The sequence below is a fragment of the Kitasatospora sp. NPDC015120 genome, assembly GCF_043080305.1.
In the GTDB taxonomy this organism is placed as follows: domain Bacteria; phylum Actinomycetota; class Actinomycetes; order Streptomycetales; family Streptomycetaceae; genus Kitasatospora.
On record NZ_JBIBVJ010000001.1, the window covers coordinates 251,522 to 308,995 of the forward strand.

Genomic DNA, 57,474 nt, shown 5'->3' on the forward strand with positions numbered 1-57,474 from the left:
ACCCGCCGGTAGCCTGTCCGCCGTGACCGACCTTGTCGAAGACATGACCCCCGCCCGCCCCCACCGCCGCCAGGTGCTCAAGGCCACCGCCATCGTCGCGGGCGCCGCCGCCCTGCCGCTCACCCTCGGAGCCACGGCCCGGGCCGCCACCGCCCCGCAGTTCCTGCACGGCGTCGCCTCCGGCGACCCGCTGCCCGACGGCATCCTGCTCTGGACCCGGGTCACCCCGGCCCCCGAGGCCGTCCCCGGCTCGGGCCTGGGCGCCGACACCGAGGTCCGCTGGGAGCTCGCCGCCGACAAGGGCTTCACCCGGATCGCGGCGAGCGGCACCGTGACCACCTCCGCCGCCACCGACCACACCGTCAAGGCGGACGTCCGCGGCCTCACCCCGGACACCGCCTACTGGTACCGCTTCACCGCCGGCGCCACGACGTCCCCGGTCGGCCGCACCCGCACCACCCCGGCCGCCGACGCCGCCCTCGACCGGCTCCGCTTCGGCGTCGCCTCCTGCGCCAACTGGGAGGCCGGCTACTTCTCCGCCTACCGCCACCTGGCGGCCCGCGGCGACCTCGACGCCTTCCTCTTCCTCGGCGACTACATCTACGAGTACAAGACCGGCGAGTTCTGCGCCGCCGGCTCCGTGGTCCGCCCGCACGCGCCCGCCCACGAGATCCTCACCCTCGCCGACTACCGCACCCGCCACGGCCGGTACAAGACGGACGAGGACCTCCAGGCCCTGCACGCCCAGGTCCCGGCCATCGCGATCTGGGACGACCACGAGTTCGCCAACGACGCCTGGTCCGGCGGCGCCGAGAACCACACCCCGGGGGCCGAGGGCGACTGGGCGGCCCGGGTCGCCGGCGCCAAGCAGGCCTACTTCGAGTGGATGCCGGTCCGCCCGTCCGTCGCCGGCACCACCTACCGCCGCCTGCGCTACGGCAAGCTCGCCGACCTGCACCTGATGGACCAGCGCTCGTTCCGCTCCCAGCAGGTCAAGGTCGGCAACGGCGAGGTCGACGCGGCCGGCCGCACCATCACCGGCCGCGCCCAGATGGACTGGCTGAAGGCCGGCCTCTCCGCCTCCGACACGACCTGGCGGCTGATCGGCAACGAGGTGATGATCTCCCCGGTCGCGCTCTTCTCGCTGCCGGACCACCTGCTGCGCCCGCTGGCCAAGCTGCTCGGCCTGCCCGGCGAGGGCCTGGCGATCAACACCGACCAGTGGGACGGCTACACCCACGACCGCCGCGAGCTGCTCGGCCACCTCAAGGCGAACGGCATCACCAACACCGTCTTCCTCACCGGCGACATCCACTCGGCCTGGGCCGCGGACGTCCCGAACGAGGCCGCCACCTACCCGCTGTCGGGCAGCGCCGCCACCGAGTTCGTGGTCACCTCGGTCACCTCGGACAACATCGACGACATCCTCAAGGTCGCGCCGCAGACCCTCTCGCTGGTCGCCGCCACCGCGGTCAAGGCCGCCAACCCGCACATCAAGTGGGTCGACCTGGACTCGCACGGCTACGGCGTCCTGGAGGTCACCCCCGCCCAGACGCAGATGGACTACTACGTCCTCTCCGACCGGACCCGCAAGGACGCCACCAGCACCTGGACGCGTTCCTACCGCACCAAGTCCGGCACCCAGCGGATCGAACGGGTCTACTCCCCCGTCAAGTAGCCACCACCGCACCGGCCCCGCCCTCCGGCCGCCCCCGGAGGGCGGGGCCGTCACCGGAGGCGCCCCGGACGCGCTACGACACCACGTCCTTGCGGGCGAACCCCCGGAAGGCGAGCGCCAGCAGCACCGCCGCGTAGGACAGCGAGAGCGACACCCCCTGCACCATCCCGCCCCACTCCATCCGCGGCTGCAGGGCGTCCGCCCACGCGTACTGCCAGTGCGCCGGCAGCCAGCCCCGCAGGTCCCCGAGCGCCGTGATGGCGTCCAGCACCCCGGTGATGATCGAGGCGAACACCGCCCCGCCCACCGCTCCCAGCGGCGCGTCCGTCGCGGTGGAGAGCCAGAACGCCGCCGCGGCGATCACGATCTCGCTCAGGAACACGTACCCCACCGCGACCGCCAGCCGGGGCAGCGCCTCCCCCGCCGTCAGGCTCGCCCCGACGGGCAGCTGGAGGTCCCCCCAGCCGTACGCCGCGGTGCCGACCGCCAGCCCGACCAGCGGCAGCAGTGTCACGGCCGCCGCCGAGAAGAGCAGCCCCACCAGGAACTTGCGCACCAGCAGCCGGGTCCGCGGCACCGGCGCGGCCAGCAGGTAGCGCAGCGAGGACCAGCTGGCCTCCGAGGCCACCGTGTCGCCGCAGAACAGCGCGACCGGGATCACCAGCATGAAGCCGGTGCCCATGAAGAGCATGGTCGCCGCGAAGTTCGGCCCGGAGGCCGTGGCGAGCTCGATGAACGTGGTCCGGCCGGTCCGCCCGGGCGTGCCCGCGACCGCGAACGCCGCCAGCACGACCAGCGGCATCGCGGCCAGCACCCCGCCGATCACCAGCGTCCGGCGCCGCCGCAGCTGGCGGACCACCTCGACCCGGAACGGCAGGGTCCGCCCGGCCCGGTAGCCGGCCGCGTGATCGGCCCCGTGATCGTCCGCCCGGCCGGCCGGCACCTCCGTATCCACGGCGCTCACGCCGCACCTCCGATCAGCGACAGGAACGCGTCCTCCAGCCGGCGCTGCGGCCCGGCCGACTCCACCGGCACCCCGAGCCGCACCAGCTCGGCGAGCAGCCGGCTGCCCGTCATGCCGTCCAGCCGGACGAGCAGTCCGCCCTCCACGGCCTCCGCCGAGCCGACCCCGTCCAGCGCGGCCACCTTCCCGGCCGCCGCCGCCAGCTCCATCGCCCCGAACGAGGCGTCGGTGCCGATCAGCAGCTGCGCGCCCGCGCCGACGATCTCCGCGACCGCGCCGGTGGTGACCAGCCGGCCCCGGTCCATCACCACCAGGTCGCTGCAGCTCTGCTCGACCTCGGCCAGCAGGTGGCTGGAGACGATGACGGTCCGCCCGGCCGCCGCGTACCGGATCATCACCTCGCGCATCTCACGGATCTGCGGCGGGTCCAGCCCGTTGGCCGGCTCGTCGAGGATCAGCAGGTCCGGCAGGCCGAGCATGGCCTGGGCGATCGCCAGGCGCTGCCGCATGCCCTGCGAGTAGGTGCGCACCGCCCGGTCCAGCGCCTCGCCGAGCCCGGCGATGGCCAGCGCCTCCTCCAGGTGCGCGTCCGCCTCCGGACGGCCGGTGGCCTGCCAGTACAGCCGCAGGTTGGCCCGCCCGGTGAGGTGCGGCAGGAAGCCCGCGCCCTCGACGAACGCGCCGACCCGGGAGAGCACCGGGGCGCCGGGCCGCACCAGGTGGCCGAAGACCCGGATCTCGCCGGCGTCCGGCCTGATCAGACCCATCAGCATCCGCAGCGTGGTGGTCTTGCCCGCGCCGTTGGGCCCGAGCAGGCCGAGCACCTGGCCCTGCTCCACCCGGAAGCCCAGGTCGCGGACGGCGTACCGGTCGGCGGCGCCCTTGTAGCGCTTGCTCAGGCCGGTGATCTGCAGCGGCACCCCGGCCAGCGCCGGATCGTACGCCGGTCCGTGCGCCCGGCGCGCGGACCGGGCCGCACGCAGCCTCGGCACCAGCACCAGCGCGGCGGCCAGGGCGAGCGCCACCAGCGGCAGCACCCAGGTCCGGGACGGCAGCGGCGCCGCCTCGGTGACCAGCTCCTCGACGGTCGGCAGGGTCACCGGTCCGGTGACGGCCGCCCGGTAGGCGGCGGGCTCGGTGGGCGAGGCGTACGCGAGGTCGGTCGAGGCGAGCACCAGCCGCAGCCGGTGCCCGGCGTCGAAGGTGTGGTCGACGGTGGGCAGCGCCACCGTGACGGTCCTCCCCCCGGGCGCGTCCGCGCCGGTCACCCGCAGCGGGGCGGACAGCTGCTGAGGCAGGCTCTGCTTGCCGTCCGGGGCGACGTCGTACAGCTTGGCGAAGAGCACCGCGTCCGGCCGGTCCGCCTCCACCCGGACGTCCACGGCCGGCTGTCCGGTCAGGTGCACCGAGCCGTCCAGCGGCGCCGACTCGAAGGCGGCGTACTGGCCGGGGAAGTCCAGCGACAGCCCGGCGCCCAGCTGGGACGCCTGGCCGAGCGCGCCGCCGAAGCCCGGCAGCGCGGAGATGTTGGGCGGCGCGCCGCCGGGCGGGTTGGCGAAGGCCTGCTCGGCCTCGCCGGAGGGGGACTTCAGCTCGATCCGCCGCGCGCCGGTGCCGCCGAGGCCCGGGTAGGCGTCCGCGCTCGCCCCGCGCAGCACCGTCTGGAAGCCGGTCGAGTCGACCCCGCCGGTCCTGGTCACCCGGAACGCCGCGCCGGTGTCTCCCCCGCCGCCCTTCGGCCCGTCGCTCTTCAGGTGGCGGTCGAACCACTGCACCACCCGGGCGTCCACCCGGTCACTGGTGTCGGTCGCGCCGTCGTGCCCGCCGGCGAACCAGTCCACCGCCACCGGGGCGCCGTTGGCGGCCACCGCCCGGGCGATCGCGTCGCCCTGGTCGAGCGGGAACAGCGAGTCCTGCTGGCCCTGGACCACCAGCGTGGGCGCCTTCAGCCGCTCGGCGACCGAGGACGGGCTGGAGCGGTCGAGCAGTGCGACGGCCTCGGGGTCCGCGTGCCCGGAGGCCGCCACCCGGTCGTACATCCGGCACAGCTCGTCCAGGAACCGGCCGCAGCCGACCTGACCGCCGCCCTGCTCGGGCGCCAGGGCCGGCCGCGCCGCACCGCCGGACGGTCCGAGCTCGCCCACCGAGCCGGTGGTGAAGAAGATCCCGGCCCACAGCTTCTTGAACACGCCGTCGATCGCGCCGGAGCCGCGCACCCCCTGCGGGAACAGCGCGTCGGCCAGGTTCCACCAGGTGATCGCACTGGCCACCGCGTCGATCCGGCTGTCGTACGCGGAGCCGAGCAGCGCCACCGCGCCGCCGTACGAGGCACCGGTGATCCCCACCCGGGGGTCGCCGGGGCCGTCCTGCCGGACCTCCGGGCGCTGCGCCAGCCAGTCCACCAGGTGCTTGACGTCCTCGACCTCGCGGTCCGGCGCGTTCAGCCCGATCCGCCCGCCGGAGCGCCCGAAGCCGCGTGCCGACCAGGTCAGCACCGCGTACCCCTGGCGGGCGAGCTCCTGGGCGCGTTCCCGCTCGCCCTCCTTGGAGCCGCCGAAGCCGTGCCCGAGCAGGACGGCCGGGCGCGGGCCGTCACCGGTGGTGAAGAAGGAGGTGTCCAGCTGGACGACCTGCGGGCTGCCGGGCGTCTCGGGCATGGCGAGGAAGCGGTCCTCCTGCCGGACGGACTGCTCGCCGCCGGCCGCGACGGCCACCGCCGTGCCGACCCCGGCGACGGCCACCAGGGCCACCGCCCCGGCCACCAGTCTCCGTCCGGCGGCCGTCCCACGGCCTCGCCACCGGCGCCACGCCCCTCCGAGCTCCATGGCGGTGATCGTAGCCGCCCCCGGAGTAGGCGTCCGATAAAATCACCGGCCCGGCGGGCCCAGGCCTCCCGGTGGACCGGAGCGGGCCTAGAGCACCCGGGTCATCGTCCGGTGCGGGATGCCGGCGTCCTCGTAGACCGGCCCCTCGGCCGCGTACCCCAGACGCTCGTAGAACCCGAGCGCGTGCACCTGCGCGTGCAGTTCCATCTCGCGCGCCCCGCGCGCCACTCCCGCGGCCTCGACCGCCCGCACCAGCCGCGCGCCGAGCCCGGTCCCCCGGGCCGCCCTCAGCACCGCGAGCCGGCCGAGCAGCACCCGGCCCTCGATCCCGCCGGTGAGCCCCAGCGCCTGCTCCCCGAAGATCAGCCGCGCGGTGCCGACCGGCTCACCGTCCGCGCCGAACGCCAGCAGGTGCTCCGCGGTGGCGTCGAGGTCGTCCCACTCCTCCTCCTCGGCGATCCCCTGCTCCACGATGAAGACGTCCCGGCGGACACCGTGCACCAGCGCGAGGTCGGCCTCCCCCCGCGCCACCCTGATCGTCCCGTCCATGTCCGGCCCCCTCAGCTCTCCGACGCGATGATGTCCAGTGCCTTCCGCAGGTCCGCAGGGTACTCGCTGGAGAACTGCACCCACTCGCCGTCCGCCGGGTGCTCGAAGCCGAGCGACACGGCGTGCAGCCACTGCCGGGTCAGGCCCAGCCGCTTGGCGAGTGTCGGGTCGGCCCCGTAGGTGAGGTCGCCGACGCAGGGGTGGCGCAGCGCGGACATGTGGACGCGGATCTGGTGGGTGCGGCCGGTCTCCAGCTTGATGTCCAGCAGCGAGGCGGCCCGGTAGGCCTCGACGAGGTCGTAGTGGGTGATCGACGGCTTGCCCTCGCGGGTGACGGCCCACTTCCAGTCGGAGCTGGGGTGCCGCCCGATGGGCGCGTCGACGGTGCCGCTGAGCGGGTCCGGGTGGCCCTGGACCAGGGTGTGGTACTTCTTCGCGGTCACCCGGTCGTGGAACTGCCGCTTGAGGTCGGTGTAGGCGCGCTCCGACTTGGCCACCACCATCAGCCCGGAGGTGCCGACGTCCAGCCGGTGCACGATGCCCTGGCGCTCGGCGGCGCCCGAGGTGGAGATCCGGTAGCCGGCCGCGGCGAGCCCGCCGATCACGGTGGGGCCGGTCCAGCCGGGGCTGGGGTGCGCGGCGACGCCGACCGGCTTGTCGACGAGCACGATGTCCTCGTCGTCGTGGACGATGCGCATGCCCTCGACCGGCTCGGCGACGATCCGCACCGGTGCGGCGGGCGCCGGGATCTCGACCTCCAGCCAGGAGCCGGCGGTGACCCGGTCCGACTTGCCGGCGACTGCGCCGTCGAGCGTCACCTTGCCGTCGGCGGCCAGCTCGGCGGCCTTGGTCCGGGAGAAGCCGAACATCCGGGCGAGGGCGGCGTCGAGGCGCTCGCCCTCCAGGCCGTCGGGAACGGGGAGGCTGCGGATCTGCGCTGCGGTACTCACCCGTACGAGTATGCCGGACGCGCGCCGCCCCGCCGGACGCCTCCCGCGGCGCCGGGGCCGTGACGCTACTCGGCCCCGCCGGCCTTCTCGCCCTTGTCCGCCGGCTGGTGCACGGTGCCGTCCGGGTTGCTGCCCCGGAAGGAGAGCAGGACGACCAGGATGCCGCCGCAGACGATCGCCGAGTCGGCGAGGTTGAAGACCGCGAAGTGCTGGACCGAGATGAAGTCCACCACGTGCCCGCGGAAGACGCCGGGCGAGCGGAACAGCCGGTCGGTGAGGTTGCCCAGCGCCCCGCCGAGCAGCAGGCCCAGGGCGATCGCCCAGGGCAGGCTGTACAGCCGCCGGGCGATCCGCCAGATCACCACGATGACCGCCGAGGCGATCATGGTGAAGACGACGGTCAGCGCCTGCCCCATGCCGAAGGCGGCGCCGGAGTTGCGGATCACCTGGAAGGTCACCACGTCGCCGATCACCTTGATCGCCGCGTGGTTCTCCAGCCGGGCGACGACCAGCAGCTTGCTGCCGAGGTCGATCAGGAAGGCGAGCAGGGCGATGATCAGCAGCACGCCGATCCGCCGGGGGCCCTTCGGCTCCTCGGCCGGCGCGGCCTCCCCGGCCGGGGCCGGTTCCCCGGTCCGCGCCGGAGCCTGCGGCAGGGCGGCGGCCTCCGGCTGGGCGGAGGACTCCGGTCCGGCAGGAGCCTCCGGCCGGGCGGCGGGCGCCGCGGGGTCCTCCCCGTCAACCGGGACGGCCCCGGCCGCGACGTCGGCGGGCGTCGGGACGGACTCGTCCCGGGTCTGGGGGGAACCTTGCGTACTGATGATCCGCTCCGCTGCCGTGACGTGGGGGGCCGAGGGCCGGTGGGAAGCCCGATCCGCCGAGGGGTCGGGCGACGTTACGGGGTCGAGCCTACGGCACGCCCGACCCCCCGCGTCGCCCCGGCCGCTCGCCCGGAGCCGTCAGCGGCGTTCCTGCTTCGCCTTGCACTGGACGCACAGCGTCGCCCGGGGGAACGCCTGCATCCGCGCCTTGCCGATGGCCTGGCCGCAGGACTCGCAGGTGCCGAAGCCCACGCCCTCCAGCCGGGCCAGCGCGTGCTCGGTCTGGGCGAGGCTGTCGCGGGCGTTGTTGGCCAGCGCCAGCTCGCTCTCCCGCGAGATGTTCTTCGTACCGGCGTCCACCTGGTCGTCGCCGGCTCCGTCGTTGGAGTCGCGCATCAGACCGGTGATGGCGGCCTCGGCCGCGCCGATCTCGTGCTGGAGCCGGTCGATGTCGCTGATCAGCTCGGCGTGCAGCTCGTGCACCTCCTCGGAGGTCCACGGGTCCTCGCCGGGCCGGACCGGCAGCTCGGCCGGGTCGACCGACTCGGCGCCGCCGGCGGACCGGGCGGCGGCCCCGGCCGGAGCCGGGGGACGGGTGCGGCCCGGGGCCACGAGGGTGGTGTCGGTGGTGTTCTTGCGCCGTGCGGTAGTGGTCACGGTCCCCTCCCCTGGGTCGCCTGCCACGGCCTTGCGTGTCCGCTTGGTGGCGGTACCCGCGCCGGTTGCCTTCTCAGCCATGGCTTCGACCCCATCTACGAACGAATCGAGCCGCCGGTTCCCGGCGGCTTCCAGTGCCGGAACGATAATCCCGATCAAAATCGGTCACAACATGACATACCGACGCCCCACAATGATCCCACTCGGGCAGACGTCACAACCGCCACGCCCAGCACGCCGAACAGAGTTGTGCCCCCGGGCCGGGCGCGCCGAAACCGACTTGCGACGGCCGATACACTGGGCCTGCAAGGCGCAGATGGGGACGAGTACCGCAGTACGCAGCCACCAGCGACCCGGGGACGGTGCGAGCCCGGGGGTGTGCACCGCGCGAAGATCACCCCGGAGCCGCCGGAAGAACGGTCCGCGACCTCGATCGCCGGCCCAGTAGACCCGGCCGCAAGCCCAAACAAGAGGGCCGCACGCAGGACCGCGGCCAAGGAGGGTGGTACCGCGGGACGGCACGCCGTCTCGTCCCTCCGTCGGATCCCGTCCACGCATCCGCCGGAGGTAGACGCCCGCGATGGCCAGCACCTACAACCCCGTCCCCGCGCAGGTCGACCTGCCCGCCCTCGAACACCAGATCCTCTCCTTCTGGCAGGACAACAAGGTGTTCCAGCGCAGCCTGGAGCAGTCCGAGGGCCGCCCCGAGTGGGTCTTCTACGAGGGCCCGCCGACCGCCAACGGCATGCCCGGCGCCCACCACATCGAGGCCCGCGTCTTCAAGGACGTCTTCCCCCGCTACCGGACGATGAAGGGCTACCACGTCGCCCGCAAGGCCGGCTGGGACTGCCACGGCCTGCCGGTCGAGCTGGCCGTCGAGAAGGAGCTCGGCTTCTCCGGCAAGCAGGACATCGAGGCGTACGGGATCGCCGAGTTCAACGCCAAGTGCCGCGAGTCGGTGACCCGCCACACCGACGCGTTCACCGAGCTCACCACCCGGATGGGCTACTGGGTCGACCTCGACGAGGCCTACCGCACCATGGACCCGTCCTACGTGCAGTCCGTCTGGTGGTCGCTCAAGCAGATCTTCGACAAGGGCCTCCTGGTCCAGGACCACCGGGTCGCCCCCTGGTGCCCGCGCTGCGGCACCGGCCTCTCCGACCACGAGCTGGCCCAGGGCTACGAGACCGTCGTCGACCCCTCGGTCTTCGTCCGCTTCCCGCTGACCAGCGGTCCGCTGGCCGGCCGGGCCGCCCTGCTGGTGTGGACCACCACCCCGTGGACCCTGGTCTCCAACACCGCCGCCGCCGTGCACCCCGAGGTCACCTACGTGGTGGCCACCGACGGCACCGAGCAGCTGGTGGTCGCCGAGCCACTGCTGGCCAAGGCCCTCGGCGAGGGCTGGGAGCCGACCGGCGAGTCCTTCACCGGCGCCGAGATGGAGCGCTGGGCCTACCGCCGCCCGTTCGACCTGGTCGAGATCGAGAACGCGCACTACGTCCTCAACGCCGAGTACGTCACCACCGAGGACGGCACCGGCATCGTCCACCAGTCGCCCGCCTTCGGCGCCGACGACCTCGCGACCTGCCGCAGGTACGGCCTGCCGGTGGTCAACCCGGTGCTGGCCGACGGCACCTTCGCCCCCGAGGTCCCGCTGGTCGGCGGCCAGTTCTTCAAGAAGGCCGACGAGGCCCTGGTCAAGGACCTCCAGGCCCGTGACCTGCTCTTCCGCCACCTGCCGTACGAGCACAGCTACCCGCACTGCTGGCGCTGCCACACCGCGCTGCTCTACTACGCGCAGCCGTCCTGGTACATCCGCACCACCGCGGTCAAGGACGCCATGGTCCGGGAGAACGAGGCCACCAACTGGTTCCCCGAGAACGTCAAGCACGGCCGCTTCGGCGACTGGCTGAACAACAACATCGACTGGGCGCTCAGCCGCAACCGCTACTGGGGCACCCCGCTGCCGATCTGGCGCTGCGAGGAGGGCCACCTCACCTGCGTCGGCTCGCTGGCCGAGCTGACCGAGCTGACCGGCACCGACCAGAGCGGCCTCGACCCGCACCGCCCGTACATCGACGACGTCACCTTCGCCTGCCGCGAGTGCTCCGGCACCGCCACCCGGGTGCCCGAGGTGATCGACGCCTGGTACGACTCGGGCTCGATGCCCTTCGCCCAGTACGGCTACCCGTACCAGAACAAGGAGCTGTTCGAGAAGCGCTACCCGGCGCAGTTCATCTCCGAGGCGATCGACCAGACCCGCGGCTGGTTCTACACGCTGATGGCCGTCGGCACCCTGGTCTTCGACAGGAGCTCGTACGAGAACGTCGTCTGCCTGGGCCACATCCTGGCCGAGGACGGCCGCAAGATGTCCAAGCACCTGGGCAACATCCTGCAGCCGATCCCGCTGATGGACCAGCACGGCGCCGACGCCGTCCGCTGGTTCATGGCCGCCGGCGGCTCGCCCTGGTCGGCCCGCCGGGTCGGCCACGGCACGATCCAGGAGGTGGTCCGCAAGACCCTCCTCACCTACTGGAACACCGTCGCCTTCCAGGCCCTGTACGCCCGCACCTCCGGCTGGGCCCCGTCCGCGGCCGACCCGGCCCCGGCCGACCGCCCGCAGCTGGACCGCTGGGTGCTCTCCGAGCTGAACACCCTGGTCCGCGAGGTCGACGCGGCCTTCGAGGCGTACGACACCCAGCGCGCCGGCAAGCTGCTCTCCGGCTTCGTCGACGACCTCTCCAACTGGTACGTGCGCCGCGGCCGCCGCCGCTTCTGGCAGGGCGACGCCGCCGCGCTCGCCACCCTGCACGAGGCGCTGGAGACGGTCACCCGGCTGATGGCCCCGCTCACCCCGTTCATCACCGAGCGGGTCTGGCAGGACCTGGTCGTCCCGGTGGTCCCGGACGCGCCGCTCTCGGTCCACCTGGCCGGCTGGCCGCAGGCGGACGAGTCGCTGGTCGACGCCGACCTCTCCCGCCACATGGCGCTGGTCCGCCGTCTGGTCGAGCTGGGCCGGGCCACCCGCGCCGAGTCCGGCGTGAAGACCCGTCAGCCGCTGTCCCGGGCCCTGGTCGCCGCCCAGGGCTGGGACGAGCTGCCCGCCGACCTGCGCGCGCAGATCGCCGAGGAGCTCAACGTCTCCGCCCTGGAGTCGCTCGCCGCGTCGTCCCCCTCCGGGGCGGACGGCGGATCGCTGGTCGACACCACCGCCAAGGCCAACTTCCGCGCGCTGGGCAAGCGTTTCGGCAAGGGCGTGCAGGACGTCGCCAAGGCGGTCGCCGCCGCGGACGCCGCCAGGCTCGCCGCCGAACTGCGCACCGGGGGCACCACCTCCGTCGAGCTGAACGGCGAGAGCGTCACCCTCTCCCCCGAGGAGGTGATCATCACCGAGACCCCGCGCGAGGGCTGGGCCGTCGCCAACGAGTCCGGTGCCACCGTCGCCCTCGACCTGGCGATCACCCCCGAGCTGAAGCGCCTCGGCATCGCCCGCGACGCGATCCGCCAGATCCAGGAGGCCCGCAAGAACTCCGGCCTGGACGTCGCCGACCGGATCGTCCTGCGCTGGCGGGCCACCAGCGACGAGACCGCGGAGGCCATCGCCGAGCACGGCGCCCTCGTCGCCGAGGAGGTCCTCGCCACCGACTTCGCCGCCGGCGCCGCCGACTGGCAGTCCGACACCTTCTCCGACGACTCCCTCGGCCTCGCCTTCCAGCTCCGCAAGGCCTGACCGAACCCGCCGCAGCCGCCGCCGGTCCACGACCGGCGGCGGCTGCGCCGTGCCCCGACCCGGCGCGCCACCACGCGAAAGCGCCCCCTCCCGGACCCGAAGGGTCAGGAAGGGGGCGCTCGCTACGAACAGCGCGCCTAGTTGTCGCCGTCCTCGTCGATCAGGAAGCCCCGCATGGGCGCGGGAGCCTGCTGCATCGGCTGCGGCGGCTGCGGCCGGACCGCCGCCATCGGCTGGGTCATGCCGGCCGGCTGCATCTGCGGCGCACCCGAGTTGCCGCCCGAGGCCTGCCCGCCGAAGCCCGGCGCACCGGAGTTCCCGCCGAAGGAGCTCTGCCCGCCGAAGGAGGGCTGGTTCCCGCCGAACGACGGCTGGCTGCCGCCGAAGCTCGGCGAGGGGCTGCTCATCGCGCTCGCACCGGCGGGGGCCATCGACGACGCGGCCGGCGGCAGCGAGGCGGTGGCGGGGATCCGCGGCGGGGCGAGCGAGTCGTCCGCCTGCGACTCCAGCTGGCGCAGCTGGGTCTCCAGGTAGGACTTCAGGCGCGTCCGGTACTCGCGCTCGAACGCCCGCAGGTCCTCGACCTTGCGCTCCAGCGTGGCGCGGGCGGACTCCAGCGAGCCCATCGCGACCCGGTGCTTCTCCTGGGCGTCCCGCTCCAGCGCGTCGGCCTTGGCACGGGCGTCGCGCTCCAGGCCCTCGGCGCGGCTGCGGGCCTCGCCGACGATCTTGTTGGCCTCGGAACGCGCCTCGGAGATCGCCTGGTCGGCGGTCTGCTGGGCGAGCGCCAGCACCCGGGCGGCGCTGTCGCCGCCGGGGCCCTGCTGCTGCATCGGGGCGCCCATCGGGCCGCCCATCTGCTGCGGGCCGCCCATGGGGCCGCCCATCTGCTGCATCTGCTGCTGGCCCATGCCCTGGCCCATGGGGTTGCCCATGCCCTGCGGGCCGCCGGGGCCGCCCATCGGCTGCAGCATCTGACCGCCCATCGGCTGGACCAGCTGCTGCTGGCCGCCCATGGTCTGACCCATCTGCTGCTGCGGGCCGCCGGGGCCGCCCATCGGACCGCCCTGGCCGGCGGGGAGCTGCGGGGCGCCGGACGGCAGGCCGAGCGGCTGGTTGCCCATCTGCTGCTGCTGCGGGCCGGGGCCCATCTGCTGCTGCGGACCGCCCGGGCCCATCTGCTGCTGCGGGCCGCCCGGGCCGCCCTGCTGGCCGGGGACCGGCGGGCCGGATATGGCCGCCGGCACGGGGGCGCCGGGCCGGGCGTCCTGCGGCGGCTCCTTGCGCATGTTGGCCTGGTTCTGCGCGGCGGCCCGGGTCGCTGCGGCCAGCTTGGCGCGCAGGTCCTCGTTCTCGCGGAGGAGACGGGTCAGCTCCGCCTCGACCTCGTCGAGGAAGGCATCGACCTCGTCCTCGTCATAGCCTTCGCGCAGGCGGACGGTCGTGAACTGCTTGTTCCGAACGTCCTCGGGGGTCAATGGCATCTCTTCACCTCAACGTGATCGTCGGCACCGGCATCCTGTCGCATCGCTCACCTACGACTAGGGCCGCACAAGCGAGATCAGGACATACACAATGATCATCAGTACGAAGAAGGACAGGTCGAGCGCCACGCCCCCGAGACGCAGCGGCGGAATGAACCGCCGCAGAAGCTTGAGCGGCGGATCCGTGACAGTGTACGTGGCCTCCAGGACCAGAACCATGGCCTTGCCCGGCCGCCACGAACGCGCGAACTGGAAGACCCAGTCCATCACCAACCGCACGAGCAGGAACACCAGGAAGACGGTCAGTGCGTAGTAGAGCACTGCCCACACGATCTCCATCGCGCTTCCCTCTCCCCTGTTCTCGGCCCGCGGGCCGCTCTCCTGTCGCTAACTCACTGTCGATCAGATCCACACGTAAAGTCGTGGCCGGGTCAGCTCTGGTTGAAGAACCCACCCTCGGCGATCCGAGCCTTGTCCTCCGCCGTGACATCGACGTTAGCAGGCGACAGCAGGAACACCTTCTGCGTCACGCGCTCGATACTGCCGTGCAGACCGAAGACGAGTCCAGCCGCGAAGTCTACGAGCCGCTTCGCGTCGGTGTCGTCCATCTCCGTGAGATTCATGATCACGGGGGTACCACCGCGGAACTGTTCGCCGATGGTACGGGCCTCGTTGTAGGTCCTAGGGTGCAGCGTGGTGATGCGGTAGGGCTCTCGTTCGTTCACGACCTTGGGCATGATCACCGGGGCGCTCTTCTCCAGGTTGTGGCGGCGTTCGGGTGTGATGGACGACACTGGGGCCATCCTCGGGGTTTCCTGGCGGATCGGGACGGCGGCCGGGACCGGCTGCGGGGCGATCGAGGAGACCGGCGCGGGCGCGGGCGCGGCCGGCCGCGGAATGTCCTCGGTCCGTCCGGTCCGGATCGGCTCGGGGTCCGCGTCGTAGTCGTCGTCGGGGTCGTACCCCTGGCCGTCGTACGTCTCGTCCTCCACGAGGCCGAGGTAGACCGCCATCTTGCGCATCGCGCCGGCCATGCTCCTGTCTCCTCCGCTTGTGGTGGACCGGCTCCGTCCCGGCGGCCGGGCCGTGCGGCCCCGCCTGCGGATTCCGCGGTCCGCCCACGACGCTTCATCGGGCCGACGGCCGGTCAGAGTTCGTGGATGAGGGCCGCGGAGCTGCGATCCACGGTTGGCTAGCGCTCAGATAAGCTGCTAGCTTCTGTCCTATTTTGTCCTGCAGTCTGATCTACTACCCGGTGACGTTACCCGAGGGGTGACCGCACTCCGAGTACCGCCGTTCCGACGCGCACATGTGTCGCCCCGGCGGCAATGGCCTGCTCAAGGTCACCGCTCATCCCTGCCGACACCATGGTGGCAGCCGGATGGTCGGTGCGTACGGCGGTTGCGATTTCCGCCAGCCGATCGAAGGCCGCCGCCGGGTCGCCGGCCAGCGGTCCGGCGAGCGGAGCGACCGTCATCACACCGTCCAGGCGCAGCCCGGGCGTGTCGGCGATCGCGTCGGCCAGGGCCGCGACGTCCGCCGGGGCGACCCCGGCGCGGTGCTCGCCCTCGCCGTGCTCCTTGTCCAGCGCGATCTGCACCAGGCAGCCGAGGTCGGCGCGCCCGGCCTTGCGCACCGCCGCGCCGAGCGACTCCACCAGCCGCGGCCGGTCCACCGAGTGGACGCGATCGGCGTAGCGGACGACCGAGCGGACCTTGTTGGTCTGCAGCTGGCCGACGAAGTGCCAGTCCAGAGGAAGGTTTCTGCACTGCTCCGCCTTGGGTGCGGCGTCCTGGTCGCGGTTCTCCGCGACGTCGGTGACGCCCAGCCCGGCCAGCAGCGCGGTGTCCTCGGCGGGGTAGGTCTTGGTGACCACGATCAGCCGGACCTCGTCGCGGGCCCGCCCGGCGGCGGCGCAGGCGTCGGCGATCCGGCGCTCGACGACCTCCAGATTGGTGCCCAGTTCCTCGTAGCGGGCCCGCTGACCATCCGTCAGCGCGTCCAGCCAGTCCTTGTCCGGAAACTGACCGGAACCGGCCGGGAACGGTCCGTAGATGTCATTCGTCATCAGTGTTCAGAGCCCAACCAGACATAGCTCGCGAGCCGGCCGGTGCGCTGCTCGCGGCGGTAGGAGTAGTGATCGGCGGATTCGAGGGTACAGACCGGTGACCGCACCAGTCCGGTGATCCCCGCGGCGGCCAGCTGGGCCTCGACCCCCCGCGGCACGTCCAGCGCCGGGGTCCCCCAGGAGGTCTCGGCGTACGCGGCGGGCACCCGGTCCGCGACCTCGGCGCGCAGCCCCTCGGGCACCTCGTAGCAGCGGCCGCAGACCGCGGGGCCGGTGGCGGCGGTGATCCGCCCGGGCTCGGCCCCGAGTTCCGTCATCGCCCGGACCACCGCCGGGACCACCCCGGCGGCGAGGCCGGGCCGTCCGGCGTGGGCCGCGCCGACCACCCCCGCGACCGGGTCGGCCAGCAGCACCGGGGTGCAGTCGGCGGTGAGCACCGCCAGGGCCAGCGGACGGTCGGTGACCACCGCGTCGACGCTCGGCGCCCCGCCGGCCGGCTGCCGCTCGGTCACCACGGCCACGTCCGCGCCGTGCACCTGGTTCATCCAGACCACGTCGGCCGGGTCGAGGCCGAGCGCGCGGGCCGCGATCGCCCGGTTCTCCCGGACGGCCGCCGGGTCGTCCCCCACCGCCCCGCCGAGGTTCAGCTCCCCGTACGGCGAAGTGCTCACCCCGCCCCACCGGGAGGTGAAGGCGAAGTGAGCACCGTCGCGGACCGCGTGGTCGATCACTTAAGGAAATCCGGGACGTCGAGCTCCTCCGCCGGGCTCTCCACGAACGGCTGGCGGACCGGCTGCACCTGCGGCGGCACCGGGGCGGCGGTCGCGGTGGCCGGGGCCTCGGCCGGGCGGGCCGGGGCGGAGCCCTCGCCGTCCGGACGGGAGGTCACCGAACCGATGCCGCCGTAGGAGGGGCGGCCGGCCGGACGCTCGGGGGCGCTGCCGCCGGACGCGGAGGCCGGCGGGTTGGCCGGGGTCCCGCTCGCCTTGACCACCGGCTCGCGGACGATGGCCGGCGGCTGCCCGCCGTCGAAGCCGGCCGCGATGACGGTGACCCGGACCTCGTCGCCGAGGGCGTCGTCGATGACGGCACCGAAGATGATGTTGGCCTCGGGGTGGGCCGCCTCGCTGACCAGCTGGGCGGACTCGTTGATCTCGAACAGGCCGAGGTCGGAGCCGCCGGAGATGGAGAGCAGCACGCCGCGGGCGCCGTCGATCGAGGCCTCCAGCAGCGGCGAGGAGATCGCCATCACGGCGGCGGCCTTGGCGCGGTCCTCGCCGCGGGCCGAGCCGATGCCCATGAGCGCCGAGCCGGCGTCCGACATGACGGACTTGACGTCGGCGAAGTCCAGGTTGATCAGACCGGGGGTGGTGATCAGGTCGGTGATGCCCTGGACACCGGAGAGCAGGACCTGGTCGGCCGAGCGGAACGCGTCCAGGACGCTGACCTGGCGGTCCGAGATGGACAGCAGCCGGTCGTTGGGGATCACGATGAGGGTGTCGACCTCTTCGCGCAGGGCGGCGATGCCGTCCTCGGCCTGGTTGGCGCGCCGCCGGCCCTCGAAGGTGAACGGGCGGGTGACCACGCCGATGGTGAGCGCGCCCAGCGAGCGGGCGATGTTGGCGACGACCGGCGCGCCGCCCGTGCCGGTGCCGCCGCCCTCGCCGGCGGTGACGAAGACCATGTCGGCCCCCTTGAGGACCTCCTCGATCTCCTCGCGGTGGTCCTCGGCGGCCTTCCGGCCGACCTCGGGGTTGGCGCCGGCGCCGAGGCCCCGGGTGAGTTCACGGCCCACATCGAGCTTGACGTCGGCGTCGCTCATGAGGAGGGCCTGCGCATCGGTGTTGATCGCGATGAACTCGACGCCCTTGAGACCGACCTCGATCATCCGGTTGATGGCGTTGACACCACCGCCGCCGATACCGACGACCTTGATGACTGCGAGGTAGTTCTGCGGTGCTGCCACGTCGAAGGCCTCTCGCCTCGAATTTCCGGGTCGGCCCGATGCCCGGTCAGGGACGAACCGACGGATGTCGATGGGTAGGGAGCCTGGTTCCTGACGTAATGTCCGAAATGCCGACCGCCGACCCCAACCCTAAACTTGACCTTTAGGGTTAGTGCTGCGCCTCTGTCACATCACCAGGGAACAGAGGCTGGTGACACAGGACACTAGGTGGCTCCGGCCACGTGTTTCAACGAACACGCCGAGCTTCCCTTTTTCTTTTGAGCCTATGTGATCATCGACCGGCGAATGACACCGGGGTGACCACCAAGGGTCGGGCCGACACGAAACCGCGTCAAGCCCACCCGTCGCCCGCCGCCCTGTCGGCGACGCGCTCCGCGCGAACCCCTTGTGTACCCGGAAAACCTACCGGATCATCCGGACACCGCAGGCGAGTCAGGGGCGCTGACGTCGAAGTTCGTACCCTTCTGATTCAGCAGCGCCACCAGCGCCCGGGCTTTTCGATCGGTCTGCTCGGGGCTCCCCCAGCGCACCGTCAAACCCCCGCCGAGCTGCAGCTGGATGTCGTCGTACGAGTGCACCAGGACCGCTCCGGCCCGCTGCCGGACGTCCTCCGGCAGGCCGGCGGCCACCGCCACCGCGCCCCGCACCAGCTGGGGACGGTCGATCACCGACTCGACGTCCAGCGCCTGCTGGCTGAGCTTCAGTTCCACCACCGGCACCCCCTCCGGAGCGGCCGGCTCGGTGGCGAAGCTCACCCCGCCCGCGTCCACCTGGGTGAAGAGTCCGTCCTCGCCCTTGACCGCGGCGACCGCCGTGCGCTGGGTGACCTTCACCCGCAGGGTGTTCGGCCAGCCGCGCCACACCTCCGCCTTCGCCACCCGGGGTATCGCCTCCACCCGCCGGCGGGTCTCGTCGAGGTCCACCCGGGCCAGCGGGCCGGAACCGGCCCCGCCGACCGCCGAGCGGACCTCGTCGGCCGTCAGCCGGTCGTCCCGCATCCCCTGCACCGAGACCGAACGGACCTCCAGCACCGAGGAGAAGAACACCAGCCAGGACAGCACCCCCAGGAGCACCGCGGTCAGGGCGCCCAGCACCACCACCCCCCGCCGGGAGAGCCGGAGCCGAGGAGCGTGCTCCTCGGCCTCGAACTCCTCGTCGAGGGGATCGGCGGGCCGGGCGTCAGCCACGACGGCGGCCGCCCCGGGCGGCCTCGATGGCCTCGTAGACCATGCCCACCAGCAGCTCGTCGGCGTCCCGGCGGCCGAACTCGGCGGCGGAGCGGCTCATGTCCCACAGCCGCTGCGGGTCGGTGAGCACCGGCAGCACGTTCTGCAGCACCCAGTCCGGGCTCAGCTCGGCGTCGTCGACCAGCAGGCCGCCGCCGGCCTTGACCATCGGCTGGGCGTTCAGCCGCTGCTCGCCGTTGCCGATCGGCAGCGGCACGAACGCGGCGGGCAGGCCGACCGCGGCCAGCTCGGCCACCGTCATGGCACCGGCCCGGCAGAGCATCATGTCGGCCGCCGCGTAGGCGAGGTCCATCCGGTCCAGGTACGGCACCGGGCGGTACGGCGGCATCCCGGGGATCTCGTCGACCTGCGGCAGCTCGTTCTTCGGGCCGACCGCGTGCAGGATCTGCACCCCGTACTGCTGGAGCCGGGGGGCGATCGCGGCGATCGTCTCGTTCAGCCGGCGGGCGCCCTGCGAACCGCCGGACACCAGCAGGGTGGGCAGCCGCTGGTCGAGGCCGAAGTAGTGCCGGGCCTCCGGGCGGACGGCGTTCCGGTCCAGGGTCGCGATGGTCCGGCGCAGCGGGATGCCGATGTACCGGGAGTCGCGCAGCTTGCTGTCCGGGGTGGAGACGGCGACGAAGTCGCTGTACCGGGCGCCGATCTTGTTGGCCAGGCCGGGGCGGGCGTTGGCCTCGTGCACCACGATCGGCACGCCGGCCCGCTTGGCGGCCAGGTAGGCCGGCATCGCGACGTAGCCGCCGAAGCCGACCACGGCGTCCGCCTTGACCCGCTCGATGATCTCCTGGGCGGCGCGGACGGTGCCGCGCAGCCGGCCCGGGACGGTGATCAGCTCGGGGGTGGGCTTGCGGGGCAGCGGGACGGCCGGGATCAGCTCCAACTGGTAGCCGCGCTCGGGCACCAGCCGGGTCTCCAGGCCGCGCTCGGTGCCGAGGGCGGTGATCCCGACGGACGGGTCGTGCCTGCGGAGGGCGTCCGCGAGGGCCATGGCCGGCTCGATGTGACCGGCGGTCCCCCCGCCGGCGAGTACGACATGCACCGAAATTCACCGCTCCCTGCGTGCCGGCCCGCTGGCCGGGCGCGCTGTGGTTCGTCGTCGTGGCAGCACCCGGGCCAGCTGCTTCCTGATCCGGGAGTTCTTGCTCCGGGCGGCCAGGGCCGCCTTCGCGCCCGAGCTGCTGCGTGCCAGGCAGAGCAGCACCCCGATCGCGGACATGGCCGACAGCATGGCGGAACCGCCGTAGGAGAACAGCGGGAGCGGGACGCCCGCGATGGGCAGCAGTCCCAGCGCCGACCCCAGGTTGATCACGGCCTGCGCCATGATCCAGGTGGTGGCGGCTCCCGCGGCGTACCTGACGAAGGGATCCTTCGTGCCGATGGCCACACGGATACCCGCGTAGCCTAGTGCCGCGAAGAGACCGATCACCGACAGCGTCCCCACCAGACCGAGTTCCTCGCCCGTGGTGGCGAAGATGAAGTCGGTGTGCGCCTCCGGGAGCTGGCCCCACTTCTCGACGCCGGCGCCGAGCCCGGAGCCGAACAGGCCGCCGAGGCCGAACGAGTAGACGCCGTGCAGGGCCTGGAAGCAGGTGCCGGCCGGGTCGAGCTTGGTCACGCCGATGCAGGAGAGCCGCTCGGCGCGGTGCGGGACGGTCACCACCAGGGCGGTGCAGACGACGACGGCCACGCCGAGGGTGGCGACGAACAGCCGCAGCGGCGCGCCGACCATCCACAGCAGGCCGAAGAGCATCGCCACCAGGATCATCGTGGTGCCCATGTCGCCGCCGAGCATGATCAGCGCGAGCAGCAGCAGGGTGCCCGGCACCAGCGGCACCAGCAGGTGCTTCCACTGGTCGAGGGTGCCGGTCTTCTGCTTGCGGGCGAGCAGGTCGGCGCCCCAGAGCACCAGGGCGAGTTTGGCGAACTCCGACGGCTGGAACTGGAACACGCCGAAATCCAGCCAGTTCCGGTTGCCGTTGACCTCCATGCCGATGCCCGGGATCGCGACCAGCACCATGGCGCCGATCACCACCAGCATCACCGGGTAGACGATCACCCGCAGCACGGCCACCGGCACCAGCGCGAAGCCGAGCAGCAGGGCGAGGCCGAGCACCACCGCGAGCAGCTGCTTGTAGAAGTAGAACTGGGTCGAGCGGTGCTGGCCCAGGGCGAGGATCTGCGAGGCGGAGAAGACCATCATCAGCCCGAGCACGACCAGCAGCAGCGCCGTGCCCGCGATCAGCAGGTAGGGGGTGAGCGGCCGGTCCAGGGCGTACCGCACGCGGGCCCGGAAGGCCTGCAGCCGGCCGAGCGGGCCGGCCGACTTGTAGGCGGTGGTGGTGGCCGAGATCACTCGCCAGGACCCGGCCGGGCGGCCCTTCTCCGGCACGCTCGAACCGCCCGCCCTGCCGCCCTGCCCCACCACAGCTCCCCTTCTGATCCTCGCGGCCCCCGGCCGGAGGCCACGAGGCACGGGTTGCCTACCGGTTCCCGTCCGCCTGCTCCCGGACGGCCGCGGCGAAGAGGTCGCCGCGCTCGCCGTAGTTGGTGAACATGTCCATCGAGGCGCAGGCCGGGGCCAGCAGCACCGTGTCACCCGTTCGGGCGAGTGACGCGGCCGCACGGACCACCTCGGTCATCGCCACCGCGCCAGTCTGGCCCTCGGCCGCCTCGATCACCGGGACATCCGGGGCGTGTCGCGCCAGTGCCTCGCGGATCAGCGCGCGGTCCTCGCCGATCAGCACGGCGCCCCGCAGTCGCTCGGCCGCGCCCTGGACGAGGTCGTCGAAGGTCGCGCCCTTGGCCAGGCCGCCGGCGATCCAGACGACCGGCCGGTACGCGGCGAGCGAGGCCGCGGCGGCGTGGGTGTTGGTCGCCTTGGAGTCGTCGACGTACGTGACGCCGTCGACCACCGCCACCTCGGCGATCCGGTGCGCGTCCGGCCGGAAGGCCCGCAGGCCCTCCCGCACGGCCTTCGGCTCCACGCCGTAGGCGCGGGCCAGCGCGGCGGCCGCGAGGGCGTTGGTGATGTTGTGGGGCGCCGGCGGGTGGACGTCCTCGACCGAGCCCAGTTCGGCGGCGCTGGTCGCCCGATCGGGCACGAACGCGCGGTCCACCAGCAGGCCGTCGACCACGCCGAGGTTCGACGGGCCGGGCGCGCCGAGGCCGAAGCCGACGGCCCGGCAGCCCTCCTCGACGTCGGCCTCGCGGACCAGCGCCTCGGTGGCCGGGTCGGCCAGGTTGTACACGCAGGCGACGACGTTGCCCTCGTAGATCCGGCCCTTGTCGGCGGCGTACGCCTCCATCGAGCCGTGCCAGTCGAGGTGGTCGGGCGCCAGGTTGAGCACGGCCGCCGCGTACGGGCGCAGCGAGGGCGCCCAGTGCAGCTGGTAGCTGGAGAGCTCGACGGCGAGCACGTCGTAGGGCTCCTCGGCGAGCACCGCGTCCAGCACCGAGACGCCGACGTTGCCGACGGCGGCGGTGCGCAGGCCGGCCGCGGTGAGGATCGAGGCGAGCATCTGGACGGTGGTGGTCTTGCCGTTGGTGCCGGTGACGGCCAGCCAGGGGGCGGGCCCGCCGGTGGCGGGCAGCGGCCGGCGCAGGTGCCAGGCCAGCTCGACGTCGCCCCAGACCTCGACGCCGGCCTCGGCGGCCGCGGCGAACAGCGGGCTGCTCGGCGGCCAGCCCGGCGAGGTGACGACCAGCCGGGTGCCCTCGGGCAGGGTGGCGCCGTCGCCGAGGCGCACGGTGACGCCCTGGGCCTCCAGCTCGGCGGCGCGGGCCCGCAGGCCCTCGCCGGAGCCGCCGTCCACGACGGTGACCTCCGCGCCGAGGCCGCGCAGGACGCGGGCGGCGCTGATGCCGGAGACGCCGAGCCCGGCGACGGCGACCGGCAGGCCGGCCCAGTCCGGGGAGGTCGGTTCGGCGGCGGTCATCCGGTCACCCATCCCGCGTAGAAGAGGCCGAGGCCGACGGCCACGCACAGGCCCTGGATGATCCAGAACCGGACCACGACGAGGACCTCGCTCCAGCCCTTGAGTTCGAAGTGGTGCTGCAGGGGGGCCATCTTGAAGACGCGCTTGCCGGTCATCCGGAACGAGCCGACCTGGATGATCACCGAGAGGGTGATGATCACGAAGAGGCCGCCCAGCAGGACGAGCAGGATCTCGGTGCGCGAGCAGATCGCCAGACCGGCCAGCGCGCCGCCGAGCGCCAGCGAGCCGGTGTCGCCCATGAAGATCTTGGCGGGCGAGGTGTTCCACCAGAGGAAGCCGAAGCAGGAGCCCATCAGGGCGGCCGCGACCACCGCGAGGTCCAGCGGGTCGCGGACGTCGTAGCAGTTGGAGGTGGCCGAGGCCACGTAGGCGCAGCTCTGGCCGTACTCCCAGACGCCGATGAAGGTGTAGGCGCCGAAGGCCATCACCGAGGCGCCGGTGGCCAGGCCGTCCAGACCGTCCGTCAGGTTGACGCCGTTGGAGGTCGCGGCGATCAGGAAGTACGCGAAGATGACGAACAGCACCGGGCCGATCGCCCACTCGAAGTCCCGGACGAAGGACAGGTGCTCGGAGGCCGGGCGGCGGCCGGCGTTGTCGGGGAACTGCAGGGCGAGGACCGCGAACAGCAGGCCGACGATGGACTGGCCGGCCAGCTTGGCCTTCGCCCGCAGGCCCAGCGAGCGCCGCTTGACGACCTTGATGTAGTCGTCGAGGAAGCCCACCAGGCCCAGACCGGTCGTCAGGAACAGCACCAGCAGGCCGGAGGCGGTCGGGCTCTCGCCCGTTATCGCCTTGGTCGCGAAGTAGGCCACCAGGGTCGCCAGGATGAAGGCGATGCCGCCCATGGTGGGCGTGCCCTTCTTGCTGTGGTGCGCCTTGGGGCCGTCGTCGCGGATGTACTGGCCGTAGCCCTGCCGGGCGAGCAGTTTGATCAGCGCGGGAGTGCCGGCCAGCGACAGGATCAGGCCGATCATGCCGGAGAAGAGGATCTGCTTCATTACTCGGCCGCACCGTCCGCGAGGAGGGCCTCGGCCACCTTCTCCAGCCCCACCGAACGGGACGCCTTCACCAGCACCACATCCCCCGGCCGCAGCTGACTGCGCAGCAGCTCGACCGCCGCGTCCGCGTCGGACACCAGCACCGACTCCTCACCCCACGAACCTTCGTTCCTCGCGCCCAGTTCCATGCAGGCCGCCTCGCGTCCGCCGACCGCCACCAGCTTGGTGACGTCCAGCCGGACGGCGAGCCTCCCGATGGCGTCATGCTCGGCCAGGCTGTCCTCGCCGAGCTCCCGCATCTCGCCGAGCACCGCCCAGGTGCGGCGGCGCTCCGGGCCGCGCCCCCCGATCGAGATCAGCGCCCGCAGCGCGGCCCGCATCGAGTCGGGGTTCGCGTTGTAGGCGTCGTTGACGACGGTGACACCATCGGCCCGGTCGACGACCTCCATGCGCCAGCGGGACAGCGCACCCGCCTGGCTCAGCGCTTCGGCGGTGTCGTCGACGGTCATCCCGAGCTCCATCGCCACCGCGGCGGCGGCGAGGGCGTTCGAGACGTGGTGCTCACCGTACAGGCGCAGCTGCACGGGTGCGGAACCGGCCGGGGTGCTCAGCGTGAAGGATGGCCGTCCGGTGGAGTCCAGGCGAACGTCCCGTGCCCGGACGTCGGCGTCCGGGGACTCCCCGAAGAACACCACCCCGGCCCTGGTGCGCGCGGCCATGGCACGCACCAGGCGGTCGTCCGCGTTGAGGATCGCCGTGCCGTCGGCGGGCAGCGCCTCGACGAGTTCGCCCTTGGCCTCGGCGATGGCCTCCTGGGAGCCGAACTCCCCGACGTGCGCGGTGCCGACGTTCAGCACCAGGCCGATCCGGGGCGGGGTGATCGAGGTGAGGTACTCGATGTCGCCCTTGTGCCGGGCCCCCATCTCCAGCACCAGGTGCCGGGTCGCGTCCTCGACCCGCAGGGCGGTCATCGGGTGGCCGATCTCGTTGTTGAGCGAGCCGGGCGGGTAGACCGTGTCGCCCAGGCGCCCCAGCAGCTGGGCGATGAGGTCCTTGGTGCTGGTCTTGCCGGCCGAGCCGGTCAGCGCGACCACGGCGGCCCGGGAGCGGCCCACGACGGCGCGGGCCAGCTTGCCGAGCGCGTCCACCACGCTGTCGACCAGCACGGCGGGCACGCCGACCGGGCGGGAGGCCAGCACCGCGACGGCGCCGGCCTCGACCGCGGTGGCCGCGTAGTCGTGGCCGTCCGCGTGCTCGCCGACGAAGGCCGCGAACAGACCACCGGGGCGGACCTTGCGGGAGTCGACCTCGACCGGGGCGGTCACCAGGGCGTCGGGGTCGGCGCCGGCCAGGGTTCCGCCGACTGCGGCGGCCACCTCGGCGAGGGTCAGTGCGATCACGGCTGCTCTACTCCTCCGGTGCCCCGGGCGGCCGTGGTCCGCGCGATGGATCCGCGCAGCACCTCCCGGTCGTCGAAGGGGCGGATCTCGTCTCGTACGTACTGGCCGAGCTCGTGGCCCTTGCCGGCCACCAGCACGGTGTCGCCGGCCTGGGCGCGGGCGACCGCCAGTTCGATCGCCTCGGCGCGGTCGGGCACGACCAGGACGGCGCCGCGCTCGGCCTCGGGCACCGCGGCGGCGCCGTTCAGCATGGTGGCGAGGATCGCCAGCGGGTCCTCGCTGCGCGGGTTGTCGCTGGTCAGCACGGCGGTGTCGGCGAGCCGGGCGGCGATGCCGCCCATCGGGGCGCGCTTGTGGGGGTCGCGGTCGCCGCCGCAGCCGACCACCACGTGCAGCCGGCCCTTGGTGACCTCGCGCAGCGAGCCGAGGACGGCCTCCAGGGCGTCCGGCTTGTGCGCGTAGTCGACCACCGCGACGTAGGGCTGCCCGGCGTCGACCCGCTCCAGCCGGCCGGGCACGCCGGGGACGGCGGCGACGCCGGCCACCGCCCGCTCCAGCGGGAGCCCGGCGGTGGCGAGCAGGACGATCGCGGCCAGCGCGTTGGCGACGTTGAACGGGCCGGGCAGCGGGACTGAGGCGTCCGCCTCGGCGCCGTCGGGGCCGAGCACCCGGAAGGTCGAGCCGACCGGGCCGAGCTGGACGTCCACCGCGCGCCAGTCCGCCCCGGGGGCGCCGGTGGCGGAGAAGGTGGCGACCGGGATCTTCGCCTCCGCGGCGAGCCGGCGGCCGTAGGCGTCGTCCAGGTTGACCACGCCGGCGCGGGACTTTCCGGGCTGGAAGAGCCGGGCCTTCGCCTGGAAGTAGTCCTCCATGTCCGGGTGGAAGTCGAGGTGCTCGGGGGTGAGGTTGTTGAACAGCGCGACGTCGTAGGCCACGCCGTCGGTGCGGCCGTAGACCAGGGCGTGGCTGGAGACCTCCATGGTCACCGCGTCGGCGCCGCGCTCGCCCATCACGGCGAGGATCGCGTGCAGGTCGGTGGCCTCGGGGGTGGTCCGCTCGCTCTTGATCCGCTCGTCGCCGACCCGCATCTCGACGGTGCCGATCACGCCGGGGTGGCGGCCGGCGCCGCGCAGGCCGCCCTCGACCAGGTAGGAGGTGGTGGTCTTGCCGTTGGTGCCGGTGAGCCCGATCATCAGCAGCCGCTCGGACGGCCGGCCGTAGACGGCGGCCGCGAGCTCGCCCATCCGGGCCCGGGGCCGGTCGACCACCAGCAGCGGCAGGCCGCTGCCGGCCGCCAGCTCGGCGCCGGCCGGGTCGGTGAGCACCGCGACCGCGCCGGCCGCGGCGGCCTGCCCGGCGAACGACGCGCCGTGGTGGTTGGCCCCCGGGAACGCCACGTAGAGGTCGCCGGGGCGGACCTCGCGGGCGTTGTGGGTGACGCCGGTGACCTCGGGTCCCTCGACGGGGTCGAGGCCCAGCAGGCGGGCGACCTCGGCGAGCGGCCGGGCTGCGGTCCGGGCGGGGCGGGGCGGGCTCACGGTGGTTTGATCGGGTTTCGGCACGGCGGAGAGGCTATCCGCCGAAGGGCGTCCAGGGCCAAACCGGCGCTTTTCCGTACCGGCGGCCGCACCCGCCAGGTCGTTGCTCATGGTCGATCACGGCTTCCACTCGACGGGCAGGTTGGGCGCCTCGCTGCCGCTCGGCGGGACCTGGAGGGTCTTGAGGGTGAACTCCATCACCTGCTTGAACACCGGACCGCACAGCTGGCCGCCGAAGTGGCCGTTGACCGGGTCCTGGATCACGCAGGAGACGGTGACCCGCGGCTGGTCGGCCGGGGCGAAGCCGATGAAGGAGGCGGTGTAGCCCCGGTAGCCGCCGGCCTTGGGGTCGACCCGGTTGGCGGTTCCGGTCTTGCCGGCGACCCGGTAGCCCGGGATCGCGGCCTTGCCGCCGGTGCCCTGCTCGTCCGAGACGACCGACTCCAGCATCTCGGTGAGGGTCTTGGCGGTCTGCTCGCCGACCACCCGGGACTGCGCGGACGCCGGGGCCGGGGAGTACTTGCCGTCCGGAGCGGTGGTGCCCTGGACGACGCTGGGCGCCACCCGGACCCCGCCGTTGGCGATGGTCGAGAACACCGAGGTCGCCTGCAGCGCGTTGACCGACAGGCCCTGGCCGAACGGGATCGTGTACTGCTTGGAGGCCTTCCAGTCCTCCGGCTTGTCCAGCAGTCCGGCGGTCTCGCCGGGGAAGCCCAGACCGGTCTGCTGGCCGATGCCGAACTTCCGCAGGTAGTCGTAGAGCACCTGGTTGGCCTCGGGCTGGGTGGCGCCGAGGGTCTGGGCGGCCTCGATGGTGCCGATGTTGGAGGACTTGGCGAGCACGCCGGCCAGGGTGAGGTACCAGGTGTCGTGCTCCACGTCGTCCTTGAACGCCACGTCGCCGCGGACCAGCGGGTACGGCACGGTGACCTTGGTGTCCCAGGTGGCCTTGCCGGTGTCCAGCACGGCCGCCATGGTCATCAGCTTGGCGGTGGAGCCGGGCTCGTAGGCGTCCTGGAGGGCGGCGTTGCCGAGCTGCGAGTTCTTGGCGGTGCTCAGGTCGTTGGGGTTGAAGCCGGGCGAGGTGGCCATCGCCAGCACCTGGCCGTTCCGCACGTCCTGGACGATCACGTAGCCCTTCTCCGCCCCGGCGTTGGCGACCTGGTCGGTGATGGCCCGCTGGGCGGCCCACTGGATGTCCCGGTTGATGGTCAGCCGCAGGTCGGTGCCGGGCACGGCGGGCTCCAGCGAGCCGCCCGCGGTGGGCACCAGACGGCCGCCGGCCTGGGCGTAGCTGCTGTGGCCGTCCTTGCCGGCCAGCAGCCCCTGGTACTGCTGCTCCAGCCCGCCGGCCCCCTCGCCCTCGGCGTTGACGAAGCCGACCAGGTTCGCGGCCAGCCCGTCGGACGGGTAGACCCGCTTCTGGGTCTCCCGGTTGAAGACGCCGGCCAGCGGGTTGACGCACTCGTTGTCCAGCCGGGTGCGGCCGCCCTCCTCGGCGGGCTTGTTCAGCAGCCGCTTCTGGGCCTGGCAGGCGCGCGAGCCGGCCTGCTTCTCCAGGCCGGACTTGAGGTCGCTGATCTGGTTCTTGACGTCCGGGCTCTGCTGGGCGGCGAGCCGCTTGTACCGGGTCTTGGGCGTGTGCAGGTCGGCGGCGATCTTCTCCTTGGGCACGCCGAGGATCGGCGCCAGCAGCGCGGCCGCCTGCTCGGGCGCGTCCGGCAGGCCGGTCGCCTCGGGGGTGAACATCGCCGGGTCGGCGGTGATGTCGTAGGCGTCGACGGTGGTGGCCAGGGCCACGCCGTCGGAGGACGTTATCGAGCCGCGCTCGGCGGTGATCGGGATGTTCAGGTAGCGGTTGGTGTTGGCGTCGGCGGCCAGCGCGTCGGAGTCCAGCAGCTGGAGCTGGACCAGGCGCCCGGCGAAGACCGAGAACACCACCGAGAGCGCGATGGTGACCACCCGCAGCCGGCGGCGCGGATCGGCCAGCCGGATCCCCCGGGAGACCGGCCGGCGGGCCGGCGGGCGGCGCTGCGGGCGCGGACGGGGCACCGACGGGCGGCCGTCCGAACGGCGCTGCTCCGGGGCGCGCGGGGGGCGGGGCCGGGCGGACTGCTCCCTCGGGGCCTGGGCCCGGGCGCCCTGGGCCCGGCCGGCCGACGGCTTGGCCGCCGCCGGCTTGGCGCTCTGCGGCCGGGGGCCCTGGGCCCTGGGGTTCTGCGCCTTGGGGCTCTGGGCCTTGGGGTCGGGCGTCTTCGGGTTCTGCGGCTTCGGGTTCTGGGCGCGGCCGGCGGACTGCCCGCGCGGGGCGGCCGGGCGCGGCGCGGCGCCCCTGACCGGACGGCGCCCGTCGGCGCCGCCGCCGGAGGGCTGGCGGGGGGTGCTCATCGGCCGGCACCTCCGCCCGCGTGCGGCGACGGCTGCGCCGGGCCCGGGTTGACCTGGACGGTGACGTCACCGCCGGCCGCCGGGCCGGTCGGCGGGGCGGGAGCGGTGGTGGGCGGCGGCGGGGCGGCCGGAGCCGTCGTCCCCGTGGCCGGCTGGCCGCTCGGCGGGGCGGCGCTGGGCTGGGTGCCCGGCTGGGCACCGGGCTGGGCACCCGGCTGGGCGCCGGGCGCGGGCTGCCTGGCGGGCCACGGTTCGGCGGTGGACCGTTTCACCGGGGGGCTGTCCTGGGCCGCCTTGGGCGTGCCGACCACCGCGCCGCCGTTCGGCAGGTCGAGGAAGGCCATCCCGCCGGCCGGCACCATGCCCAGCTCGGCGGCCCGGCGGGCCAGCGCGTCCGGCGCGGAGTTCTGGTCGATCTGGTGCTGCAGCCCCTGCTGCTCGTCGGTCAGCACGGTGGTCTGGCGCTGCAGCCGGGACAGCTCGAAGGAGCCCTCGTTGAGCGCGGTGTTCAGCGCGAGCAGCCCGAGCAGCCCGGCGCCGAGCAGCAGCACCACCAGGACCGCGAACGGTGTGCGTCCCCGCACCGGCCGTCCCGGACGCACGGTGATCCGCGCCCTGCCGCTCTGCCCGGGGAGCACACGGCCCCCCGCCCCGCCTCCGGCCACCGGCCCCACAGTCTTTCCTCCGCCCTTCGGACCGCCCCGGTGCCGGTCAGCGCCGGGTGCTTCGGTCCCTGATCCTCTCCGCCACCCGCAACCGCACGGGCGCGGCGCGCCGGTTCTCCTCGATCTCCTCCTCCGTGGCCAACTCGGCACCGCGAGTGATCAGCTTCAGCCAGGGCTGGTGCTCCTCGGGGACGAACGGCAGCCCCGGCGGGGCGGTGCTGGTGGCGCCGGCCGCGAAGTACTGCTTGACCAGGCGGTCCTCCAGCGACTGGTACGACATCACGACGATCCGCCCGCCGAGCGCCAGGACGTCCAGCGCCCCGGGGATCGCCCGGTCCAGGACCTCCAGCTCGCCGTTGACCTCGATCCGCAGCGCCTGGAAGGTCCGCTTGGCCGGGTTCCCGCCGGTGCGGCGGGTGGCGGCCGGGATGGCGCCCCGCACCAACTCGACCAGACGCGCGCTGGTGGTGAACGGTTCCTTCTCGCGCTCCCGGACGATGACGGAGGCGATCTTGCCGGCGAAGCGCTCCTCGCCGTAGAACTTGAGGATCCGGGCCAGCTCGCCGTGGCTGTAGGTGTTCAGCACCTCGGCCGCGCTGATCCCCCGGGTCTGGTCCATCCGCATGTCCAGCGGCGCGTCCTGGGCGTAGGCGAAGCCGCGGTCGGCCTCGTCCAGCTGCATCGAGGAGACACCGAGGTCGAAGAGGATGCCGTCGATCCTGGGAACGTCCAGCCGGTCCAGCACCTCGGGGATCTCGTCGTAGACGGCGTGCACCAGGGTCGCCCGGTCACCGAAGCGGGCCAGCCGCTCGCCGGAGAGCTTCAGCGCCGCCGGGTCGCGGTCCACCGCGATCAGCCGGACCTCCGGGAACTGGGTGAGCAGCGCCTCGCTGTGACCGCCGAGGCCGAGGGTGGCGTCCACCACCACCGCGCCGGGCCGCGAGATCGCCGGGGCCAGCGCGTCCATGCACCGCTGCAGCATCACCGGGACGTGCTTGGGTGCCGGCTCGTTGGTGGTCATGCGCTGTGGCGCCCTTCCTCGGTGCGAAAGCCGCCCGACGTCCGGGGAGCTCCGACCATTCTGTCCCACCGGGTGGTGGAGCCGTCGCTCGGGCCGGGCCGCGCGGCCCGTGGTCCCCGCCCGCTCCGAGGGGAAGGTCGTGACCGCCCGGCGCCGGGGAAGGTGCGCCAGGTGGCACGGAGAGCGGGTGGAGGCCACGGGCCGCGTCGGTCACCGCACGGCCGGAAAGGCCCGGTTGACGGGCCACGGCGGGTGTGCTCCACTGCGCCGCAACTCTATCGCGCACGCCCCGTCAGTCAATGGCCCGCTCCGGCGCACCACCCGGGCGGCGGTACGGATCTCCGCAGGTCGCGGGGGTGCTCGTGGCACATGCCAGGGGCCCGGTGCACCACCCGGGTGGCGCACACGGACCCCGTCCGGCGGTTGTCGGGATGCCCTCGGCAACAGGCGCCCGCTCTGTAGCAATCGGCCCCACCACCCACCGGGAAATCGCACTAACGTCTCCCCCATGACAGTGACTCCCGACCGGCCCGGTCCGACCGCCGCTGCCGACCCCGCCCCACCGACCGTGATCGACCGTTTCGTCGCCGCCAACCGCGCGTACGCGATGACCTTCCGCGACGGCGGCATGGACGCCCGCCCGGTCCAGCGGATCGCCGTGGTGGCCTGCATGGACGCCCGTCTCGACCTGTTCGCCGCACTCGGCCTCGAACTCGGCGACGCCCACGTCATCCGCAACGCGGGCGGTGTGGTCACCGACGACACCATCCGCTCCCTCACCATCAGCCAGCGCGCCCTGGGCACCCGTTCGATCGCCCTGATCCACCACACCGGCTGCGGCCTGCTCGGTCTCACCGAGGACTTCCGGCGCGAGCTGGAGCTGGAGGTCGGCCAGCGCCCGCAGTGGGCGGTCGAGGCCTTCGTCGACCTGGACGGCGACGTCCGCCAGTCGATGCAGCGGGTGCGCACCTCGCCCTTCCTGCTCCACACCGACGACGTGCGCGGCTTCGTGTTCGACGTCCACACCGGCCTGCTGCGCGAGATCGGCTGATCCCTGCCCGACCGGCCCGTCCGACCGGCCCGTCCGACCGGCCCGTCCGGGCCCACCGGGCCCCCCGCCGAGCTGCGCGGCCCTTCCAAGTGGTGACTTCTGGCCTCCGCAGGGGGGAGAATGCGCCTGCCGGTCTGACCTCGAACCACCTGGGGCGGCCAGCCGCAGGCCGTACTCCGGCACCCGGCTCCCGCACGCGGAACCGCGCCCGGAGGGGCCGCGTCCAGCATGGGGTGGGGCCGGGCTCGGACGGAGCCGGTCGTGGTGTGCCAGGGAGCGAACGGGTGACGAGCTACAGCGATCAGGCCGGTCTCGACGGTCGTACGGGGGGCGACCAGGAGGCGGCGGGCTACGCCCCGGTCGGCCTGCCGGAACTCGCCGCCGTCGTCGACCGGATCCGCGGCAACATCGAGAGCGTGATCGAGGGCAAGCCCGAGGCCGTCCGGATCGCCCTGACCGTCCTGCTCGCCGAGGGCCACCTGCTGCTGGAGGACGTGCCCGGCGTCGGCAAGACCATGCTCGCCAAGGCGCTCGCCCGGTCCGTCGACTGCACCGTGCGGCGCATCCAGTTCACCCCGGACCTGCTGCCCTCGGACGTCACCGGCACCAACATCTTCGACCAGCAGCAGCGCGACTTCGAGTTCCGCCCCGGTGCGATCTTCGCCCAGATCGTGGTCGGCGACGAGATCAACCGGGCCTCCCCCAAGACCCAGTCCGCGCTGCTGGAGTCGATGGAGGAGCGCCAGGTCACCATCGACGGCACCAGCTACGAGCTGCCCTCGCCGTTCATGGTCGTCGCCACCCAGAACCCGGTGGAGATGGAGGGCACCTACCCCCTCCCGGAGGCCCAGCGGGACCGCTTCATGGCCCGGATCTCGATGGGCTACCCCAGCCCCGAGGCCGAGTTCGCGATGCTCGACGTGCACGCCGGCGCCAGCCCGCTGGACGACCTGCAGCCGGTCGCGCACGCCGCCGACATCCTCAAACTGATCGAGCTGGTCCGCACCGTGCACGTCGCCGACCCGGTCCGCCGCTACGCCGTCGACCTGGTCGCCGCCACCCGCACCAGCCACGAGCTGCGGCTCGGCGCCTCGCCGCGCGCCACCCTGCACCTGGTCCGGGCCGCCCGCGCCGCCGCCGCCCTGGAGGGCCGCGACTACGTCACCCCGGACGACCTCCAGCGCCTCGCCGTCCCGGTGCTCGCCCACCGCCTGATGCCCACCGCCGAGACCCAGCTCAGCCGCCGCACCGCCGAGCAGATCGTCGCCGACCTGGTCGCCCGCCTGCCGCTGCCGCGCCCGCAGCAGGGCGGCACCGCCGTCCGGAGGGGCTGAGGTGGGCCCGTCCGACGGACCGTCGGGCCTGCGCGCCGGCCTGCGCGGCCTCACCACCCGCGGCCGCTCCTTCCTCGCCGCCGGGCTGACCGCCGTGGTCTGCGCGTACCTGCTCGGCCAGGACGCACTGCTGCGCGTCGGCGTCCTGCTCGCCGTGCTGCCGCTGGCCGCCGCGCTGCTGCTGGCCAACACCCGCTACCGGGTCGCCAGCGGACGCCGGCTCACCCCGCACCGCGCGGTGGCCGGCCAGGAGGCCCGGGTGCACCTGCGGGTGGACAACGTCTCACGGGTCCCCACCGGCCTGCTGCTGCTGGAGGACAAAGTCCCGTACGTGCTCGGGCCGCGCCCGCGGTTCGTGCTGGACCGGGTCGAGCCGCGCGGCCACCGCGAGGTCTCCTACCGGGTCCGCTCCGACCTGCGCGGCCGCTACCCGCTCGGCCCGCTGCAGCTGCGGCTCTCCGACCCGTTCGGGATGTGCGAGCTGAACCGCTCGTTCTCCGCCTCCGACGTGCTCACCGTCGTCCCCCAGGTGCTGGCGCTGCCGCACGTGCGGCTCAGCGGCGAGTGGGCCGGGCAGGGCGAGAGCCACACCCGCTCCCTCGCGCTGGCCGGCGACGACGACGTCATCCTGCGCGAGTACCGGGCCGGCGACGACCTGCGCCGGGTGCACTGGAAGTCCACCGCCCGCTACGGCGAGCTGATGGTCCGGCGCGAGGAGCAGCCCCGCCGGGCCCGCGCCACCGTCCTGCTGGACACCCGCGAGACCGGCCACCGCGGCAGCGGCCCGGCCTCGTCCTTCGAATGGGCCGTCGGCTGCGCCGCCTCCGTCGCCGTGCACCTGCTGGAACGCGGGTACCAGACCCGGCTGCTCACCGACACCGGCCACGCCGTGCCCGGCATCGAGGGCGACGGCGGGCACGGCGCCGCCGTCACCTCCGGCGTCATCCTGGACGCGCTCGCGGTCGTCGACCTCTCCGACGGCGCCGGGCTCTCCCGCGCCGAGGAGCCGCTGCGCTCCGGCGGCGAGGGCCTGCTGGTGGCCGTCCTCGGCGAACTCGACGAGGAGCAGACCGCCCGGCTCGCCCGGCTGCGCAGCCGCACCGGCGGCGCCGTCGCCTTCCTGCTCGACACCGGCACCTGGGCCGGGCTGCGCCTGCTCGCCCCCGACACCGGCGGCGAGGAGTTCCGCGACCGGGCGCGCCGGCTGCGCGAGGCCGGCTGGACGGTGCTCACCGTCCGCGCCGGCGACTCCGTCCCCGAGCTGTGGCGGGCCGCCGACCGGGCCGAGTCGTCCGCCCCCTACCGAGAAGAGGCCGGCGCGTGACCACCCGGGCCAAACTGACCGTGTACTCGGCGCTGGCCACCGCCCTGGCCGCGCTCTGCCTGACCCCGCTGCTGACCTCCAGGGGCTGGATCGCCCACGCCTTCCTGGTGGTGACGGTCCTCGCGCTGGTGGGCGCCGGGCTGCGGCGCACGCCGTTCTACCGGTGGACCGTCCCGCTCGGCCAGCTGCTGGTGCTGTTCGTCCTGCTGCTGCTCGGCTTCGCCTCCTCCTCCGCGGTCTTCGGCGGCATGGTGCCGGGCACCGAGTCGGTCCGCACCCTCGGCCGGGTCCTCGCCCAGGGGTTCACCGACGTCCGCGACTACGCCATCCCCGCCCCGCCCAACCCCGGGCTGCGGATGATCCTGGTCGGCTCGGTCGGCCTGATCGCCGTCGCGGTGGACACCGTCGCGGTCACCTACCGCCGCTCGGCCCTGGCCGGGCTGCCGCTGCTAGCCCTCTACTCCGTCGGCAACGGCCTGGCCGGCGACCAGGGCAGCTGGCTCTGGTTCGCCACCGCCGCCGCCGGCTACCTGCTGCTGCTCTTCGCCGAGGGCCAGGACCGGGTCTCCCGCTGGGGCCGGATCTTCCGCGGCGCCGAACACGGTGAGGGCGGCGGCCTCGGCGCGCTCGGCCAGGGCGGCCGTCAGGTCGGCGTGGTGGCGCTGGTGCTCGCCCTGCTGCTGCCGGCCTTCCTGCCGCGCTGGGGCTCGGGCCTGCTGCACAGCGGCTCCGGCACGGCCGCCGGCCGGCACGGCGGCGCGGGCGTCAGCAGCCTCGACCCGCTGGTCGCGCTGACCGGGGCGCTGCCCAACCCCCGTCACGTCGAGCTGTTCACCTACTGGTCGGAGGGCAAGTCCGCCGGCTCCACCTACCTGCGCACCGGGGCGCTGGACGTCTTCGACGGCGAGACCTGGAAGCGCGGCTCGTCGAACACCGTGCCGTTCACCGGCGCCCTGCCCGCCCCCGAGGGCCTGGGGCCCGTCGACGTGCCGGAGGCCAAGACCGAGGTCATGATCGGCAACCGGCTGGACGACGCCTGGCTGCCGCTGCCCTACCCGGCGCGGACGGTCAACCTGCGCGACACCTCCGCCTGGCAGCTCGACCCGGCCACCGCCAGCGTGCTCCCCGCCAAGGACAAGGCGATCAAGGGCCTCAAGTACGTGGCCACCGGCCTGGAGGTGCAGCCCACCGCCACCAGCCTGCGCACCGCGCCCAAGCCGGCCGAGCGGATCACCCGGCAGTACCTCACCGTTCCCGAGCTGCCCCCCGTGGTCAAGCAGACCGCGCTCGACATCACCAAGAACGCGCCGACCCAGTACGACAAGATGGACGCGCTGCGCGCCTGGTTCACCGGCCCGGCGTTCACCTACGACGCCACCACCAGGACCGACAGCGGCGGCGACGCGATGGCGGACTTCCTCGCCCGCCGCCGCGGCTTCTGCGTCCACTTCGCCTCCACCATGGCGGTGATGGCCCGCTACCTCGGTGTCCCCTCCCGCGTCGCGCTCGGCTTCACCCCCGGCGACACCAAGGGCGGCAACGTCTACTCGGTGACCGACGCGATGTACCACGCCTGGCCCGAGCTGTACTTCGAGGGCTACGGCTGGCTGCGCTTCGAGCCCACCCCGACCCGCGGCATCCAGCCCGACTACTCCGACCCGGTCTCCGCCCCGGCCACCCAGCCGACCACCGCCCCGGTCCCGCAGCCGCAGGCCACCGCGCCGGTCGAGACGCCGTCCGCCAACCCCGACTGCGACGCCAAGCTGCGCCGCACCGGCGACTGCGGCGACCGGCGCGACACCGCGGCCGGCACCGACCAGGGGTTCACCCTGCCCTCCGGCAAGACCCTGGCCGCGCTGGTCGTCGCCCTGCTCGCTCTGGTGCTCCTGCTCACCCCGATGGTCTGGCGCGCCCTGCTGCGCCGGCGCCGGCTGGGCGCGGGCGGGCGGCGCGGCCCCGGCGGGCCGGGCGGGCCGGGACCGGACGGGCTCACCGACGCCCAGGTGCTGGCCGCCTGGGACGAACTGATCGACTCCGCCTGGGACCTCGGCATCCCGCCGGACGAGTCGCGCACCCCGCGCGCCGCCGCCCGCCGGATCGTCGAGACCGGCGAGCTGGACGAGGCCTCGGCGGCGGCCGCCGGCCGGGTGGCGCTGGCCACCGAGCGGGTGCTCTACGCCCGCTCCGCGCAGGTCGGCGAACCGCTGGCGGCCGACGTCAGGACCGCCCGGGCCGGTCTGCGGGCGCGGGTCGGACGACGGGGCCGGATCAGGGCGCTGCTGCTGCCGCCGTCCTCCGCCCAGCTGCGGTGGCGGCTCTCGGACGCGCTGCTGACCGTCCGGCTGCGGACCGGCGCGCTGGTGGCGCGGGCGGCCGGGGCGGTCGGCGGACCGGTCCGCCGGGCCCTGGGCCGACGCCGGCGCCGCGGCCCGGGCGGCGGCGGGGAGTCCTGACGGGCCCGGACGCACCGCGAGCCGAACGCACCACGAGGGCGGGCAGTCGCTCGACTGCCCGCCCTCGTCGTGTCCGTCGCGCTGTGCGGACCGGTGTCCGCTCCGGTGCCCGTACCGTCCGGCGGTACGGGCCGTGAGGTCTCCGTGAAGGTCTCCGTGGGATGGTCGCCAGGGTGGCCGCGGGGCGGCCCCGGGTCTCAGAACCCGCCGGTCTGCTCGTCCCGCCGGCGCTGCCAGCGCTGCTCGACCCGGTCCATCATCCCGGCCTTGCGGCGGGGCGCGGCGGCCTGGCCGCCGGAGCGCTGCGCCTGGCCGGCGGGGGCACGGCGCCAGCCCGTCACCGCGAAGACGGCGCATCCGAGCATCACCAGGAAGCCCACCACGCTGACCCAGATCTGGTCGACGACCATGCCGCCCATCAGCAGGCCGATACCGACCACGAAGCCGCCGACGGCCAGGTAGACCCGTCGGCGGGTGTAGGTGCGCAGACCGCTTCCCTCAAGCGCAGACGCGAATTTGGGATCTTCGGCATACAGCGCTCGCTCCATCTGGTCGAGCAGTCGCTGCTCGTGCTCCGAGAGCGGCACGGAGTCCTCCTACTCGTCGGTCGCGGGTGCGACCGGTCCGCCGCCCCGGTCGGGGTGGCAAGTCCAATCAGCCTTCAGAACACGCGGTCGGACGCCTGTGCGGGGGGCCCGGGCCCGTGTCGTCCATATGCCCCGAGCATCCGGCGGTCATGCTTTCCGGCTTTACCCAGATCATACGGTCCACGGGCCCTCCGCGGAGTGGTCGACCACGCGTGGGCCCGGCCACTTCGGCGGCTCCTCACCGCACCCTCACCAACGCGGAGGGCGCCGGACAAGTGCCCGATCCATTGGAATCGGCCCGGACCTGGGGAGATCCCGGGGAGAAGGCGGGGAGACGGGCGGGGGGCGTGCCGGAGATCCGTCGGCGAACGGAGGGAAGTCCGCCGGCGAACGGCGGTCGGCCGTCCGGTCAGCCCAGGGTGGCCAGCAGGTGCAGCTGGGTCGCCACCGCGTGGAAGGCGGGCTGCCCGGCGGCGGCCTCCTCCAGCTTGAGCAGCGCGTCGAGCGCGCCCGGCTCGGTGTCCACCAGGACGCCCGGCACCAGGTCGGCGAAGACCCGCACGCCGTGCACCGACTCCACCCGCAGTCCGGCCCCGGCCGTCAGCCGGTCCAGCTCCTCGCCGGTGAAGCGGCGCGGCATCGGGTCGTTCGCGCCCCAGCGGCCGTCGGCGGCACCCAGCACCGCGCGGGCGTCGTCGAAGTGGCCGCCGAGCGCCCGGGCGAGGACGGCGCCGTTGCGGTTGGCGGCCAGCAGGCTCACGAAGCCGCCCCGGCGCAGGGTGCCGGCCAGGCTGCCGAGCGCCTCGGCCGGGTCGTCGACGACCTCCAGCACGCCGTGGCAGAGCACCGCGTCGACGCTGCCGGGCGCGACCAGCTCGGGGAGCGTCTGGGTGTCGCCCTGCACGGCGCGCACCAGGTCGGTCACGCCGGCCTCGGCGGCCCGGCGCTCCAGCGCGAACAGCGCGTCCGGGCTCGGGTCGACCACCGTGACCCGGTGGCCCAGCCGGGCCACCGGCACGGCGAAGTTGCCGGTGCCGCCGCCGGTGTCCACGACGTCGAGCACCGGCTGGTCCAGCTCGGCCACCCGCTTCTCCAGGGCGGCGCGCACCACCTCCCACACCACGGCGGTACGCAGGGCGCTGCGGGGACGCGTCGGGTACAAGGCGGGGCTCCTTGGCACGTGCAGTGTCGATCAGGTTGCCTCCACCTTAGGCCACCAGGCACGGTCCGCCCCGGCCGCCGTTCGGCCGCCCCTTCCCTCACCCGGCCTCGCGCACCTCCTCCCCCGGCGGAGCGTCCGCCGGCCGGCCGGCGGCGTCGTCCACGCCGTCCAGCGGCAGACGCGGGGCGGGCGGGGCGGCGTGCAGACCGAGCAGGCGCTCGACCAGGCGCAGGAACAGCGCCGAGTTGCGGACCAGGTCGTCCGCGTCCCGGGCCGAGGCCGAGCCCCGGATGCCCGCCTCGGCGGCTGCCCGGCGGCGCGCGCCCGCCGCGAAGTACGGGGCCCACTCGGCGAGTTCGGGTGCCACCTCGGGCAGGACCTCCCAGGCGCTGCGGATCGCCCGGCGCCGCCGCTCGCTCTTCTCCGGGCGCCCGCGCACGGCCAGGACCGCCGCGACGGTGCGCAGCGCCGCGAGGTGCGCGGCGGCGTACCGCTCCAGCGGGTCCTCCAGGGTGCGGGCCCGGGCCAGGGTGCGGTGGGCCTCGGCGAGCAGGTCGAGCGCGGCGGGCGGGGCGGCGCTCCGGCGGAGCACCGGATGCACGTCGGCACCGGCGGACGGCCGGTGGGCGGAGGGGCGCGGGGCGCTCCCCGGTCGGTAGGCGGCGGAGTGGAGGCGGGCGGTGACGGGCTCAGGGTGGCTGATGGTCATGGTCTCCCCCGTTCCGAGGCAGCGCGCGGGCCGGGTGGCCCGTGCCCCTCCATCGTGAACGGCACCACTGACAATCGGGCCCCGCGGTGCGCCCGCCCGACCTGCCCCCCGAAGCGCCGCCCCCCACGAACGGCACTTCGGAACGTCCGCCCCCCCGGGCGCCGGCTCCCCCGTGGCCCGCTCCGCCGCCCCGTGCCGGCGGTGCGCGGCCTCCGGCCGGCTCCGGTGCGGACGGGCCCGCGGCGCTGCGCCGGCCGTCCGCTCCTGCGGGGCGGGGCGCCCGACGCGCCGCCGACCCGGTGTGACCACTGTGACGTCCGTGCAGGTCGGAGGCCATCCGCGCAGATACTCAATCGTCCGTCTGAGTATCCGTACTCAGACGGTCCGGACGGGAACCACCGGCCCCGGCGGCGGCGTCCCGGTACGGTACGGCGAGCCGGGCCGACTCCGGCGGGGACTGCGAGCAGGAACGGACGGGGAAACGGATGACGATCGTCCCGCTGATCTTCACCAGCGGACTGGCGAGCGGGATCAACGCGTACGCGGTGGTGCTGCTGCTCGGCCTGCTGGGCCGGTTCGCCGGGGCCGAGTCGGTGCCGGCCGCCCTGGAGCGCACCGATGTGCTGCTGGCGGCCGCGGTGCTGTTCCTGCTGGAGGCGGTGGCCGACAAGATCCCGTACGTGGACAGCGTCTGGGACGCCGCCCACACGGTGATCCGGCCGGTCGCGGGCGCGACCGTCGGCGCGCTGCTCGCCTCCGCCGACCCGGGGTCCCTGGGCGAGGTCGCGGCGGGCGCGATGGGCGGCACGACGGCGCTGGTCAGCCATCTGGTGAAGGCCTCGCTGCGGATGGCGGTCAACACCTCCCCCGAGCCGGCCAGCAACATCGTGGTCTCGCTCGCCGAGGACCTCTCGGTGGCCGGGCTGGTCACGCTGGCGATCTTCCACCCGTGGCTGGCCGCCTCGATCGCCGCCGTCCTGCTGCTGGCCGGCGTCCTGCTGGTGTGGTTCGCGATCAACCGGATCCGCGCCTTCCGCGCCCGCCGTCGCGAACGCCGCGCCGCCCACGCCGCCGGGGCGGCCGGGCCCGCGGCCGGGCAGCCGGTGGCCGGGGGAGGCATCCGGCGGTCCTAGGATCGGAACCATGGCACGGATCGTCATCATCGGCGCAGGTATGAGCGGGCTCGCGGCGGCTTCCCGGCTGGCGACCCTCGGGCACAAGGTGACGGTCTGCGAGGCACGGGGCGCCTACGGCGGCATGGTCGGCCGCTACGAGCGCGACGGCTTCGCCTTCGACACCGGCCCCGGGCTGCTCACCCTGCCGGCCGTCTACCGCGACCTCGCGCTGAAGACCGGGCGGGAGCCGCTGGAAGAGCTGGTCGAACTCGGCCCGGTCGACCCGGAGAGCCGGCACCTGTTCCCCGACGGGACGGCCGTGTCCCTGCCCAACGCCTCCCGGGGCGGCGTGATCCAGGCCCTCGACCAGGCCTTCGGCCCGGGCGCGGGCGAGCAGTGGGCCGGTGTGCTCAACCACGGCCGCACGGTCTGGGAGGCCACCCGCCGCCCGCTGCTGGAGGAGCCGCTGCCTGCCGACCCGGCGCCGCTGCACACCGACCCGTACCCCGTACCCGCCCCGGCCCGGCGCGGCCTGTTCGGCCGACGGCGCGCCCCGCGCCAGTGGACGCTCGCCGACGTCGCCGCCGAACAGCTCGGCGGGCACCCTGGCCTGACCGCTCTGCTGCACGAGCACGCCCTGCGGTTCGGCCTCGACCCGCGCACCGCCCCGGCCGGGGCGACCGTGCTGCCGTACATGGAGCAGTCCTTCGGCGTCTGGTACGTCAGGGGCGGCCTGCGCGCGCTGGCCGACGCGGTGTACCGCCGCTGCGAGCAGCGGGGGGTGGAGTTCCGCTTCCAGACGCCGGTGGCGAAGGTGGTCGTCCGTGACGGCCGGGTGTGCGGCGTGCAGACCAAGGGCGACCGGATCGACGCCGACCTGGTGGTCTCCTCGATCGACGCCCGGGTGCTGCACACCCAGTGGATGGGCCCGGCGGAGAGTTCCGACGAGTGGCCCGCCGCCGCCGGGCGGCTGCACGGCGTGCCGGGCCGGGTGAGCGTGCTGCTCGCGCTGCGCGGCGCCCGGCCTGCGGGCACGGCGCACCGCACGGTGGTGCACGCCGGTGACCCGGCGGCCGAGCTGGCCGGCGTCTTCGACCCGGGCGCGCCGCTCGCCGACCGGCCGACCGTACAGGTGCTGAGGCCGGACGACCCGTCGCTGCACCCGGAGGGGCACGAGGCCGTGGTGCTGACCGCGACCACCCCGTCGCTCGACCTCGACTGGGGCGCGCCGGGGGTGGCGGACGCCTTCGCCGACCGGATGCTCGCCCACGTCGACGCGGCCGGCCTGAACCTGCGCGAGCGGCTGCTCTGGCGCGCGGTCCGGACCCCGGAACACACCGAGCGCGAGGCCGGCTCCTTCTTCGGCTCCGTCCCGCCCCCGGCCCTCGCCGGCCTCGACGGCACCCTCCTCCAGGCCCCCAACGAGGACCACCCCGGCCTCTACCTCACCGGCGGCGCCGCCCACCCCGGCGGCGGCCTCGCCCGCGTGGGCATGTCCGCCTGCATCGTCGCCAACCTCATCGGCCCCGCCTGACCGCCACCCCCACCGATACGTCCGGCCCAGAAAGCCGCCCCCGCCGACTTCCCGCTCCAGTCACCCACCAGCGAACCACCCGGAGCAGAAAGTCGGACCGGCCGACTTCCCACTCCACGCCCGGGCCGAACCTACGCGCATAGACCCGCCTCGCGGCCCAACTTCTCGCACTCCAAGCCCGGGCGAAGGCGTGCGACCCCGCGCAGGAAGTCGGGCCCGCCGACTTTTCCCTCCGCGGCACAGAAATCTACGCGCATAGATGCTCTGGTGGAGCGCCGGCCAGGCCCCCCTCGCGCAGGGTCCGGCCGGGCCTCGGCGGGCGTGCGCCGACACGGAAAGTCGGACCCGCCGACTTCTCGCGCGGACAGCCAGCGACAGGGCAGCCGGAGCAGGAAGTCGGCCCGGTCGACTTCCTACTCCGCGCTCCGCAATCTACGCGCATAGATACCCCTCGCGGGAGCAGAAAGTCGGGTGGGCCAACTTCTCGCTCCCGAGGCCAGGCTTCGACCTCGGCAGGCAGGCGCGCGGGATGGAAAGTCGGGCCCGCCGACTTCTCGCGCGGGCGGCGGCGATGGAGCGACGACCGGAACAGGAAGTCGGACCGGCCGACTTTCCACTCCGGGCCGGGCATATCTACGCGCATAGATTGCCTAGTGGGAGTGGGGAGTCGGGTGGGTCAGGGTTGCTGCTGCCAGGTGGGGGGCTGCTGCTGGTAGCCGTACTGGTCGTAGTGCGGCTGCTGGGGCTGCTGGGGGATGCCGGTGATGGGTTGGTCGGGGTGCGGCTGGGGCTCGGTGGGCTGCCACTGCTGCTGGTCGTAGCCGTACTGCGGCTGCGGCTGCTGCTGATAGGCGGCGTAGGGGTCGGGCTGCTGCTGCTCATAGCCGTACTGCGGCGGCTGCTGCTGCGCATAGCCGCCGTAGCCCTGGTCGTAGCCGACGGGCTGCTGCCACTGCTGCTGGTCGTAGCCGTACTGCGGCTGCTGCTGCGCCGGGTCGTAGCCCACCTGGTAGGCCTCGGTGTACGCGTCCTGCTGCGGCTGCTGCTGCTCGTAGTACGCCGGTGCGTAGACGCCGTCGGCGGCGAGCTCCTGCATCTCGAAGGCGGCGGTCTGCTCGACGGCCGTCTCCTCCACGGCCGGCGCCGCGGCCGGGGCCTCCTCGACCGCGCCGACCTCGCCGACCTGCTCCACCGCGACCGCCGTCGCCGCGACCACCGCACCCCCGCCGGTGAGCGCACCGAGGAGCGGCACCCGGGCGAGCGGCCCGGGCAGGCTCCCGTCCGCCGCGCGCAGCGACCACCCGGCCGCGTACCCGCGCTTCACCGAGAGCGTCACGAAGGTCTGCCCGACCGCGAACATCGCGGCGCCCGCGCCGATCACCGGGACCGAGCCGACGGCCATCCCGCCGGCCACCGCGAGGAAGCCGCCGAGGGCGAGTCCGCGCCAGTGCAGCGGAGCCCGGTTCTGGAACAGCAGCTCGGCGACCAGCCAGAGCGCCACCACCGCCAACGCGCCGTACAGCAGCAGGTATCCGATGCCCATCCCGCCCGCTACCTCCAGTCGCGTGCCCGCGCCCGCCGCGCGTGTGCGGCGACTGTACCGGTTCAACGGCCCGGGTACCGCATCGCGTTCCCGTCCTCCGCGGGCACGCGATCCGGCGCAGCTCAGCGCCGGTGCAGACCGAGGTTCTGGTAGATCTCCAGGGTCGCCGTCGAGTGGTTCAGCGTGATGAAGTGCAGCCCGGGGACGCCCTCCGCGAGCAGCCGCTCGGACATCGCGGTGGCGTGCTCCATGCCGATCGCGCGCAGCGCCGCCGGGTCGTCGACGACCGCGCGCAGCCGGGCTTCGAGGTCCGGCGGGAACGCCGAGCCGCTCAGCTGCGGGAACCGCTCCAGCTGCTTGGCGTTGGTGACCGGCATGATCTCCGGGATGATCGGCGTGTCGCAGCCGGCGGCCGAGACCCGGTCGCGCAGCCGCAGGTAGTCGTCGACCTCGAAGAACATCTGGGTGATCGCGTAGTCGGCCCCCGAGCGGACCTTCGCCACGAAGTGCCGGATGTCGTCGTCCCAGTTGGTCGAGCGCGGGTGCATGTTGGGCGAGGCCGCCACGCCGACGCAGAAGTCGCCGATGCCCTTGATCAGCTCGACCAGCTCGTACGCGTAGGTGACGCCCTGCGGGTGGCTGATCCACTCGCCCAGCGGGTCGCCGGGCGGGTCGCCGCGCACTGCGAGGACGTTGCGCACGCCCTGGTCGGCGTACTGGCCGATGATGTTGCGCAGCTCGGCGACCGAGTGGTCGACGGCGGTCAGGTGGGCGACCGGGGTGAGCGTGGTCTCGGTGGCGATCCGGCCGACCATGTTCACCGTGCGCTCGCGCGAGGAGCCGCCGGCGCCGTACGTCATGCAGACGAAGTTGGGGTCGAGCGGTTCGAGCCGCCGGATGGCGTCCCAGAGCTTCTGCTCACCGGCCTCGGTGCGCGGCGGCATGAACTCGAAGGAGAAGGACCGCTTTCCCGCAGCCAGGAGGTCGCGGACCGTCTGTGCGCGGTCCGGTCTGGTCGAAGCGATACCGAGTGCCATGATGGCAGGTTAGCCGTCGGCGGAAGGGCACGGACAACTCGGTTCCAGCCTTTGAGACGCCGGATGGACGAGGGGTGGACTCCGGATGGACGACGCCGCCCCCGGCGATGGTGCCGGTACGAACACCGGTCCGCGCGACCGGGCCGGAGCCCGTGCGCACACCTGTTCCCCTCCGCCCCGGATACGCTTGCGCTGCACCCCAGCTACCCTCCGGAGCCCCATCGTGACCTCGTCCAGCCACCGGCCGGCCAACCCGATTGACGTGGAGGACGTGCGCGAGCGCGTCAACGCCGCCCTCGCCGGCTTCATGGACGGCCAGTCGGCCCTGCTCGGCAAGGTCTCCCCGCAGCTGGAGCCGGTCACCGAGGCGCTGCGCGACTTCCTGCTGGACGGCGGCAAGCGGCTGCGCCCGGCGTTCTGCTACTGGGGCTGGCGCGGCGCCGGCGGCCCGGCGGCCGGCGAGGGGATCGCCCGGGCGGCGGCGGCCCTGGAGCTGCTGCAGGCCAGCGCGCTCGTCCACGACGACCTCATGGACCGCAGCGACACCCGGCGCGGCCTGCCCTCGGTGCACCGCCGCTTCGAGGCGATGCACCGTGAGCGCGGCTGGCGCGGCGACCGCGAGCAGTACGGCGCCTCGGCGGCGGTGCTGCTCGGCGACCTGCTGCTGATCTGGTGCGACGAGCTGTTCCTCAACTGCGGCCTGGACCCGGCCGCGGTGCTGGCCGCCAAGCCGGTGTTCGACCTGATGCGCACCGAGGTCATGGTCGGCCAGTACCTGGACGTCCTGGAGCCGGTCGCCGGGGACTCCACCGACGAGGGCGCCCTGGAGCGGGCGCAGACCGTCCTGCACTACAAGTCGGCCAAGTACACGATCGAGCGACCGCTGCAGGTCGGCGCGCTGCTGGCGGGCGCCCCGTCCCGGCTGGTGGAGGCGTACGGGGCGTTCGGCCTGCCGCTGGGCGAGGCGTTCCAGCTGCGGGACGACCTGCTCGGCGTGTTCGGCGATCCGGCGGTCACCGGCAAGCCGGCCGGCGACGACCTGCGCGAGGGCAAGCGGACGCTGCTGGTCGCGCACGCCATGCGGGGGCTGCCGGCCACCGAGGCGCGGTACCTGGACGAGCGCCTGGGTGCGCCGGACCTGACCGCCGGGGAGGTCGCCGGGCTGCGGGAGCTGGTGGCCCGCAGCGGCGCGCCGGAGCGGGTGGAGCAGCGGATCGAGGAACTGCTGCGCCAGGCGCTGGCCGCGCTGGAGGCGGCCCCGCTGGCGGACCCGGCGGCCCGCGGGACGCTGCTGGCGCTGGCCGGGGCCGCCACCGCCCGCAAGTACTGACACGTACTGCCACGCACTGCGCCGGACGCCGGAAGGACGCACGGACGGGCGCCGGGCACCCGCGGCGCAGCACGGACAGGACGGACGGGACGGACGGCGGCGGCCCCGCCGGTCAGACCTCGCGCAGCCGGCGGGCGAACGCGGCGGCCGCGGCCCCCGGGTCGTCCGCGGCGGTGATGGCCCGCACGACCACCACCCGGCGGGCGCCGGCGGCGAGCACCTCGTCCAGGTTGCCGAGGTCGATGCCGCCGATGGCGAACCACGGCCGCGCGGTCCCCAGCTTCGCCGCGTACCCGACCAGGCCGAGGCCCGGCGCGGGGCGGCCCGGCTTGGTCGGGGTCGGCCAGACCGGGCCGGTGCAGAAGTAGTCGACGCCGGGTTCGGCGGCGGCCGCGTCCACCTCGGACTCGGCGTGGCAGGAGCGCCCGATCAGCACGTCCTCGCCGATGATCGCCCGGGCGGCGGGCACCGGCAGGTCGTCCTGCCCGAGGTGCAGCACGTCCGGGCCGGCCGCATGGGCGACGTCGGCGCGGTCGTTGACGGCGAGCAGCTTGCCGTGCCGGCGGCAGGCGTCGGCGAAGACCTCCAGCGCCGCCAGCTCCTGCCGGGCCTCCAGGCCCTTGTCCCGGAGCTGGACGATGTCCACGCCCCCCGCCAGCGCGGCGTCCAGGAACTCGGCGAGGTCGCCGCGCTCGCGCCGGGCGTCGGTGCACAGGTAGAGCCGGGCGTCGGCGAGCCGGGCGCGGCGGTCGGTCGTGGCCGGGTCGGTCGTGGCCGGGTCGGTCACAGCGCCATCGCCTGGGCGCGGCGCTTGACCTCGGTGGCCCGGTTCTCCCAGAGCGCCTGGACGGGGGTGCCGGGCAGCGACGGGTCCTCGGTGAACATCCACTCAAGGATCTCCTCGTCGCTGAACCCGCTGTCGCGCAGCACCGTCAGCGTGCCGACCAGGTGCTTGACCGGGCCGGTCTCGTCGATGAACGCCGCCGGGACCTGCAGCGACTTGTTGGGGCCGCGCCGGACGGCGATCAGGTCACCCTTCTTGACCATGTTGCGGACCTCGGTGACCACCACACCCCACTGCTCGGAGATGTCGGGGAGGTACAGCCACGCGGGGACCAGGGCTTCAATCTTGGCTTCGATCTCACTCACAAGCACCAGACTGCCACCTCGGCGGCCCGCCGCGCACCAGCGGGTCCGCCGCCCCGCGCTAGCCGGCGGCCAGGGCCGCCTTCAGCGGGACCGCCGGGTCGGCGGCGCGGGCCGGGTCGAGCACGGCGCCGCGCTCGGCCAGCCGCCGGCCCTGGGTCAGGTCGCGCGGCCGGCCCACCGCGAGCAGCGCCCGCAGGACGCCGTCGCGCAGCCACAGCACCGACCAGTGCGCGTCCTGCGGCGAGCCGCGCCACAGCAGCTCGTCGTCCGCGCCGTGCCGCCCGGCGTACTGGACCATCCGCCCGAACTGCTCGGACCAGAAGTACTGCACCGGGTCGTACGGCGGCGCGTCCGTGCCGAGCAGGGTGGCGGCGACCGCCGCGCCGGACTGCAGCGCGTGATCCCAGTGCTGGACGGTGACCCGGGTGCCGGAACGCGCCGAGGGGTAGCTGACGCAGTCGCCGGCCGCGAGGACGCCGGGCACGGTGGTGCGCAGCCGCTCGTCGGCCAGGACGGCGCCGGCCGCGTCCAGGGCGACCCCGGTGCCGGACAGCCAGCCGGTGGCCGGGCGGGCGCCGATGCCGACCACCACCTCGTCGGCGGGCAGGTGCGAGCCGTCGGCGAGCAGCACCGCGCCCGGCTCGACGGCGGCGACGCCGGTGCCGCAGCGCAGGTCCACCCCGGCCTCGGCGTACCAGGCGGCCATCGCCCGGCCGACCTCGGCGGGCAGCGCGCCAGGGACGGGGGCCGGGCCCGCCTCGACGACGGTCACCTCGCAGCCGGCCGTCCGGGCGGCGGTGGCCACCTCGGCGCCGATCCAGCCCGCGCCGACCAGCACCAGGCGCAGTCCGGGGCGGAGCAGGGCGCGCAGCGCGAGCGCGTCGTCCAGGGTGTGCAGCAGGTGGGCGCGCTCGGCGCCGGGCAGGGCGCGCGGCTCGGCGCCGGTGGCGATCACCAGCGCGGTGTACGGCTCGTCCCCGGCGTCGGTGTGCAGCACGCCCGCGCCGCCGGGGCCGCCGGGGGTGAGGCCGGTGGCCCGGCGGCCGGTCAGCAGTTCGACGTCCAGCCCGGCGAAGTCGAGGTCCAGGGCGGTGCTGTCGGTCTTGCCGAGCAGGACGTCCTTGGAGAGCGGCGGCCGGTCGTACGGGGCGTGCCGCTCCTCGCCGACCAGCGTGATCCGCCCCCGGAAGCCGTCGCGCCGCAGCACCGTGGCGCACCGCGCCCCGGCCAGCCCGGCGCCGACCACGACCACCCGGTCCGTCCGTCCCGTTCCGCTCAGCTCATCCACGCCGTCACTGTACTGAGCCCGGTCCGAGGTCTCCGGACCTAGGCCGCCCCCTTCGCCGGCGCCTTTAGGGGCGACGCCACCCGGAGTTAAGGTGGGGGCACCATCACGGGAGCCCGGCGGACCGGGCTGAGAGGCGGGCTGGCACGGCCCGCGACCGTCCGAACCTGATCCGGGTCATTCCGGCGAAGGGAGAACAGCTTTGACACGCCTGGGACGGGGCGCCCACGCCGAGGTGCTGGTCATCGGCGGTGGGATCATCGGACTCGTCGTCGCCTGGCGGGCGGCCCAGCGCGGTCTGCGGGTCGTCGTGGTCGATCCCCGGCCGGGCCACGGCGCCGCCCAGGTCGCGGCGGGCATGCTCGCCCCGGTCACCGAACTCCAGTACGGCGAGGAGCCCCTGCTGCGCCTCGGGATGGCCTCCAACGAGCGGTACGCGGCCTTCGCCGCCGAACTCACCGAGGCGAGCGGCGGCACGGACACCGGTTACCGGCAGTGCGGCACCCTCGCCGTCGCCCTCGACTCCGACGACCGCGCCGAACTGCGGGAGCTGCACGCCTTCCACCAGCGGCTCGGCCTGGACTCGCAGTGGCTCACCGGCCGCGAGGCCCGCCGGCTGGAGCCGATGCTCGCCCCCGGCGTGCGCGGCGGCCTGCACGTCACCGACGACCACCAGGTCGACGGCCGCCGGCTGGCCGAGGCCCTGCTGCACGCGTGCGGGCGGACCGGCGTGGTGGTGCACCGCACCGAGGTCACCGAGCTGCTGGTCGAGCGCGACCGGGCGGCCGGCGCCCGGCTGGCCACCGGGGAGAGCGTCACCGCCGACCGGACCGTGCTCGCGGCCGGCTCGCGCAGCCATCTGCTGCCCGGCCTGCCCCCGGGCGTGCTGCCGGCCATCCGCCCGGTCAAGGGCCAGGTGCTGCGGCTGCGGGTGCCGGAGGCGTACCGGCCGTTCCTCTCCCGCAACGTGCGCGCCGTCGTCCGCGGCGGCCACCTCTACCTGGTGCCGCGCGAGAACGGCGAGCTGGTGGTCGGCGCGACCACCGAGGAGCAGGGCCACGACACCACGGTGACCGCCGGCGGGGTGTACGAGCTGCTGCGCGACGCGCACGAGCTGGTCCCCGGCATCACCGAGCTGCCGCTGGTGGAGACCGGCGCCGGGCTGCGGCCCGGCTCGCCGGACAACGCGCCGCTGCTCGGCCCGACCGCACTGCCCGGGCTGGTCGCCGCCACCGGCCACTACCGCAACGGCGTCCTGCTGACGCCCGTCACCGGCGACGTGCTGGCCGAGTACCTGGTCACCGGCACCCTGCCGGAGCTCGCCCTCCCGTTCTCCCCCACCCGATTCACGAAGGTCCCGGCATGAGCCCCCGCACGAGCGACATCCCCCTGAGCGTCAACGGCGAGCCCCGTGAGGTGCCCGCCTCGACCACCCTCGCCGAGGTGGTCGCCACCCTCAGCCAGGCGCACTCCGGTGTGGCCGCCGCGCTGAACGAGGCCGTGGTGCCGCGCGCCGAGTGGCCGCGCACACCGCTGTCGGCGGGCGACCGGATCGAGATCCTCACCGCCGTCCAGGGGGGCTGACCGATGGCCGACGACCTCCTCACCATCGCCGGGACGTCCTTCTCCTCCCGGCTGATCATGGGCACCGGCGGCGCTCCCAGCCTGGAGGTGCTGGAGCAGGCGCTCCGGGTGTCCGGCACCGAGCTGACCACGGTGGCGATGCGCCGGGTGGACGCCGGCACGCAGGGCTCGGTGCTCGACGTGCTGACCCGCAACGGCATCCGGGTGCTGCCCAACACGGCCGGCTGCTTCACCGCCGGCGAGGCCGTGCTGACGGCCCGGCTGGCCCGTGAGGCGCTCGGCACGGACTGGGTGAAGCTGGAGGTGATCGCCGACGAGCGGACCCTCCTGCCGGACCCGATCGAGCTGCTGGACGCCGCCGAGACGCTGGTCGACGACGGCTTCACCGTGCTGCCGTACACCAACGACGACCCGGTGCTGGCCCGCAAGCTGGAGGACGTCGGCTGCGCGGCGATCATGCCGCTGGGCTCGCCGATCGGCTCCGGCCTCGGCATCCGCAACCCGCACAACTTCCAGCTGATCGTGGAGGGCGCGGGCGTCCCGGTGATCCTGGACGCCGGCGCCGGCACCGCCTCGGACGTGGCGCTGGCGATGGAGCTGGGCTGCGCCGCGGTGATGCTGGCCTCCGCCGTCACCCGGGCCCAGGACCCGGTGCTGATGGCCGACGCGATGCGGCACGCCGCCGAGGCCGGCCGCCTCGCCCACCGGGCCGGCCGGATCCCGCGCCGCTTCCACGCCGAGGCGTCCTCCGCGATGGCCGGCCGCGCCGACCTGGACACCCGCGAGCACCCGGCGTTCTGAGGGTCCGACATTCCGGATTATTGATCCGATCATCATCCCGGTGTCACAAACCGGGCACAGAGCGGCCCCGGGGGCGGTGTCCCCCGGGGCCGGCGCACCCCCACGCCCTAGACTCGCCGGGTGGACATGGCATTGCGCGACCCCCTGATCGGTACCCTGCTCGACGGCCGGTACCGGGTCGAGCGGCGGATCGCCGCCGGCGGGATGTCCACGGTCTACCAGGGCAACGACACCCGGCTCGACCGGATCGTGGCGCTCAAGGTGATGCACCCCTCGCTGGCCGGCGACACCGCGTTCACCACCCGTTTCATCCGCGAGGCCAAGGCCGTCGCCCGGCTCGCCCACCCCAACGTCGTCAACGTCTTCGACCAGGGCGCCGACGGCGGGCACGTCTTCCTCGCCATGGAGTACGTGCCCGGCGGCACCCTGCGCGACCTGCTGCGCGACCGCGGCGCGCTCTCCGTCCGGGCCGCCCTGGACATCCTGGAACCGGTGCTCGCCGCCCTCGGCGCCGCCCACCGGGCCGGTCTGGTGCACCGCGACGTCAAGCCCGAGAACGTGCTGATCACCGACGACGGCCTGGTGAAGGTCGCCGACTTCGGCCTGGTCCGGGTGCTGAACGCCGCCGACGGCGCCACCACCTCCACCACCGCGACCGCCGGCACCGTGCTCGGCACCGTCTCCTACCTCGCGCCCGAACAGATCCGCCCCGGCGCCGAGACCGACCAGCGGGTGGACGTCTACGCGGCCGGCATCCTGCTGTACGAGATGCTCACCGGCTCCCGCCCGCACACCGGCGAGAACCCCGTCCAGGTGATGTACCGCCACCTGCACGAGGACATTCCGCCGCCGTCCGCCGCCGTCCCCGGGGTGACGCCCGAGCTGGACGCCATAGTGGCGGGCGCCTGCGCCCGGGACCGCGCGCACCGCCCGCACGACGCGGTCGAGCTGCTCGCCGCGCTCCAGCGGGTCCGCCGGGGACTCACCCCGGCCCAGCTGGACGCCGAACCCCCCGCCGCCACCCGCACCGGCGGGCGGTACGCGGCCGGCGAGGCGACCTCGGTGCTCACCCCCGTGCTGCTGCCGCCCCCGGTCGAGCGCACCAGCGTGCTGGACGTGCCGCCGGACGTCATGGACCAGTTGCTCACCGAGCCGCGCCCGTACGACGAGCCACCGCCGGAGCGCGCCCCGCGCCCGCCGCGCGCCCGGCGCAGCCGCTCCACCACCCGCCGGGTGCCGCGCGGGCCGCTGATCTGGACGGCCGTGGTCCTCGCCGTGGCCCTGCTGGTCGGCGGGGCGACGTACGCCATCTCCGGCGCCGTGTACGGCACCGTGCCGGGCGTGCTCGGCAAGAACCGGACCGAGGCGGAGCGGATCCTGGACGCCGCCGGCATGCACGGGAAGGTCTCCGAGGTGTACAGCGAGTCCGTCCCGGCCGGCCAGGTGATGGCGGCCGACCCCGGGGTGGGCACCCGGACCAGGAAGAGCGACGCCGTCACCCTCACCGTCTCGCGCGGGCCCAAGCGGATCGCCGTCCCCGACGTGACCGGCCGCCCGGCCGCGCAGGCCGCCTCGGCGCTGACCGGGGCGCAGCTGACGGCCGGCACGGTCACCGAGACCTACCACGACACCGTCGCCGAGGGCTCGGTGATCAGCAGTTCACCGGCGGCCGGACAGCAGGTGCCGGAGAACACGCCGGTCGCGCTGGTGGTCAGCAAGGGCATGGTGCCGGTCCCGGACGTCACCGGGATGTCCAAGGAGGCCGCGGAGAAGGCGCTCCAGGCGGCCGGGTTCTCGATGCAGAGCAACGGGGTCAACCTGTTCGGCACCGGCAAGGTGACCGGCCAGTCCCCGGCGGCGGGCGAGCGCCGCCCGCAGCGCACCGTGGTCACGGTCACCTTCCCGTTCCTCTAGGCCCGGAACCGGGCCGGGCCCGGAGGACGCCGCTACCGCAGCGGCCCGTCGCCCGGCTCCTCCTGGTGGGTGTAGCGCTGCTCCCGCCACGGATCGGCCCGGTTGTGGTAGCCGCGCTCCTCCCAGAAGCCGCGCCGGTCGGCCCGCATGTACTCGACCGCCCGGACCCACTTCGGGCCCTTCCAGGCGTACAGCCGCGGGACCACCAGCCGCACCGGGAAGCCGTGCTCGGCGGTGAGCGCCTCGCCGTCCCGGTGGGTGGCGAGCAGGGTGTCGGGCGCGGCGAACTCCTCCAGCCGCAGGTTGGCGCTGTAGCCGTACTCGGCCCAGACCATGACGTGGGTGACGCCGGTGTCCGGCGGCACCAGGTCCAGCAGGACGGCGGCGGGCACCCCGGTCCACTCGCCGTCGAGCACCGAGAACCTGGTCACGCAGTGCAGGTCGGCCCGGACGGTGGTGCGGGGCAGCGCGTTGAAGCCCTCGAAGTCCCAGCTGTGCTTCTCCGCCGAGGCGGTCGCGCCGAACACCTGGAGGTCCCAGGTCAGCGGCTTGAAGCGGGGCACCGGGCCGTAGTGCAGGGCGGGCCAGCCGCGCTGGACGCGCTGGCCCGGCGGGAGCCCGGGGTCAGACGGCGGCGGCGGTTCTTGTTCGGACTGACCCATGGATCCATGGTGACAGACGGCGGGCGACGCCCGGCGCGCGCCCCTTCACCACCCCGTGCGCCCGCTCGCACGGGGCAAGAGCGGAGCGTGCTCTTCCCGTGCGCCGCCCTGCGCGCGGGGCAAATCGGATATTCCGACACATGTCCTAGTGAGTGTGAACTTACTGGAATTTCTTCCCATCACGGTGCCAGGATGCCTGGAGCCGACGCCGGAGGGTAAACGGTCCCGGTCCCGCACGCGAGCAGGAAGGCAGCGCCATGAAAGGCGACGCAGAGGTCATCGAGTTCCTCAACGAGCAGCTCACCGCCGAGCTGACCGCAATCAACCAGTACTTCCTGCACGCCAAGATGCAGGAGAACTTCGGCTGGACGAAGCTCGCCAAGTACACCCGGCACGAGTCCTTCGACGAGATGAAGCACGCCGAGGTGCTCACCGACCGCATCCTCTTCCTCGACGGGCTGCCCAACTACCAGCGGCTCTTCCACGTCCGGATCGGCCAGACGGTCAAGGAGATGTTCGAGGCCGACCGGCAGGTCGAGGTGGAGGCGATCGACCGGCTGAAGCGCGGGATCGTGGTGATGCGGGCCAAGAACGACATCACCTCGGCCAACATCTTCGAGTCGATCCTGGCGGACGAGGAGGAGCACATCGACTACCTCGACACCCAGCTCGAACTGGTCGAGAAGCTCGGGGAGGCGCTCTACATCGCCCAGCTGATCGAGCAGCCGGAGTCCTGACCTCCTCCGGCGCCGCCCCCGCCCGGGGCTCCGGTCAGGCGGCGCGCAGCGGCGCCGGTGCCGGCACCGGCGCCGCTGCGGGCGCGACCCCGGCCTCCGGGTCGGCCAGGCCCAGCCTCGCGGCGAGCCGGGCGGTCGGGCAGGGCCGGGCGCCGTGCTCGCCGAGCAGGGCCTGGATCCGCCGCACGCAGGAGCCGCAGTCGGTCCCGGCCCGGCAGCCCTTGGCGATCTGGCGGGGGGTGTTGGCACCGCCGTCGATCGCCTGCTTCACCTGGTCCTCGGTGACCGCATGGCACATGCACACGTACATTGCGGTCTCTCCCGGGGGTGCAGCGGTGGAGCGGAGCGGATCTTGACTAAGGCAAGCCTTGGTTCACTAAGCCTCACCTTACCCGGCCGGGCCGGGTGCGCAAAAGCCTCTGCGGCCCGGGGGAACCCCGGGCCGCAGAGGCTTCTGTCACAGCCGAGCGCCCCAGGCGCCGGCCGGCGGCCGGTCAGTGGCCGCCGCGGTACATCTCGGCGACCAGGAACGCGAGGTCCAGCGACTGGCTGCGGTTGAGCCGCGGGTCGCAGGCCGTCTCGTAGCGCTGGTGCAGGTCGTCGACCAGCACCTCGTCGCCGCCGCCGACGCACTCGGTGACGTCGTCACCGGTCAGCTCCACGTGGATGCCGCCCGGGTGGGTGCCGAGCGCGCGGTGCACCTCGAAGAAGCCCTTGACCTCGTCGAGCACGTCGTCGAAGCGGCGGGTCTTGTGACCGCTGGACGCCTCGAAGGTGTTGCCGTGCATCGGGTCGCAGATCCAGACCGGCTGCGCACCGGAGGCGGTGACCTTCTCCACCAGGGTGGGCAGGTGCTCGCGGACCTTGCCCGCGCCCATCCGGGTGATGAAGGTGAGCCGGCCGGGCTCGCGCTCCGGGTCCAGCTTCTCGATCAGGGTGAGCGCCTCGTCGACCGAGGTGGTCGGGCCGAGCTTCACGCCGATCGGGTTGCGGATCTTCGAGGCGAACTCGATGTGCGCGTGGTCCAGCTGGCGGGTGCGCTCGCCGATCCACACCATGTGGCCGGAGACGTCGTACAGCTCGCCGGTGCGCGAGTCCACGCGGGTCAGCGCGGTCTCGTAGTCCAGGATCAGCGCCTCGTGGGACGAGAAGAACTCGACCGTCCTGAACTCCTCCGGCGCCACGCCGCAGGCGTTCATGAACGCCAGCGCGTTGTCGATCTCGCGGGCGAGCTGCTCGTAGCGCTGGCCGGCCGGCGAGTTGCGCACGAAGTCCTGGTTCCAGGCGTGCACCTGGCGCAGGTCGGCGTAGCCACCGGTGGTGAAGGCGCGCACCAGGTTGAGCGTCGCGGCGGAGGCGTTGTACATCCGCTTCAGGCGCTCCGGGTCCGGGATGCGGGACTCGGGGGTGAACTCGAAGCCGTTCACCGAGTCGCCCCGGTAGACCGGCAGGGTCACGCCGTCGCGGGTCTCGGTCGACTTGGAGCGCGGCTTGGAGTACTGGCCGGCGATGCGGCCGACCTTGACGACCGGCACCGAGGCCGCGTACGTCAGCACGGCCGCCATCTGCAGCAGGGTCTTCAGCTTGTTGCGGATGTGCTCCGCCGAGACGCCGTCGAAGGCCTCGGCGCAGTCACCGCCCTGCAGCAGGAACGCCTCACCACGGGCCACGGCACCGAGCCGGGCGCGCAGCTGGTCGCACTCGCCCGCGAAGACGAGCGGCGGATACGAGGCGAGCTCGGCAAGGGTCTTGCGCAGAGCCTCTTGGTCCGGCCATTCAGGCTGCTGCGCCGCGGGCAGGGACTGCCAGGAGTGGGGATTCGTCACGGTCACGCGCTCAAGGCTACGGGGTGCGACAACCGAATTGTGACCACCGCCCGAGGGGTGAGACACCGTGCGGACAATCGGGTGACGGGCCTCACTCCCGGCCGGGCATCCGCTAGGCTCGGGCCCGTGAACACGCCGCACACCTTCTCCTGGTGGTGGGCCGACCCCCTGGGTGGCCCACAGCCCGCGCGTTCCTAGACGCAGACGACCGGCCGCCCCTCGGGGCGGCCGTCGGCGTTCTCCAGCCGGCCGACAGCCCTCCCGGGAGCGGATCCCCCCCCCCCGCCGCGGGCGGGGGGGGGGCGCCCCGGGCCCCCGGGCGGGGGGCGGGGCGCGCCGCCCCCGGCGGCGCCCCGCCCGCACCCCGCCGCCGCCCGGCCGCCCGGCGGCGCGGCCCGCGGGGGGCCCCGGCCGCCCGCCCCCCCCCCCGGGGGGGGGGCCCCCCCCCCGCCCCCCCCCCCCCCCCCCCCGGAAGGAACGCCGTTACCGTGACCAGCGCCGCCGACCTGCTCGCCCGCCTCACCGCCGCCGACGCACCGGCCTTCGCCCTGCTGCACCGCCGCACCCCGCGCACCGCGCCGGACACCGTCGAGGTCCTGATCGGCACCGTCGACGCCTACGAGCGGCTGGCCGACCTCCCGGTCCGCCACGGCGTCCCCGCCGACGGCCCCGTGCACGACCTGCTCGCCCTCGTCCCCTACCGGCAGATCCGCGAGCGCGGCTTCGAGGCGCACGACGACGCCACCCCGCTCCGGGCCCTCGCCGTCACCGAGCAGTACGCCCTGCCGCTCGCCGAGGTCGCCGCCGCGCTCCCCCGGCTGCCGGTCACGCTGAGCGGCGGCGGCTTCGACGTCGACGACGCCGAGTACGCCGAGATCGTCCGCCGGGTGATCGAGGAGGAGATCGGCCGCGGCGAGGGCGCCAACTTCGTCGTCCGCCGCGACTTCACCGCGACCCTGAACGCCCCCGGCGGCGCCGGGGAGGGACACTGCTCGCCCGCGCTCGCGCTCACCCTGTTCGGCCGGCTGCTGGAGCAGGAGCGCGGCGCCTACTGGACCTTCCTGGTGCACACCGGCGAGCGTCCCGCCGACGGCCTGCCGGGTCGCTGCCTGGTCGGCGCCTCCCCCGAGGTGCACGTCCGGCAGAGCGGCGGGACGGTCGTGATGAACCCGATCTCCGGCACCTACCGCTATCCGGCCTCCGGCGCCGGCCTCGACTCGCTGCTCGACTTCCTCCACGACCCCAAGGAGCTGGAGGAGCTGACCATGGTGGTCGACGAGGAGCTCAAGATGATGTGCACCGTCGGCGACCTCGGCGGCCAGGTGCTCGGCCCCCGGCTCAAGGAGATGTCCCACCTCGCGCACACCGAGTACGAGCTGCGCGGCCGCACCTC

At 74.0% G+C, this 57,474-nt stretch carries 48 protein-coding genes and 1 riboswitch (1 of these 49 running past the window's edge); of the genes, 15 read left to right on the forward strand and 33 right to left on the reverse strand.

Annotation, left to right across the window (positions count from 1 at the left end; translation table 11 throughout):
* Positions 1-43: 43 nt before the first annotated feature.
* Positions 44-1,678: an alkaline phosphatase D family protein gene (locus tag ACF1AK_RS01105; RefSeq protein ID WP_391497331.1), complete on the forward strand. Its 1,635-nt coding sequence runs from the start codon at positions 44-46 to the stop codon at positions 1,676-1,678.
* 73 nt (positions 1,679-1,751) lie between these two features.
* On the opposite strand, the gene ACF1AK_RS01110 is transcribed toward ACF1AK_RS01105, so the two are convergent.
* The 6 genes from ACF1AK_RS01110 to ACF1AK_RS01135 all read right to left on the reverse strand — a co-directional run bounded on the left by ACF1AK_RS01110 (position 1,752) and on the right by ACF1AK_RS01135 (position 8,444).
* Positions 1,752-2,642: an ABC transporter permease gene (locus tag ACF1AK_RS01110; RefSeq protein ID WP_391496676.1), complete on the reverse strand. Its 891-nt coding sequence runs from the start codon at positions 2,640-2,642 to the stop codon at positions 1,752-1,754.
* Complete coding sequence (locus ACF1AK_RS01115) at positions 2,639-5,467, reverse strand: alpha/beta fold hydrolase (protein ID WP_391496677.1); 2,829 nt, start codon at positions 5,465-5,467, stop codon at positions 2,639-2,641. Before ACF1AK_RS01115 ends, ACF1AK_RS01110 begins: the two co-directional genes overlap by 4 nt.
* 87 nt (positions 5,468-5,554) lie before the next feature.
* Complete coding sequence (locus ACF1AK_RS01120; RefSeq protein ID WP_391496678.1) at positions 5,555-6,016, reverse strand: GNAT family N-acetyltransferase; 462 nt, start codon at positions 6,014-6,016, stop codon at positions 5,555-5,557.
* An 11-nt stretch (positions 6,017-6,027) separates the two neighbouring features.
* Positions 6,028-6,966, reverse strand: a complete 939-nt coding sequence (locus ACF1AK_RS01125; protein ID WP_391496679.1) for an RluA family pseudouridine synthase — start codon at positions 6,964-6,966, stop codon at positions 6,028-6,030.
* A gap of 65 nt (positions 6,967-7,031) precedes the next feature.
* On the reverse strand, positions 7,032-7,790 hold the full coding sequence (gene lspA / locus ACF1AK_RS01130; protein ID WP_391497332.1) for a signal peptidase II: 759 nt from the start codon (positions 7,788-7,790) through the stop codon (positions 7,032-7,034).
* 135 nt (positions 7,791-7,925) lie between these two features.
* Entirely contained in the window at positions 7,926-8,444 is a 519-nt protein-coding gene (locus tag ACF1AK_RS01135) for a TraR/DksA family transcriptional regulator (RefSeq protein ID WP_380286833.1), read from the reverse strand.
* 580 nt (positions 8,445-9,024) lie between these two features.
* Here ACF1AK_RS01135 and ileS point away from each other — a divergent pair.
* Positions 9,025-12,174, forward strand: coding sequence for an isoleucine--tRNA ligase (gene ileS / locus ACF1AK_RS01140; RefSeq protein ID WP_391496680.1), 3,150 nt, complete (start codon positions 9,025-9,027; stop codon positions 12,172-12,174).
* Between the two features lie 137 nt (positions 12,175-12,311).
* Here ileS and ACF1AK_RS01145 read toward each other — a convergent pair whose 3' ends face one another.
* From ACF1AK_RS01145 to rsmH, 16 genes are all read right to left on the reverse strand, one after another.
* Positions 12,312-13,658, reverse strand: a complete 1,347-nt coding sequence (locus ACF1AK_RS01145; RefSeq protein WP_391496681.1) for a DivIVA domain-containing protein — start codon at positions 13,656-13,658, stop codon at positions 12,312-12,314.
* Positions 13,659-13,715: 57 nt separating this feature from the next.
* Positions 13,716-13,997 carry a YggT family protein gene (locus ACF1AK_RS01150; RefSeq protein WP_030301231.1) on the reverse strand — a complete coding sequence of 94 codons (282 nt, stop codon included), beginning with the start codon at positions 13,995-13,997 and terminating at the stop codon, positions 13,716-13,718.
* Positions 13,998-14,089: 92 nt separating this feature from the next.
* Positions 14,090-14,692 (reverse strand): cell division protein SepF, encoded by a 603-nt coding sequence (locus tag ACF1AK_RS01155; protein WP_380286836.1) that lies wholly within the window; start codon positions 14,690-14,692, stop codon positions 14,090-14,092.
* 227 nt (positions 14,693-14,919) lie between these two features.
* Positions 14,920-15,726, reverse strand: a complete 807-nt coding sequence (locus tag ACF1AK_RS01160; RefSeq protein WP_391496682.1) for a YggS family pyridoxal phosphate-dependent enzyme — start codon at positions 15,724-15,726, stop codon at positions 14,920-14,922.
* Positions 15,726-16,457 carry a peptidoglycan editing factor PgeF gene (gene pgeF / locus ACF1AK_RS01165; RefSeq protein WP_391496683.1) on the reverse strand — a complete coding sequence of 244 codons (732 nt, stop codon included), beginning with the start codon at positions 16,455-16,457 and terminating at the stop codon, positions 15,726-15,728. The genes ACF1AK_RS01160 and pgeF overlap by 1 nt, the downstream gene beginning before the upstream one ends.
* Positions 16,454-17,692 carry a cell division protein FtsZ gene (gene ftsZ / locus ACF1AK_RS01170; RefSeq protein WP_391496684.1) on the reverse strand — a complete coding sequence of 413 codons (1,239 nt, stop codon included), beginning with the start codon at positions 17,690-17,692 and terminating at the stop codon, positions 16,454-16,456. The genes pgeF and ftsZ overlap by 4 nt, the downstream gene beginning before the upstream one ends.
* 410 nt (positions 17,693-18,102) lie before the next feature.
* Positions 18,103-18,879, reverse strand: a complete 777-nt coding sequence (locus ACF1AK_RS01175) for a cell division protein FtsQ/DivIB (RefSeq protein WP_391496685.1) — start codon at positions 18,877-18,879, stop codon at positions 18,103-18,105.
* The gene (gene murG, locus ACF1AK_RS01180) at positions 18,872-19,978 is read right to left on the reverse strand and encodes an undecaprenyldiphospho-muramoylpentapeptide beta-N-acetylglucosaminyltransferase (RefSeq protein WP_391496686.1); all 1,107 of its coding nucleotides are present in this window, start codon (positions 19,976-19,978) and stop codon (positions 18,872-18,874) included. Before murG ends, ACF1AK_RS01175 begins: the two co-directional genes overlap by 8 nt.
* Before the next feature lie 6 nt (positions 19,979-19,984).
* Positions 19,985-21,292 carry a putative lipid II flippase FtsW gene (gene ftsW, locus ACF1AK_RS01185; RefSeq protein WP_391497333.1) on the reverse strand — a complete coding sequence of 436 codons (1,308 nt, stop codon included), beginning with the start codon at positions 21,290-21,292 and terminating at the stop codon, positions 19,985-19,987.
* Between the two features lie 127 nt (positions 21,293-21,419).
* Positions 21,420-22,874 carry a UDP-N-acetylmuramoyl-L-alanine--D-glutamate ligase gene (murD, locus tag ACF1AK_RS01190; RefSeq protein ID WP_391496687.1) on the reverse strand — a complete coding sequence of 485 codons (1,455 nt, stop codon included), beginning with the start codon at positions 22,872-22,874 and terminating at the stop codon, positions 21,420-21,422.
* A complete protein-coding gene (mraY, locus tag ACF1AK_RS01195) occupies positions 22,871-23,932 on the reverse strand; it encodes a phospho-N-acetylmuramoyl-pentapeptide-transferase (RefSeq protein ID WP_391496688.1) in 1,062 nt (353 codons plus the stop codon). The genes murD and mraY overlap by 4 nt, the downstream gene beginning before the upstream one ends.
* Positions 23,932-25,332 (reverse strand): UDP-N-acetylmuramoyl-tripeptide--D-alanyl-D-alanine ligase, encoded by a 1,401-nt coding sequence (gene murF, locus ACF1AK_RS01200; RefSeq protein ID WP_391496689.1) that lies wholly within the window; start codon positions 25,330-25,332, stop codon positions 23,932-23,934. Before murF ends, mraY begins: the two co-directional genes overlap by 1 nt.
* Positions 25,329-26,981 carry a UDP-N-acetylmuramoyl-L-alanyl-D-glutamate--2,6-diaminopimelate ligase gene (locus tag ACF1AK_RS01205; protein ID WP_391496690.1) on the reverse strand — a complete coding sequence of 551 codons (1,653 nt, stop codon included), beginning with the start codon at positions 26,979-26,981 and terminating at the stop codon, positions 25,329-25,331. The genes murF and ACF1AK_RS01205 overlap by 4 nt, the downstream gene beginning before the upstream one ends.
* A gap of 6 nt (positions 26,982-26,987) precedes the next feature.
* Positions 26,988-29,258 (reverse strand): penicillin-binding transpeptidase domain-containing protein, encoded by a 2,271-nt coding sequence (locus ACF1AK_RS01210; protein WP_391496691.1) that lies wholly within the window; start codon positions 29,256-29,258, stop codon positions 26,988-26,990.
* Positions 29,255-29,842, reverse strand: a complete 588-nt coding sequence (locus tag ACF1AK_RS01215) for a hypothetical protein (RefSeq protein ID WP_391496692.1) — start codon at positions 29,840-29,842, stop codon at positions 29,255-29,257. Before ACF1AK_RS01215 ends, ACF1AK_RS01210 begins: the two co-directional genes overlap by 4 nt.
* A 127-nt stretch (positions 29,843-29,969) precedes the next feature.
* Positions 29,970-30,944, reverse strand: coding sequence for a 16S rRNA (cytosine(1402)-N(4))-methyltransferase RsmH (rsmH, locus tag ACF1AK_RS01220; protein WP_391496693.1), 975 nt, complete (start codon positions 30,942-30,944; stop codon positions 29,970-29,972).
* A 508-nt stretch (positions 30,945-31,452) separates the two neighbouring features.
* Here rsmH and ACF1AK_RS01225 point away from each other — a divergent pair.
* The 4 genes from ACF1AK_RS01225 to ACF1AK_RS01240 all read left to right on the forward strand — a co-directional run bounded on the left by ACF1AK_RS01225 (position 31,453) and on the right by ACF1AK_RS01240 (position 37,106).
* Positions 31,453-31,995 (forward strand): beta-class carbonic anhydrase, encoded by a 543-nt coding sequence (locus tag ACF1AK_RS01225; RefSeq protein ID WP_391496694.1) that lies wholly within the window; start codon positions 31,453-31,455, stop codon positions 31,993-31,995.
* 284 nt (positions 31,996-32,279) lie between these two features.
* Complete coding sequence (locus tag ACF1AK_RS01230) at positions 32,280-33,329, forward strand: AAA family ATPase (protein WP_391496695.1); 1,050 nt, start codon at positions 32,280-32,282, stop codon at positions 33,327-33,329.
* A 1-nt stretch (position 33,330) separates the two neighbouring features.
* Positions 33,331-34,653: a DUF58 domain-containing protein gene (locus ACF1AK_RS01235; protein WP_391496696.1), complete on the forward strand. Its 1,323-nt coding sequence runs from the start codon at positions 33,331-33,333 to the stop codon at positions 34,651-34,653.
* Positions 34,650-37,106: a transglutaminaseTgpA domain-containing protein gene (locus ACF1AK_RS01240; protein ID WP_391496697.1), complete on the forward strand. Its 2,457-nt coding sequence runs from the start codon at positions 34,650-34,652 to the stop codon at positions 37,104-37,106. The genes ACF1AK_RS01235 and ACF1AK_RS01240 overlap by 4 nt, the downstream gene beginning before the upstream one ends.
* A 197-nt stretch (positions 37,107-37,303) precedes the next feature.
* On the opposite strand, the gene ACF1AK_RS01245 is transcribed toward ACF1AK_RS01240, so the two are convergent.
* From ACF1AK_RS01245 to ACF1AK_RS01255, 3 genes are all read right to left on the reverse strand, one after another.
* On the reverse strand, positions 37,304-37,693 hold the full coding sequence (locus tag ACF1AK_RS01245) for a DUF3040 domain-containing protein (protein ID WP_380286855.1): 390 nt from the start codon (positions 37,691-37,693) through the stop codon (positions 37,304-37,306).
* Positions 37,694-38,102: 409 nt separating this feature from the next.
* The gene (locus tag ACF1AK_RS01250; RefSeq protein ID WP_391496698.1) at positions 38,103-38,855 is read right to left on the reverse strand and encodes a methyltransferase domain-containing protein; all 753 of its coding nucleotides are present in this window, start codon (positions 38,853-38,855) and stop codon (positions 38,103-38,105) included.
* A 97-nt stretch (positions 38,856-38,952) separates the two neighbouring features.
* Positions 38,953-39,564, reverse strand: coding sequence for an SAV_6107 family HEPN domain-containing protein (locus tag ACF1AK_RS01255; RefSeq protein WP_391496699.1), 612 nt, complete (start codon positions 39,562-39,564; stop codon positions 38,953-38,955).
* Positions 39,565-40,049: 485 nt separating this feature from the next.
* On the opposite strand from ACF1AK_RS01255, the gene ACF1AK_RS01260 reads away from it, so the two are divergent.
* Positions 40,050-40,697 (forward strand): DUF4126 domain-containing protein, encoded by a 648-nt coding sequence (locus ACF1AK_RS01260; protein WP_391496700.1) that lies wholly within the window; start codon positions 40,050-40,052, stop codon positions 40,695-40,697.
* 10 nt (positions 40,698-40,707) lie between these two features.
* The gene (locus tag ACF1AK_RS01265) at positions 40,708-42,213 is read left to right on the forward strand and encodes a phytoene desaturase family protein (protein WP_391496701.1); all 1,506 of its coding nucleotides are present in this window, start codon (positions 40,708-40,710) and stop codon (positions 42,211-42,213) included.
* Positions 42,214-42,889: 676 nt separating this feature from the next.
* On the opposite strand, the gene ACF1AK_RS01270 is transcribed toward ACF1AK_RS01265, so the two are convergent.
* On the reverse strand, positions 42,890-43,756 hold the full coding sequence (locus tag ACF1AK_RS01270) for a hypothetical protein (RefSeq protein ID WP_391496702.1): 867 nt from the start codon (positions 43,754-43,756) through the stop codon (positions 42,890-42,892).
* Between the two features lie 122 nt (positions 43,757-43,878).
* Positions 43,879-44,793 carry a methylenetetrahydrofolate reductase [NAD(P)H] gene (gene metF / locus ACF1AK_RS01275; RefSeq protein ID WP_391496703.1) on the reverse strand — a complete coding sequence of 305 codons (915 nt, stop codon included), beginning with the start codon at positions 44,791-44,793 and terminating at the stop codon, positions 43,879-43,881.
* A gap of 223 nt (positions 44,794-45,016) precedes the next feature.
* Here metF and ACF1AK_RS01280 point away from each other — a divergent pair, with 223 nt between their 5' ends.
* Entirely contained in the window at positions 45,017-46,123 is a 1,107-nt protein-coding gene (locus ACF1AK_RS01280; protein ID WP_391496704.1) for a polyprenyl synthetase family protein, read from the forward strand.
* A 112-nt stretch (positions 46,124-46,235) separates the two neighbouring features.
* Here ACF1AK_RS01280 and thiE read toward each other — a convergent pair whose 3' ends face one another.
* The 3 genes from thiE to ACF1AK_RS01295 are packed head-to-tail and all read right to left on the reverse strand — an operon-like array spanning position 46,236 to position 48,560.
* On the reverse strand, positions 46,236-46,910 hold the full coding sequence (thiE, locus tag ACF1AK_RS01285; RefSeq protein ID WP_391496705.1) for a thiamine phosphate synthase: 675 nt from the start codon (positions 46,908-46,910) through the stop codon (positions 46,236-46,238).
* Positions 46,907-47,272 (reverse strand): Rv2175c family DNA-binding protein, encoded by a 366-nt coding sequence (locus ACF1AK_RS01290; RefSeq protein WP_391496706.1) that lies wholly within the window; start codon positions 47,270-47,272, stop codon positions 46,907-46,909. Before ACF1AK_RS01290 ends, thiE begins: the two co-directional genes overlap by 4 nt.
* Positions 47,273-47,330: 58 nt before the next feature.
* On the reverse strand, positions 47,331-48,560 hold the full coding sequence (locus ACF1AK_RS01295; protein WP_391496707.1) for an NAD(P)/FAD-dependent oxidoreductase: 1,230 nt from the start codon (positions 48,558-48,560) through the stop codon (positions 47,331-47,333).
* Between the two features lie 95 nt (positions 48,561-48,655).
* Positions 48,656-48,768: riboswitch (TPP riboswitch) on the forward strand.
* Between ACF1AK_RS01295 and thiO the strand changes: the two genes are divergently transcribed.
* From thiO to pknB, 4 genes are all read left to right on the forward strand, one after another.
* Entirely contained in the window at positions 48,760-49,923 is a 1,164-nt protein-coding gene (gene thiO, locus ACF1AK_RS01300; protein ID WP_391496708.1) for a glycine oxidase ThiO, read from the forward strand. It overlaps the preceding riboswitch by 9 nt.
* Entirely contained in the window at positions 49,920-50,141 is a 222-nt protein-coding gene (thiS, locus tag ACF1AK_RS01305) for a sulfur carrier protein ThiS (protein WP_380284762.1), read from the forward strand. Before thiO ends, thiS begins: the two co-directional genes overlap by 4 nt.
* A gap of 3 nt (positions 50,142-50,144) precedes the next feature.
* Positions 50,145-50,942 carry a thiazole synthase gene (locus ACF1AK_RS01310; protein ID WP_391496709.1) on the forward strand — a complete coding sequence of 266 codons (798 nt, stop codon included), beginning with the start codon at positions 50,145-50,147 and terminating at the stop codon, positions 50,940-50,942.
* A 126-nt stretch (positions 50,943-51,068) separates the two neighbouring features.
* On the forward strand, positions 51,069-52,856 hold the full coding sequence (gene pknB, locus ACF1AK_RS01315; protein ID WP_391497334.1) for a Stk1 family PASTA domain-containing Ser/Thr kinase: 1,788 nt from the start codon (positions 51,069-51,071) through the stop codon (positions 52,854-52,856).
* Between the two features lie 32 nt (positions 52,857-52,888).
* Here the strand turns inward: pknB and ACF1AK_RS01320 are convergent, their stop codons facing one another.
* Positions 52,889-53,518, reverse strand: a complete 630-nt coding sequence (locus ACF1AK_RS01320) for a molybdopterin-dependent oxidoreductase (protein ID WP_391496710.1) — start codon at positions 53,516-53,518, stop codon at positions 52,889-52,891.
* Positions 53,519-53,775: 257 nt separating this feature from the next.
* Between ACF1AK_RS01320 and bfr the strand changes: the two genes are divergently transcribed.
* On the forward strand, positions 53,776-54,255 hold the full coding sequence (gene bfr / locus ACF1AK_RS01325) for a bacterioferritin (protein WP_380286871.1): 480 nt from the start codon (positions 53,776-53,778) through the stop codon (positions 54,253-54,255).
* Positions 54,256-54,289: 34 nt separating this feature from the next.
* Here the strand turns inward: bfr and ACF1AK_RS01330 are convergent, their stop codons facing one another.
* Together ACF1AK_RS01330 and ACF1AK_RS01335 are read right to left on the reverse strand one after the other, a co-directional pair.
* Positions 54,290-54,565 (reverse strand): bacterioferritin-associated ferredoxin, encoded by a 276-nt coding sequence (locus ACF1AK_RS01330; protein ID WP_391496711.1) that lies wholly within the window; start codon positions 54,563-54,565, stop codon positions 54,290-54,292.
* Positions 54,566-54,749: 184 nt separating this feature from the next.
* Positions 54,750-56,087: a class II 3-deoxy-7-phosphoheptulonate synthase gene (locus tag ACF1AK_RS01335; protein ID WP_391496712.1), complete on the reverse strand. Its 1,338-nt coding sequence runs from the start codon at positions 56,085-56,087 to the stop codon at positions 54,750-54,752.
* 482 nt (positions 56,088-56,569) lie between these two features.
* Between ACF1AK_RS01335 and ACF1AK_RS01340 the strand changes: the two genes are divergently transcribed.
* Positions 56,570-57,474, forward strand: the 5' portion of a protein-coding gene (locus tag ACF1AK_RS01340) for an anthranilate synthase family protein (protein WP_391496713.1). Its footprint extends 1,078 nt past the window's final position; the window shows 905 of its 1,983 coding nt (coding positions 1-905); its start codon is at positions 56,570-56,572; the stop codon falls past the right edge of the window.

What these genes read in the sequence shown, in the direction of transcription:
- ACF1AK_RS01105 (WP_391497331.1), top strand. Translation starts at nt 44, where the DNA reads ATGACCCCCGCCCGCCCCCACCGCCGCCAGGTGCTCAAGGCCACCGCC.
- ACF1AK_RS01115 (WP_391496677.1), bottom strand. Translation starts at nt 5,467, where the DNA reads ATGGAGCTCGGAGGGGCGTGGCGCCGGTGGCGAGGCCGTGGGACGGCC.
- ACF1AK_RS01120 (WP_391496678.1), bottom strand. Translation starts at nt 6,016, where the DNA reads ATGGACGGGACGATCAGGGTGGCGCGGGGGGAGGCCGACCTCGCGCTG.
- ileS (WP_391496680.1), top strand. Translation starts at nt 9,025, where the DNA reads ATGGCCAGCACCTACAACCCCGTCCCCGCGCAGGTCGACCTGCCCGCC.
- ACF1AK_RS01145 (WP_391496681.1), bottom strand. Translation starts at nt 13,658, where the DNA reads ATGCCATTGACCCCCGAGGACGTTCGGAACAAGCAGTTCACGACCGTC.
- ACF1AK_RS01150 (WP_030301231.1), bottom strand. Translation starts at nt 13,997, where the DNA reads ATGGAGATCGTGTGGGCAGTGCTCTACTACGCACTGACCGTCTTCCTG.
- ACF1AK_RS01155 (WP_380286836.1), bottom strand. Translation starts at nt 14,692, where the DNA reads ATGGCCGGCGCGATGCGCAAGATGGCGGTCTACCTCGGCCTCGTGGAG.
- ACF1AK_RS01160 (WP_391496682.1), bottom strand. Translation starts at nt 15,726, where the DNA reads ATGACGAATGACATCTACGGACCGTTCCCGGCCGGTTCCGGTCAGTTT.
- murD (WP_391496687.1), bottom strand. Translation starts at nt 22,874, where the DNA reads ATGACCGCCGCCGAACCGACCTCCCCGGACTGGGCCGGCCTGCCGGTC.
- mraY (WP_391496688.1), bottom strand. Translation starts at nt 23,932, where the DNA reads ATGAAGCAGATCCTCTTCTCCGGCATGATCGGCCTGATCCTGTCGCTG.
- ACF1AK_RS01205 (WP_391496690.1), bottom strand. Translation starts at nt 26,981, where the DNA reads ATGAGCAACGACCTGGCGGGTGCGGCCGCCGGTACGGAAAAGCGCCGG.
- ACF1AK_RS01210 (WP_391496691.1), bottom strand. Translation starts at nt 29,258, where the DNA reads ATGAGCACCCCCCGCCAGCCCTCCGGCGGCGGCGCCGACGGGCGCCGT.
- rsmH (WP_391496693.1), bottom strand. Translation starts at nt 30,944, where the DNA reads ATGACCACCAACGAGCCGGCACCCAAGCACGTCCCGGTGATGCTGCAG.
- ACF1AK_RS01225 (WP_391496694.1), top strand. Translation starts at nt 31,453, where the DNA reads ATGACAGTGACTCCCGACCGGCCCGGTCCGACCGCCGCTGCCGACCCC.
- ACF1AK_RS01255 (WP_391496699.1), bottom strand. Translation starts at nt 39,564, where the DNA reads ATGACCATCAGCCACCCTGAGCCCGTCACCGCCCGCCTCCACTCCGCC.
- ACF1AK_RS01260 (WP_391496700.1), top strand. Translation starts at nt 40,050, where the DNA reads ATGACGATCGTCCCGCTGATCTTCACCAGCGGACTGGCGAGCGGGATC.
- ACF1AK_RS01265 (WP_391496701.1), top strand. Translation starts at nt 40,708, where the DNA reads ATGGCACGGATCGTCATCATCGGCGCAGGTATGAGCGGGCTCGCGGCG.
- ACF1AK_RS01270 (WP_391496702.1), bottom strand. Translation starts at nt 43,756, where the DNA reads ATGGGCATCGGATACCTGCTGCTGTACGGCGCGTTGGCGGTGGTGGCG.
- metF (WP_391496703.1), bottom strand. Translation starts at nt 44,793, where the DNA reads ATGGCACTCGGTATCGCTTCGACCAGACCGGACCGCGCACAGACGGTC.
- thiS (WP_380284762.1), top strand. Translation starts at nt 49,920, where the DNA reads ATGAGCCCCCGCACGAGCGACATCCCCCTGAGCGTCAACGGCGAGCCC.
- ACF1AK_RS01310 (WP_391496709.1), top strand. Translation starts at nt 50,145, where the DNA reads ATGGCCGACGACCTCCTCACCATCGCCGGGACGTCCTTCTCCTCCCGG.
- pknB (WP_391497334.1), top strand. Translation starts at nt 51,069, where the DNA reads ATGGCATTGCGCGACCCCCTGATCGGTACCCTGCTCGACGGCCGGTAC.
- ACF1AK_RS01320 (WP_391496710.1), bottom strand. Translation starts at nt 53,518, where the DNA reads ATGGGTCAGTCCGAACAAGAACCGCCGCCGCCGTCTGACCCCGGGCTC.
- bfr (WP_380286871.1), top strand. Translation starts at nt 53,776, where the DNA reads ATGAAAGGCGACGCAGAGGTCATCGAGTTCCTCAACGAGCAGCTCACC.
- ACF1AK_RS01330 (WP_391496711.1), bottom strand. Translation starts at nt 54,565, where the DNA reads ATGTACGTGTGCATGTGCCATGCGGTCACCGAGGACCAGGTGAAGCAG.